The organism is Mesorhizobium sp. M1312 (assembly GCF_040318115.1).
Classification (GTDB): domain Bacteria; phylum Pseudomonadota; class Alphaproteobacteria; order Rhizobiales; family Rhizobiaceae; genus Mesorhizobium.
Map to the genome: position 1 here is coordinate 57,672 of NZ_JAMYLQ010000028.1, position 55,665 is coordinate 113,336.

Genomic DNA, 55,665 nt, shown 5'->3' on the forward strand with positions numbered 1-55,665 from the left:
TTCGCACTCGCCATGAGGTCGAGGACGACCCGCGCTTGGTCCAGTCGCGCGGTCGGGAACGGGGTCTTCTTCGCCCTGACCTTGGTCGCCAGGATTGCCTGGACGCGATCGCCGCGATGCGCCAGCGGACCGATCTTGTCGATCTGATACTCAGGGCGCAACCATTTGATGAAGCCCCGACGCTCTTCGGCGGCCCGGACTTCGTTCAGCCGGACCAGGCTGTCGAGAATCTGTTCGGCGTCGATATCCGTTTGCCAGCCGTAGGATTTCATGACGGCGGCGTCCAGCCGATTATGAAGCTCTCGCAGGATCAGAACGCGGCCACGGCTTCGGATGTCCTGATCCTTGGGGGAGAGTACGCCGCCCGCCCGAACAGCTTCAAAGACATTGTAGAGCGCGGTAAGAGTCAGGTCGGGATGCTCGGCAAGGACTTGCTTGCGCGTATCATCGAGTTCTTCGGCAATGGCGCCTATTTCGGCGCGAGCCGAGGCGCTTGAGTTGGGGAACGGGAAGGGATCGAAGCATCGGGACTTCGAATATCTCGGATCGTTGCCGACGCCCTGGCGGCCTCCGGTGCGCAAAGCCCAGACTACATGCACCTTCGAAGACAACACGCCGAGATGAAAGGAATCATCCGACGCAATCGCGACCAGCATGTTGTCTGGAAGCACCTCGACCTCCATGAACTGGAAGATGCGGTGCTTCATAGTTTCTACGGTGGCGATGTAGCGGTGCAGCCCGTCCATCGCTGGCCGAAGTTCTCGTCGAGGCTCTCCAAACCACCACCATTTTTCTCGATATGAGGCTCGATTATTCCGGTCCCGCTCCGGCTTCGCCGTATCCAACAGGTGCTGATAGACTTCGGGGAATTCCCGTCTGACCTCATCAGCGGCTGTACCGAACAGATCGATAACCATCACCCCACGCGGTCGTGATGTCAGATCCCTGCCGTTCCTGTATTCGCGGATATGCCGATCAAGGCCCGGCCGCTTTCCAAGGCCGAGCTCAAAGGCCTTTTCCCGCGTGATGATGAAGCCATCGCCATGCAGCTTCACTCCCGGTGAGCAGATCGCGTCATTTGCTACCAGTGCCTTCGATTTGGTGACATCCACGCCAATCGTGAGATCGGGATTAATCTTCCCTTTCCGTTCCGCGAACTCAATCGTGGGCTCGTCTGTGTCGAGGTCGGCCTCTCTCGACACGATGCGCACGACACCATCCTGTTCGCCGTCTTCAGCTACGGTCATGGCAATTCTGACCGCGGCGGCATCCTTTGATGCTTTGGTCCATGGGTGGTCCGGAATGGCAAGCACCAACGAAACGGGTGAAGCGCCTGCAAGATGCCTTTCGAGGACACGCCGCTGGAATACCTGCGTTATGGAGTTTGTCGTGACGAAGCCGAAGCGACGCAATCGCGTTCCCTTGCGGACGAGCAGCTCGGCGGCATGGTCCCACCAGTACATCACGAAGTCCGCCGCAGGATTCATCTGCGGGTTGGCACTCCACAAGGCTTCGGCGTAGCCCGCACCCAGCCGCCCGCGAATATCCTTACCGCCGATGAACGGGGGATTTCCCACGATGAAGTCAGCCTCCGGCCAGTCGGCGCTGATCGCATTCGGATACACATACATCTCGTTGCCTTGACCATCGGCCACGGGCTTACCCAACGCATCACGCTTGAGTTGCGGATGCGGGTAGCCCGCCCAAGTGATGAGAGCATCCTTCGCGTGAACATGGTCGCTGCTGCCTAGGACCGGCTCGGAGGGCACGGTGGACCGGGTCCTCATGTGCCACTGTATGTATCCAATCCAGAGGACTAGCTCGGCAATCTCGACGGCTCGCCTGTTGAGTTCCATGCCGAAGAACTGCTCCGGCTTCACCGAGATTTCCGCGACGCGCGAGACCGCCTCGTCGCCGCCGATATCTTGCAGTTGCTTGAGGGCCTCGCCTTCCAACTGCTTCATCCGCCGGAGAGCAACATAGAGGAAATTTCCGGTTCCACATGCCGGATCGAGCACCCTCACCGACGCCAAATGCCTTAGGAAGTCCTCAACCTCGCGAATGGCGGCCGCCGTCGATCCGTTGCGGATCGCACGCTCGGCAGCCGATTGATGGCCGATCCAGTCTTTGGTGAGGGGTTCGATGATGGTGGCATCCACCATCCGTTCGACGTAGGCGCGGGGCGTGTAGTGCGCACCGAGACGCTTGCGCTCGATCGGGTCCAGTGCCTGTTCGAACAGGGTGCCAAATATTGCGGGCTCCAAATCGCGCCAATCGGCATCCGAGGCATCGCGTAGAAGGCGTATCTCGACCTTGGTCAGCGGGAGCGAAGCGGCATTCTTGAAGAGCTTGCCGTTGAAGCGAAGCAGTCGCTCGCCAATGCCGGGCGAATAATCTCCGCGATCCATATGCCGCCAGAGATCGTCGATTTCAAAGGTGAACCGCGCGGGATCGTCGAGACACTTCGTCAGAAGCTCCGTGAAGCCCTTCTTGCGGAGCAGTCCCACGTCCTCGACGAACATCGTGAAGAGGCATCGCATGAGGAAAACTGCTACGCTTCGGGCCTCGAAGCCGCGTCCTTCGAGCGCTTTCGAGATTTCCGCCAGGTGCCCGGCAATCTCTCTTGTGACCTTGGCCGTCTTCTGCGCCGGATCCAGAGATTGAGGCTGTTCCCATACCGCACGCAGCAGTTCTCGGATATCCGGGCTGGCTAGATGGCTGAGTTCGATGCGGAATTGCCGCGCATCGGGAAACTGGGCGTAGTGGCGTCCGTGACCGGAAAAATCGGCGTAGAGTTCGACAGCACGCCCCACATCGCACGCGATGATAAAGGGCGGATATGGATGGTCGGAGGGCAACGAAGCTGCATATCGCTCGGCCTGCCGGCGCGCCTGGACCATGACGTGATCGAGGCCGGACACCGCTGTGTCCACCGGTCCTCTCTCCGCCGTGGCGAATAGGTCCGTCTGGCCTTCTGGCACTGCTTTCTTGCCGCCACGGAGGCGGCTCTGCTTGGCCTCAAGGATAAAGCAGTCTCGCTTGTAGAGATCGATGCGCCCTGCTTCCTTCGTCCCGTCCGGACGTTTTCTTTCAACGCGCCGTTCGAACACGTAGTCGTTGAAGTCATGGGCAGCCAATGCAGGATCGGGTCGCCTGACCCCAATCACATCGCAAAGCTCTGCCAAGAAAAGAGAATAGTTTGCCCGCTCTTGACCGCCGTCGAGATTGGACCATCGCCTGATGAATTCGGCGATCGATAATTCTCTATTAATATTTTGCCCTTGTCCCACGCAATAATCTGACATTGCATAGTTACTAAACCGATAAAGGAGATGCACTCCGCTCTGCGGGCGAGCCGGTATCGATTCCAGATTTTAGTGACGCTGTCTTTCATTGGAATGAAGCGATGCGAACCGCTGCTTTCTGTTGAGTTTGCTTCGAAGCGGACCGTCAGCTCACGTTAAGAGTTTCGGGCGCCGGCAGGCGTACGAAAGTCCCCGAGGAAGGAACCCGCGGGCCACAGTCGATGTCTATGGGGATTTCGATTTGCGGCTGATGTCGGCGATGGCGCGACCGTCGTCGGGGGACGGCGGCTTCGATGCGGACAGACCGCTTCGTTGCGCCTCCGCGCGGTATTGTCGGCTTGGTGGGCGGCCGGACGCTGCCCTTTCGGCTTCGATGATCACCATGGGCGCGTGTGGATTCGTTGCCGGAGGCTGGGTACCTGCGGCGACTGAAGAATGGAGTAGCCCATGCCGGATCATGGAGTGGTCTCCCGGTTCGCTGCGGTGGTGTTAGGCGGTCCGCGCGGCTGTCTCCACCGTTCGAAGGTCTCGATGACGATCATGCGTCCGCCGCAGCAAGGGCAGGACGGGCGGAAGTCAGCCGACTCTTCCGAGGTGTCGGTCTCGGGCGGCGCAGCGACGTCCAGCAGTTCGCGGGCGCGTGCGATGCTGGCCTTGCGGGCGGAGCCGGCGAGCAGGCCATAGTGCCGGATGCGGTGGAAGCCATGCGGCAGGACGTGGAGCAGGAAGCGGCGGATGAACTCGTCGGTCGCGAGCGTCATGACCTGCTGGCGATCGGCGCCGTCGCGGCGATAGTCCTTGTAGCGGAAGGTGACGCCGCTCTCGTCGAAGGCGATCAGGCGGCTGTTCGAGATCGCTACCCGGTGCGTGTAGCGGGACAGATAGGCGAGCACGGCTTCCGGCCCGGCGAAGGGCGCCTTGGCGTAGACCACCCAGCGCTTCTTCCGGATCGGCGACAGGTGTCGCAGGAATGCGCGGCTATCGGCGAGGTGCGCCATCGATCCGAAGAAGGCAAGCCGTCCGCCGTCATGCAGCGCGAGCAGCCGGGCTAGGAACAGCCGGCGGAACAGCTTGCCGAGCCCGCGCACCGGAAGCAGGAAGGCCGGCCGCGACGATATCCAGCGCTTCCCGTCCGGCGCGATGCCGCCGCCCGGCACGATCATGTGGACGTGCGGATGATGCGTCAGCGCCGAGCCCCAGCTGTGGAGGACGGCGGTGATGCCGATGCGCGCGCCGAGATGCTTCGGATCGGCGGCGATGGTCAGCATCGTCTCCGACGCCGCACGCAACAGCAGGTCATAGATGGTCGCCTTGTTCTGGAAGGCGATGTCGGCCACTTCGGCCGGCAGCGTGAAGACGACATGGAAGTATCCTACCGGCAGCAGGTCGGCTTCCCGCTCGGCGAGCCATGTTCGCGCCGCCGCGCCCTGGCACTTTGGGCAATGCCGGTTGCGGCAGCTGTTGTAAGCGATGCGCCAATGGCCACAGTCCGCGCAGGCCTCGACGTGTCCGCCAAGGGCTGCGGTGCGGCAATGCTCGATCGCCGACATGACCTTGAGCTGGGCGAGGCTCAGGTGCCCTGCATGGGCGGTGCGGTACGCGGGGCCCGCAACGCGGAAGATGTCGGCGACCTCGACAGAGGCACGCACGGCTCAGCCGTCGGGCGAGATCTCTGCCTCCTTGAACAGGCCAAGCTTGTCGAGCGGGCTCGTGACCGTGCGCACCGTGCGGGTCGCGACCTTTGTGTAGAAGGCGGTGTTGTCGAGCTTGGCGTGCCCAAGCAGGACCTGGATCACCCGAATGTCGGTGCCGTCTTCCAGAAGGTGAGTGGCGAAGCTGTGGCGCAGCGTGTGCGGCCCGACCCGCTTGGCGATGTCTGCGGCCTGTGCCGCCTCGACGACGATGCGGTGAAGCTGCCGGGTGCTGATCGGCTTCATGGCATGCTGTCCGGGGAACAGCCAGCCATCGCGGTGCATGACACCCTGCTGCCGCCCGACCTTCCACCACTGGCGCAGCAGAGTAAGCAGGTCGGCCGACAGCATGGCATTGCGGTACCGTCCGCCCTTGCCATGCTCGACGCGCAGCAGCATGCGCTCGCTGTCGACGTCGGCGACCTTCAGCGTCGACACCTCCGCGACGCGCAAGCCCGCGCCATAGGCGACCGAGAGCGCGGCCTGATGCTTGAGGCAGGTGGTGGCGTTGAGGAGACGGGCAACCTCGTCTCGGCTCAGGACCACCGGCAGCTTGCGCGGGTGTGCCAACCGGACGAGCTTGCGCGCCAGGTCCGGGCGGTCGACCGTGTGGGTGAAGAAGAAGCGCAGCGCCGACACAATGCTGTTCATGGTCGGCACGGGAACGCCGTCTTCCTGCTGCCCAACCTGGAACCGGCGCAAGTCATCCGCTGTCGCCGTGTCCGGCGATCGGCCAAGGAAGCTTGCGAACCGCCCGACATCGCGGACGTAGTTGCGCTGCGTCTCCTGGCTGAACCGGCGCATGGTCATGTCGTCAATCAACCGCTGGCGCAGCGGACTGATCGGTGCATCGAGAACAGGATGGGGCATGGTCAGGCTCCTTGTTGAAGAAGCCTGTGATGCTCTGCCCCCGCCGAACGACGCTCAATGCGGGCGCGGCAACCGGATCGTGACCTCTACCTCACCGTGCGCGCCCATCCCGCGCAGCGGGTCGTCTAATCGCTCGGCCGTCAAGGGGGTGAGTGCAAGGCAGTCGTCCTTTCTGTCCATGCTCGTTCGTTCGTATGCCGGGTACAGGGTCGTCTACGCGGTCGATGCAAAGATCGCCGCAGGATGAGTTTCGCAGGTGAGATCTTCCTATGTTCGTTGCGCAATCTGCTTAACGAAGCAGTTGCTTCCCGCTTCGCGGAATGATCTCAGCCACGTCCCGGCAGGGACGGCTCGGTGCGTCCTGTAAGAACGCTATTGGTTGAATGGCCTGAAGAAATCGTCGTAGTCGAGCGTCTGCAGGATCAGGCGGCGGCGGGCGTTCCTCCGCGCGGATCGAACAGCTCGCCCGTCCGGAGCATCGTATGCATGATCACTGCCAGCTTGCGCGCCAGGGCCACGGCCGCTCGCTTGAAGCCGAGCCGTTCTTTGAGCTCCAACGCCCAGGTTCGCAGAGTGCTGGTATCCGTCGACCGGTTCAGGATGACCGCGGCCGCCTCATATAGCAGTCCGCGCAACTGATTGTCGCCACGGCGCGAGATATGTCCGTCATTATCGACCTCGCCGGACTGGTAGCGTCTCGGGGTCAGGCCTACCCATGCGCCCACGGCGCGCGAGTTTCTGAAGTTCGCCGGATCCTCCACGGCCGCGGCAAAGGCGGTGGCTGTGACGGTGCCGACACCGGGCACCGACATGAGCAGACGGCAGTGCTGGTCTTCACGAGCCATCGCGGCCAGTTGCTTGCTCAGCTCTGCTATCTGGTATCGAATATCACTCCATGCTCGAAGCATTGGCACGACGATGCGCGCCAGCTTTGCTTCGCCCTGCAGAAGGTCGTGAACGTTGCGCTCGAACACGCTGCCGGCGCCCTTGGGCACGACAAGGCCGAACGTCTTCATCAATCCGCGGATCTGGTTGGATATCTGCAAACGCATCTTGAGAAGCTGGCGCCGCGCGGTGATCAGCGTGCGGATCAACATGCTGTCGAAACCTTTGACTCGAACCTCTCGGTAGAAGCCGACCTCGGCCAGATGTGCCAGGCCATCGGCATCGTTCGCATCGGTCTTGTTCGCGGCCATGTCAAGCGCGGCCTTGGCATGCCGCGCGTCGATGCAGATCACCGGCAGCCCCTTTGCCGTCAGCGCATGGTAGAACCACACCGACAGCGGTCCCGTCTCGAATACGACCCGCCGCACATCGGGTGCGCGCTTGCGGATCAGCGCCGCGAGTAGTTGCGGGTCGGACGCGCACTTGCCCCGCCACATCCTTTTGCCGTCCTGCCGGATCGAAATTGCCGTCTCTTTCATGGATACGTCGAGACCGATATACTGCTCCATGGCTGTCCTCCGTTCGATGCCTGGGCCCGGTGTCCATCGTGAGCCCGTTCTTCATCCTATCGGGGGACAGCCAGCCGGCTAGAGCTCCGAACATCGCCGCCACAGCTTTGGTGGCCACCGCTCCCGCGATTACGTCATGTTCGTTCTCCGGCCCCACACCGGTCGTTCCGTTGCTCCGGCTTAGTGGACGCTTCTGGCGCTATAGCCATCTTCGCCAAGCGGTACGGATACGTGCTGCATCTTCACACCAACCCCACCCTGAAATCCTCCAGAACCTGAGCCAATCCCAGCGCCCCGAGAAGCGTCACCACACGCTTCGGCTGAAGCTTTCCTATCGACCGATCGTAAATGGCGAGATTGGTTGCACCGTTGAGGCGCGAGGGATAAATGATCCCGTCAGGCTCAGATGGGTGCTGGTGAAACGCCAGTGACCACCGGCGTGCCAGGTTCTGGCGCTGTGCCCGAACGACATCGGTCGGCACACCCATCCGAACGGCACTGTCGCCTCTGAGATCGACCAGGCGTAGGTCTGTCGTGGTCGCGATCTCCGCATAGCGCCGTCGGCTCCACCTCCTCTATTGGAAGATCGTCAAGGGTTCCTTCGCGGCGGTCGCGGAGCACGGCCTCTAGGAAGCACACCTTCAGGGAGTCACCGAGGTAAAGAACGCCAAACCGGTTGGCGTCAAGACGGCGTCGAGGATCGCTGAACCGGCTCGGCGACTTCCCGTACCCCAATGGATCAGGATAGGTGCTCCAGTAGATCCGACCGAACGTCCGACCCCGCGGTATGGTCTCGATTTCGAGCTTTGCGGCCGCGAAATCGGGTGGAGGTGGAACGCCGGGCATTCAGTCGAAATCGCCCCTGGCCATGCCTTCCGCCGCGGCCAACACCGAGACGTCATCGCCTTGCTGAAGGGCTCGAAGGCCCGTCCGCCCATCGAGGGCGCCATGGCGCGACGCCAGAAACCGATAGACGGCCCAGGCACTGTTGCCCAACATTGCATGGAGTGCCGGCAATGCGCCGAAGGGACGACCGTCCTTGTCGAGTTGCCAGACAGGAAAGCGGAAACCGCGTTTGGCGCCATCGATCCCGAGCACCTGTCCGCTTTGCCGCTTGGCGTTGACCGTCATCCGCGATGTGCCGAGCAGCTTGGCAAAGGCATCCGCGCTCAGCATGTCCTCGCCGGCGACAATTTCGGCAACACGCTTGCGGCCACGTTCGCGCGCTTCGGCAAGAGCCGCCTCGAGTTCGGCATCGGGCTGGCCCGTGTCTTCGACGGGAAAGGTATCGACCGGTTGCTCCTCGACCGGCGTGATCGTCTGCGCGCCGGCGGCGGGGTCGACCTCTACCCGGAACGATACGCGATGGCCGATTTTGTGGCTGCGTGCGATCGCTTCCTGATAGCGTTCGAGCAATACCTTTTTGAAGTCTGCCTGTGCCGGAAGCTTTGTCGTGAAGCTCAGGGTCGCGACTCCCGCATGCGACGCGGACCCGCTATGATTGCTGCGCTTTGGAGCGGCCATGATGATAACCTCGTGCTGTCACCAATGGTTACAGAGCGCAAGTTCGTCAAGTTCGATAATTCCGTAAAGTTCGTGTAGTTTTTTCAGCCAGCTACATCACACGACGCCCCAAGCGCGAAACCTTCCCCTGCCTGTCATCTCGCGCAGCCCGAGCTCGCCGACGAGGTTGAGCGCCCCCTGTTTTGTCACTTTTAGCCGCTCCTGGATCATGCCAGCCGAGACGAGCGGCCGCGACAGCACGAATTCGACCACGTCGGACAGTTTGAAGCTGGCGCGGCGGTCGCGGAGTTTTCGCTCCATCTGGTTTTTGGCCAGCATCAGCCGATCGTGTTGTCGCTTGGCACTTAATTGGGTTCTTCCTCACTTTGCGTGGCGCGGCGGCAGCATGCCTGCTCTCAGCAGTTCGGGACCTGCTCTGCCGTACATTGCGCGCTTGAGGGTCTTGAGCCGGTTGATCTGGCCTTCGGCCTGTCCGTTGCTCCAGGGCAGTTCGATGGCGTTGTTGACGGCATCGGTGTCTCTGCGCAAAACACGGGCGAACCGCATGATCGGAATGAGTTCGGAGTCGATCGCATCGTCGATCCACGCGTCCAGTGGTGCCGATCTCTTGCCGCGAAGGATGCCGTTGAAGCGCATCGCCAGGCGGCGCATCTCTGCGAAAGCATCAGATCCCTGCTTCAGGACATCGACCTTCTTGCCTGCCGTTCTGTCAGCAGGCCTCGCGGCTTGATGCACAGCGCCGCGGCAACCACTGGCGAGATCGCATGACCGGTGTCCGGATCTCGAACCGGCTCCGACTTAAATGTGGTGGGCGGTACATCAACGGCCTGCTCTCTTTCGGCCCGCCGCCAGGCTCCGAGAAGCCGCTCCAGATTGGCGAAACTGCCAGTGTAGCCGCGCTGCTTGACGTCATGAAACAGGTGCCGTCCGCAGCGGTTCCCATCCTTCCAGCATTGGGCGAGGAAGGCTTCGAAATACCAAGGTGATGTGGGGTTCAATGCTGCGCGCCGCCTGTCTGGCGGAGCCTTGAACTTGAGCCAATTCGCTACGCTGCGACGTTCATAGCCGGTCCGGCGGGCGATCTCGCTATACGACAGTCCCTCGTCGCGCAAAGCGTGGAGCTTTTCGAGTATCTCCTGACGAGATTGCCTATGCGCGAGACGGGCGCGCCGGCGATGTGTCGCAGCGTCGACGATTGCGTCGTCCGACAGGATGGCCCTGCCGGTGGCACGTCCAGAAAGGCTCATCTGTTCTTCGATGGCCGAGCGAAGATTCTGGACCAGGTGAAATCGATCGGCAACCTGTCGCGCCTGTGGTGCGCCCTCGCGAACAGCCTGCGCATAGAGGCCGCAGCGGTCCCGGCTGACGACTTCGACCGAAGGATGGCTCCGCAGCCACTTGGCCGCACTCTCAACGCTCCGATCGTCCAGAATGTCGACAACCGAGCGGCGCTCGAGATCAACCCCGATGGTCCCGTAGCTTGTCGCCCGCCGCCAACTCCAGTCATCGATGCCGACCACCCGGACCTCGGAGTTGCGGTGAGCGACCGTGGCATCCCGCTTTAACTGCCGCAGGATGGTGTCGTCGCTGACCGGCATGCCGAGCCGTTGCATCAAGCGCTCGCCAGGACGGCCGCCAGTGCTGTGGCCAAGCAGGCCAACAATCTCCCCGACCCTTCTCGTCCGGCGCGCATAAGGAGCAGCGATCATCGGCAGCCGGTCGGTGAACGTTTGTCGCTCACATTTGCGATATGAGCATCGCCAGCGGTGCAGCAGAAGCTTCACCGTCACCGGCTTGCCCTGGACTGGCAGATCCTGGAGGTGACGGTTGGACCAGCCATGCCGACTTCGGATTCGCCGACCACAATCGGGGCAAATGCCGATCGCGGATCCGGCAGCTGAAACAACCCAACTGTCATCAACAGCGAGCGCGACACCCAGAATCTTGACCCCTGGGCCGGGTGACCATTTCGATTTTGTTCGCATGCCCGCCCATAGCGACAGCGCCACTAACAGCGGATGAACCACACAAAGTGAGGAAGAACCCAATTAAGTGCCAAGCGACATACGGAGAGAATTCCGCCGGAGGAACGCCAAGAGCTGGTGAACAACACATCGAGGACCTCCGCCTCGCACAGTCCATGCTGATGCAACACTATCCGGATTGTGCGCCGTTGAGGGACCTCGTGGGGAAAATCGATCTCGCCGTCATATCGCTCGAGAAGTTGCGGTGACGATGGCGGTCGTCCGGCCAGGCACAGGTGCTCTATTCGTCGGCGTAGTCATCACTCTCGCCGGGGGCGGAAAACCCCGGCATGATGTCGCCAGCCAGAAGCTTTTCCTTCGACAGCAGCCCCGCATCCTCGAGAGCCTCGAAGTCGGGAAGATCGCGCAAGGTTTCAAGCCCGAATTCCAGCAGGAACTGTTTCGTCGTCACATAGGTATAAGGGGCGCCTGGCGTTGGGCTTCGCGGGCCGGAGGCGATCAGGCCGAAGGAGCGCAAATTGCCGATCAGGTCGCGGCTGATCTCCTTGCCGAAGAATGACGACAGTTCGGCGCGCGTGATCGGCTGGAAGAAGGCAATACACATCAAGACCAGCACTTCGGATTGCGTGAGGTCGACGGCGCGTTCGCTAGAGCCGACGGCCGTACGGATGGCGTCGGCATAGGCCGGCCGCGTCAGGTGCTTCCAGCCGCTGGCGACCGCGACCAGATCGTAGGGCCGGCCCCGCAGCTCCTCGCGGATGTCGTCGATCAAGAGGTCGATGCTGCAGGTCTTGCCGACGATGCGGGCAAGCACCTCGCGGCTGACTGGTTCGCTGGCGGCGAAGATGGTTGCTTCGACGCGGTTCATCCATTCGCGCCAACGCACTTCTGGCGGCAGGTGATCCAGTTCGCGGTCGAACAGGTGATCGTCTGATCGCTCCTTGGCCCTTCTTCCCCTCGCCTGCTCCATGGTCTCACAGCCCGTAGATGCGGAAGGTCGGACGGCCGGACAGCTCGCGCACGGCGCCAAGTTCGATCAGCCGGTCGAACAGGCGGCGCAGGCCGCGGTCGCTCATGCCGGCGATCTTTTCGGATGCGACGATCGCGTCGTCGGACAGCAGCTTCTCGACGACAGTGTCCGCCCCTTTCGCCCGCAGTTTTGGGGCGACAGCCAGCAGGCGGTCGGCGCGGCGGCCGAGCTCGGCCGCAAGATCCATCGCCTGCAGCGCCGCCTGCGCATAAGCCGCCCAAATGCGTTGCCGGGACGGCTGACCGGATTGCCGTTCGGCATGTGGTGACCGACGACCGCCCGCCACCGGGTGCAAGCCGAACAGGGGCACCGCATGTGCCCACCCTAGCCGGTCGGCCAGAACAGCGTCGGCAAGCCACGGTCCAAGCTCACGCACGGCGCGACTGTGATGACGCTCGAGGACGGCGATCGCGTCGACCGCGCCAGCGACTGCATTACCGACCGCGCCAGTCGTCGCCTGGATTTCGTCACCGATTTGGCCGGCCGCCGCCTCGTCAAGCGCGCTCCCCAGATCCGCGGCGACATCGACCAACACCGCCTCGCTGACCAACGTGGCGACCGGACGAGATGCCAGCGTTCGCCAGGCAAGCAGCATACGGCCGGCGGGTCCAACGTCGTCGCCGGGACGGGTGAGCAGCAGCGCGTCGCGCAGCGCCGTCTGGTCCTCGACCCGGCCGGCGCGTTTGGCCGTTGCCGCCGCTGCCGCGAGTGCCAGGCGCTGCCGCCAGGCGCCGGCCCATCTCTCCTGCCGGCGCACCACCGCATCGAGGGCGGTCAGCGCCGCGGCCGCGGCAAACGCAGCGTCTTCAATCGAGTCCGGACCGGCCGCCGCGGCGCGCAGCCAGGTCGGCACGGGAGTGGCCAGCGCAGCCGGGGCTGCACCGGTGACGACCACAGGTGCATGGCGAAGCAGTTTCGGGCGCAGAATCATCGTCGACAGCATGAATCATCGCGGCGCTTCTGGCAACGAAAATGGCCGAAAGCCGCCGTGCCCGTCGACAGTTAAAAACGAACGATAAACCGTAGCCTTTCGTTTTGATCTTTCTAGAGGAGATGCTGTCTCTCTCGTCGACCAAAACCCGGAAATGCGCGCTGGGCAAGAACAAGCATATCGCGACGGTCATGGCCGGCAGGCGCAACAAACACGCCGCACCCGCCTCAGAAGAGGTGGTGCTTCCGGATGATCTGATCGCCATGCTGAAACGCTCGACCGCAGCAGCCGACGCGGCGTGAGCTCCGATTCTTCCTTGCAAAATAGGAGTTGCACTCCACAATTGCAAGGATGATTGGGCGCCGCGTCACGACCGTAACTCACGGAATCGCTGGACAACATGCGCGCCGTGACGCTCCTCGGACCGCGTCAGGTTGGCAAGACCACTCCTAGCGTCGGATTCGGATGGAAGGACGCCCTCCAGCTATTTCCAGCGCCGACCGCCTATCTCGAAATGCATCAGATCGACTGTCTGGACGTTGGTGCCGTCAAAACGACCCACGCCCGCTCACCGTCAAGCCGCAGGCGCTGTTTGACCGCGGCCGGGATCTCGATGGCATCATCGGGATCGGACGGTGTGTACGGGTGATCGGCAGGGCGCGGACGACCGGGGAGCCGTCCTCCTACATGGCGACCAGCGCTAGCACCAGCATGGCCGGTCCTTGTGTCGGCTTCCTCGCGCCCCTCGCGGTGTTGCCAATGCCAGAGATACGAATAACGGACGACGTGACCGACCTTGTTTTCAGCCGGCAGCATTTTTTGCTGTCAGACCCCTGCCGGAGGAAGCTCGCCGTTGAGATGGTCAAGGCCCGGCTCCATTTCGACGGCGGCGATTTCGTCGGCGCTGAGTTCCGCGGTCAGATCGCCCGGTCGCGCTTCGACAGCCGGACAAAATCCTTGTAAGCCAGCAGCACGGTGCGCGGCCGGCCGTTCTTGGTGATGATGACAGGGTCGCGAACCGCGGCATCCTGATAGGCGCCGAAGTTTTTTGAGACGGCGGTGGCGGTGGTGGTCATCGGCTGAACTCTTTTCTTCCGGAGGCAGGCGGCTGGGCGCAAAGCGATAAGCTGCGGGATTTGGCGATCATCATCCCGTCATCCTTGCTGTGGCGCCGTTGGCCTTGAGCGCCGCCATCAGCATCGGCCCGACCGAAAAAGTCCCTCCCCTGGCCTTATCAGTCAGCGCCCGAAGATAGCCGCCGGCGGAATTGATGTGCTGTGCCCGCTGCAGAATGCAGGCAATCACCACCGCCGCGGTCTCCTGACCCATCGCATGGCAGGCTTCCTCATACGCTGACGGCGAAACACCTAGATATCCCCGCACCTGGGCGGCGGTTATCATGAGATCGCGCCAATTGCCGATCCCGTCGACGGCGTAGTCCGCAATTTCGGGGCAGGCCTTCAGCACCATCCCCAGCGGGTATGTTTTCGGCGCCTCTGGGGTCCTCGTCCTGGGCTCGGCCGTCGCCCCGCTTTTCTCTAAAGCAGGTTCAAATTCAAAAGTAGAGTCGGTATCTGAATCAGATTGCTGCCGCTCGTTTTGAGAGTCATTGCCGCTCGAATTCGTGGATTTCATATGCGTTTCCAGCAGCTTATCCACATCGTCATGCAATGCGGCAAGATCGGCTACGATCGGTTCGAGCTCGGCAGTGCAGGCTCGGCGCGGAATTGCCTCCACAACGCTGCGGAAACGCTTCCACAGGCCTCCCCAGTCGCCCGGAACATCTTCGTCAAGGGCCGCCTCGATGAGCTTGTGGATGTCACGGCGGTGCAAGGTGATCCGCTCGCGCATAAGCCTGAGCGCCCGCTTGTCGGCACGAACACGCTCGGCCGCCGCCTCGAACTCGTAAGCACGGGCTAGCAGGGGTGCCAGGGAGAAGCCGAATGCTTCCTGAATCTCCCCTCCCCTCCCCTTCCTCGCATAACGCTTGCCGTTCGGGCTATCCCGACGGATGATCAGCCCGCAGTCCACAAGAGCCGCCAGGTGTCGCCTGACCGTGGGCTCGGGCATTCCGTGCGCCCTGAGCGACAGCTGGGCGTTCGAGGGAAAGACGATGAGCCCGTTCTCCTCGCTCAACTCACTGTCCGGGTAAAATGACAGCAACGCATTCAGAACGGCCAGAGCGCGATCGCCGATGCCGACGATGCTCTTGCCTTCGCAGAGGTTGCGGTAGATCTGCCACTTGTCGACAACCCTGCCCTTGGGGATTTCACGTGAGTCGTTTTGCGCTGCCAGCATGGCAAGCGACATCGGCCGCCGCCCAAAGGGCGTCGTTGCAATACCCGTCTCCATTTCTTCCTTCGCCTTCAATTAGGCAAAAGAAATCCGTCCGCCGAATCGACGCTTAAAACGCTTGACACTGATTCGCGGAAATGAGATTCTCGGCTTGCTAAAGATCGAGAAGGGCTTCCACGGTTCGCCGTCGGGGGCCTTTTTCTTTTGCGGTTTTAGTCTCCCTTGGTTTCCTTTTCCTGCTTCCTGTAGGCCTCATAAAGACCCTCCAGTTGGCCTGCTATGAACTCAGCAAAACGGAGACCGTAAGCTGCCTCGACTATTATCGAAGCTTTCTTTGGTGTCCCTCTAATCGCAACGCTCAGTGATTTGTCGGCAGGAGCCCAGGCTTTGGGTGCGAGGGCAACCTTTGGCTTCTTGGGTGTCTTGGATGATTTCAGATGACTGAGGAGCAGGTTGAAGACTTCGTCCTTCACCTGACCTGCTGCAAACTCCTGGGTTTGAACGTACTCGATCGCTTTAGTAGCATTGGCTGGAATCTGAACTAGTTTTTTGAGTTCTTCCCAACGATCCCTGCCAACACCCTTTGCGGCCCCAACGACACTCAGCACCGCTTCGGGAACCGTCTCAGCGACCGACAGCATCCGAGACAGCAGCGTGTCATCGACTGTAAGAGCTGATTTGACAGTATCCTTTGTCATACCGCTCTCAATCAACTTCCGTGCGAACAACGACTTCTCGATAAACGACAGGTCGGCTCGAGCAGTATTTTCTTGGCCCTGTGCGATGACATGCTCAATGTCAGCCAAGCGCTTCACGACCGCTCGGACATTAATGCCGAGATCGCGAGCGACCTTTGCCCGTCGATGGCCAAATACAATCATGTAGCGGCCTATATCATGGGGGTGCGGTCGCACAAGGATCGGTGTCGACTGGCCAGATGTACGAATGGCTTGTCTGAGCTGTAGGTATTCTGCGTCATCCTCCCCTATACGATCAGCAATGAACGAACCATCGAGATCCTTGGGGTCAATCGCCACCACGGTTTCTCCATCGAGCATCCGCACTGAATTCTCGGCCAGTTCGTCCAGTGACTGCATCATAGAACGCGACGCACCACGCTTGGCGTAGTCAGACCTAGCCTGCGATGCCGAATGCACTGGCTGTTCCCGTGTAAGTGACGCGGTTACGCTTGCCAGAAGGTCCTTTCTAGCCATTCTGTCCTCTCAGACCTGCTCTCATCTTTTTGAGATTGCTTCCAAAACTGTCGTTCTGCACGGCTGTCAAAACAATCACTTCCGCCCCCATGCCTTATGAATAAGTGATGTAATCTCGGAATTGACCGCGTTCAGACTTTCAATCGCCCGCTCATATGTTGATCGCGTGAATTGGCTTTTCTCGACCTCGTAAAGTGTCTGTTTCGTGATGCCCGCGTCTGAGATGGCCGTAGTCTTCACCATTTGGTTCTTGAGCATGCGCTTGTTGAAAAGTGCTTGCAGGAAACCAACCATCTGGGCCTGAGGACCATCGGTCGGCTCATATCGAGTCACGAGATAACGGAACCACTTCAGCTTCACCGCTGCCCCAGCCCCCTTGATGGACTGCAGGATGCCACCTAGCATGAGCAAGAACTGAGACATCGACATCACATCGAGCATCTGCGGGTGCACGGTAATGATCACCGACGTCGAAGCTGTCAGAGATGTGAGCGTTAGGTAACCGAGCTGCGGTGGGCAATCTATGACAACCACGTCATAGCGATCGTCAACTTCCTTGAGCGCCGCAGAAATGCGTGTGAAGAACAAGCGCCCTTCTGGTGAATTCTTGCTAGAAGCGGCTAATGGAGTGTCGTACTCATATTCCTGCAGTTCAAGATTGGCTGGCACGATGTCCAATCCCGGGAAATTGGTCGGCCGAATAATCTCCTTGATTGATTTTTTGTGCTCGTCGTATCGGAGTGCCTCATAGAGCGAGGGATTCTTGTCGAGTTCAGGCTGAATGCCATGCAGAGCTGACAGGGAAGCCTGCGGATCAAGGTCAATTGCAAGAACGCGGTGCCCTGTCAGAGCGAGGTATTGAGCTAGATGGGCAGCTGTTGTTGTCTTGCCGGAGCCACCCTTGAAATTGACGACGGAGATGACTTGCAGTGTGTCACATTGACGGCGGTGAGGAACATAGCGCTTGAAGTCCGAACGGCCATGCTTGTCGAGGTATTGACGCAACTCGAGCATCTGCAAAGCCGTGTATGAACGACGACCCGAATAGGAAACCTCAGGTGCGGGGCCCTTGCCTTCGAGATGCAGCTTTTTAATATGATTCTGGGTGACGCCGAGAAAATCCGCGACCTCGACCGACGAAAATTGCCGTAGCCCCTTCATCGCATTTGGGGGATACTGCTCAAGCCGCAGCATGTTCAATTTGTCCGAGATAAGCTCTCCCTGTTCGAGAATCTCCTCGTCGAAATCGAACTCCAAGCCGTGATCGGGCATCAAATTCATAATCGGCAATTTCCAGAATAACGCTTTTCTGACATGATTGTCACTTCAAGCGTGATTAATGCCCGATTCGGACAATCCAGCAAGAAGTTTTTAGTTAACAGGAGGTTAACGGGCGTTCTCGCCTCGAAAGCATATCTAAAATTGCATCTGTGAGCTGTTGGGAACCGTTGTCGCAAGCCATAAAGGCAGCATGAGCTTGACATGACATTCGGACGTCTACACCATTGAAATGATGGCGCAATTATCCGATTTGCACGGCTGTCAAGTTTCACGGTCAGGGTACTCACGACATCGATGTTTTCCTCGACGACCCTCAATTGCTCGGTTTCATCGACCCATCCAGAAGCGACCCCCACTTTGAAACGATGCCATCTGACTAGCCGACTTGGCGGCGCCTACCGGCGCTAATCCAGCGAAATGCGTGCAATTCGGCATCATCGATGTTCGCCCTGTCCTGTTTGGCGAACAGATAGACGTAAACCCAAACGTGGATCTGGACGCGGAATTGAATGCTGGAGCTTTGATGGAGATAGGCGGTGACGATTAGACGAAAATTCAAGAGCGACGCCTTCGAGGCGGTCCACAGCGCGGTGGAAGGCATGGTGCGCGCCGGCACGGTCGACAAGCAGATCCTGCGCTCCTTCGACGAAGCCTGCCTGTCCTGGCCGACGATATTCGACGCCAAGAAGATCAAGGCGTTGCGCGAGCGCAATCACGTCAGCCAGCCGGTGTTCGCGCGCTATCTCAACACGTCGCAATCGACGGTGCAGAAGTGGGAGACCGGCGCCAAGCGGCCGAGCGGGCTGGCGCAGAAGCTTCTGTCGGTGGTTGAAAAGCACGGTTTGCAGGTGCTGCAGTAGCCGCTCAAGCCCGAACCGTGCTGGTAGGGTGACCGGATGAAACTGTGGGTAACCTAAGTGGGGCACGAATGGCGGGTGTCGGCATGCCAACTCTTGCAGGAGCGCGCCCGAAAAGGGGAGGCGACCGGCGAGGATCCCGCCTAGCCATTGGCCAACGTTGACCTCGAATGAACAATTTTGGCGTCAATATAGCTAACGAAAAAGTCCAGGCACGATTCAGATATGCCGGAAACCAGGGCAATGAAACGGTCCTCTTCGGATGAGGGCGAGATGCACGGCCGGGCGGTTTAGTGCCGGTAGGCAGGTGAGGGCTTCACCGGCCGCCTTGCGCCGGCTCGCGCTCGGTCAGAAGCGCCAGCAAGGCCGGATTGATATAGAGGTTCTCGCGACCAGCCTTGACTTCTTGCAACAGGCCATTGTCGACGAGGGCCTTCAGATAGACCGATGCCGCCTGTCGTTTCGCTATGCCGGATGAAACCAGGTCGCCGATCCGGCAGTACGGATTGACGAAGATTATCTCGGCAAGCTCTCGGGAGTAGATTTTCGGGAGGTCTCGGCGCAAGCGCTCGGCGGTCTGGTCGAGCAGGTCGCGGATCGCGTGTATACGGGCAGTTGACCAGCCAGCAGTCTCCGTTACCGCGGCGAGCATGTAGAGGATCCAACTTTCCCACGCGCCCTCCGTCGTCACGGCGAGAAGGCGATCGTAGTAGGCTCCTTTGTTTCGGATGATATAGCGGCTTAGATAGAGCACCGGGATGTCTAGGGGGCCTTGTCAACCAGATAGAGCAGGTTCAGCACGCGGCCGGTTCTGCCATTGCCGTCGACAAATGGATGGATGGCCTCGAATTGGTAGTGCATCACGGCGAGGCGGATCAACGGATCGATGTCCTCGGCCTCATGGATGTAGCGCTCCCAGTTCGCCAGCTTGTCGCGCAGGAGATTCTGTCCCTCGGGCGGGGTGTAGACAACCGCACCTGTCGCCTGGTTGACCAGGGCAGTGCCGGGCGTCGACCGAATGTCGAGTTCGACGCCCTTGATCGTGCGGCACACCGCGACTGCCGTTGATGTCGTCACAGGACGCTCTTGCAGAGTTCGGAAGCCCTGATTGAGCGCGGTGCGGTAGCGCAGCGCCTCCTTCGTGGCAGCATCAGCGAGATTTCCGGCTTCATTGGCGAAGCGGAACAAGCGGTCCGTCGTCGTGACGATGTTCTCTATTTCGGAACTTGCCTGGGCTTCGAGGAGCGGAATAGAGTTGATCAGGACTGCTTGGTTCGGGATAAGCTGACCCGATACCCTAAGTTCCGCCAGGGCGGCGTGCGCCGCTATGCAGGCCTTGAGCACCACCTTCGTTTCAACATCCTCCTTTGGGGGAAGGGGAGGGAGGTGATTGTAAGGCCTGTCAGCCTGAAACGTCATGCCGATGGTTCCCTTTTCGATCGACATGTCGGGATTGATATGTCGCCGGCATCGACATATTCCAAAATCATGTCGATAGAACCGCAATCTATCGACATGAATGGATTGCAGCAAGGCGATCGCGCAAACGGAGGTTATTGGCCTTGGTAGGGGCGGGCTCCCTCCAAAGGGGCGTTTACAGCCCGCTTGCTTTGGTGAGGTTGATCCGAAACCGGTCGCGCCGCCGCTGATAGCGACGGGTCATTTCCGCGGAAGCATGGCCGAGCTGCTTCTGCACGTAGCGCTCGTCAACCTCGGCCGAGGAGGCGAGGCCAGCGCGCAGCGAATGGCCGGAAAACTTCTGGCCGCGTTCGCCTTCCGACAGGTCACCGCGCACGCCGGCAGCAAGCGCCGCCCGCTTGACCAGGCGCGCCACCTCCTGGTCGTTCAATCGCTCGGCGCCAACAGCCTTGCCTTGGCCGGTGACGCGTCGAAACAGCGGGCCGTGCCCGATGCGGGCCAGCTTCAGCCAGGTCTCAAGGGCCACAATCGGGCAAGTCGCGTCGGACGAACCGCGGCCGATCTCGACCTCGCGCCAGCCGGTCTTGCCCCGCAACGCAACCAGCACGCCCTTGTCCGGGAAAAATTCAATCCAGCCGCGACCGTCTTCGGTTTGATCTCGCGCAACATCAAGGCCAACGATTTCGGAGCGACGCAGCCCGCCGGCAAACCCGAGGAGAAGCATGGCACGGTCGCGCAGGCCGCGCAGGGTTCCGCGGTTGAGCGTCTCCAGCATGGCAATCAGGTCTTCGGGCAGGATTGCTTCCTTCTGCCGGGGAGGGAAGGCGTGGGTGTTGCGGATACCGGCCATGACGGTGGCGATCTGCCGGTCCTTACGGTCGAGCGGCTGGCCGCGCTGCGCATAGTTCCAGGTCAGCGAGGAAAGCCGGCGTTCGATCGTCGACACCGAGTTTGGCTTCTTGTCGCCGGTCGCCTTGCCGGAGGCGCAAGCGGTGATGTAGAGGCCGACGACCTGAGGATCAGACGGAAACATCTCGACGCCCTGGCGCCGGCACCAGCCGGCAAAATGCTTCCAGTCCGAGCCATAGGCGCGGCGGGTGTTGGCGGAACTCGCCGCCTCGACATAGTCGCGGGCGCGATCGGCAAGGTGTTCGAGGTGGCCGGGCAAGCGCTGCCGGTCGACAGGATTTGGCTCCGGCAGGGCAGGGGAGGGATGATTCCTGGCGGCCGTCAACCGCGCATTTGACCCTTCAGCGGCATCTCGGCCCATGGCGTGGACGATCTCCACGATATCAGGCAGGTCATCTTGTTCGGGCAATCGCGCGGATCCTCAACTACGATTCGCAACATACCATGTCAGGGACGATTAGCGGGAATGCCCCCTCGACCGCCGAAGTTTGCCCTAACCGCGGCGGCATGATGTTCAACGGCTTTCATTTTTGTTGAACATGGGCTATGTTCAACAACAACATATTTCGTTGAGCATCATGATCACGCGCCATTCACCGCTCGCCCATTCGGCCTACCACGATCTGCTGTCGTCCCTGCGCGACGAAGTCGCGGCGGGGATCCGCGGAACGCCGACGCGAATCGACCGCAAAGGCCGCGTCTACTGGTACGATACCTACCGCGTCGGTTCGGATGTCAAGAAGACCTATATCGGGGAAGATAGCGAGGAACTCCGCCTTCGGATGCAACGCATCGAAGCACTGCGCGACGACCGCGACAATCGCCGACGCAATCGCGCCCGGCGGGTCCGCCTGCTGCGCGCGGAAGGGTTTCTTGGCGTCGATGCCGCGACCGGCAGCCTTCTGCATGCATTCGCATCTGCCGGCGTTTTCCGCCTCGGCGGGACGGTCGTGGGAACTCAGGCGTTCCGCCTCTACGAGGGCGAGCTCGGCATTCGCTTCACCCTTGACCAGACTGCCCAAACGAACGACGTCGACATCGCCAGCTTCGAGCGACTCTCGATCGCCCTGGACGACAGCGTGTCGGCGCCGCTCGAAAGGGTTCTCAAGGATTTCTCGTTCGAACCGGCGCCGACGCTGGACCCCGGTAAGACCTGGCGCTGGAAACAAACGCGGAGCGAGACACTCGTCGAATTCCTGACGCCGTCTTTCGCCGAGGAAGAGGGCCTGCGTCCACTGCCGGCGCTCGGCGTCCACGCCCAATCGCTGCATCATCTCAACTATCTCCTGGCAGAGCCAATGCTGGCAGCCGTTACCTATCGCGACGGCGTGCTCGTGCAAATTCCGCGGCCGGAACGCTTCGCAATCCATAAGCTCATCGTGGCCGACCGCCGCCGCGATGGGCCAGACAGCCTAAAATCAATCAAGGACCGGCTGCAGGCCGAATTCCTGATCGATGTGCTTGCTACGGATAGGCCGGACGACCTGCGCGAGGCTTTCGAGGACGCCCTGGCGCGCGGCAAGCGCTGGCGGGACAGGATTGCGGCCACTTTGGAGCGATCGCCACCGCTGCAGGCTGCCCTTGGCGACATGATGCGATAGCTGCCGCACCGGAAAGAGCATGGCGATGAACCAAAGCGCGGTCGAAAGCCTCTTTCGCCTCCGTCAACTGCATCGCCCCGAAAAGTCTCAAACGCAGCTCGGGGCCCAAAAGAGGTGCTCAGTCTCGCAATTCCGATTCACCCAGTCTCATAATTGTGCTCCCGGGATCTCATAATCATGCGCGAGATTGCCGCCCAGCCGCTTGAGTCTCACAAATTCCGCGCCTTCGACAGCGCCCAAATCCACTCATGTGGGCCGATCCGTCCGCCGAACCAGGCAGAGAATCCACCGGATTAAGGATGAGACAGACGCCCAAACCGCGCGTTCCCGGGCTTTTCCACCGATCTAGGATGACCGACAAAGCCATTTCTCCTGTAGATACCAGAACGAACGATAATGCAACATTATCGTTCGTTATTTGTCCACGACAGGCGCGGCGGTTTTATCGAAAAAACGTTGCGATAAGCGCCGCGCTGATTCATGCTCTCAGGGATGATTCTCCGCCCGAAATTGATCCACTATGCCCCACTGGCCACCGCGAGCTCAGGCCCGGTTGCGCCGGCCGCTCCGGTGCCGACCTGGCTGCGCGCCGCGGCGGCCGGTCCGCAATCGCTTGAAGATGCCGCGTTTACGGCGGCCGCGGCGCTGACCACCCTCGATGCGGTCGTGCGCCGGGAAGAAAAAGGGGCCGGCGCCTGGCGGCAGCGCCTGGCACTCACGGCCGCTGCGGCGGCGGCGAAACGGGCCGGCCGGGTCGAGGACGCAGCGGCGCTGCGCGACGCGCTGCTGCTCACCCGTCCCGGCGACGACGTCGGACCGGGCGGCCGCATGCTGCTGGTCTGGCGCAAGTTGGCCTCGCGTCCGGTTGAGACTTTGGCTGGCGAGGCGGTCTTGGGCGAGGTGGGCGCGGATCTGGGGAGTATGATCGACGAGGAGGCGGCAGGGCGTCTCGGCGAGGAGATCAAGGGGATTGCTGCTGCGCACGGGAATGCGGCCGGCGCGGCCGCCGACGTCATCGCGATGCTCGAGCGCCATGGTCAGCGCGCCGCGCGCGACCTTGGGCCATGGCTGGCCGACGCCATTGTCGCCGGTCGGCTCGGGTGGCCGCGCGCGGTCCCTTTGCTCGGCGCCTACCCTCCACCGCCAACAGCCAGCGATCGATTGTCGCCAGCGGACCAACGGCAAGCGCAGCCGACATCCCGCCAACGCATTTTTGCCGCCTATGCGCGGGCTGCGCTGCAGGCGGTGGATCTTGCAGCCGAGCTCAGCCGCCGCGCCGATCACCTGCTGGCAGTCGCGCCGAGGCTGCGGGCGAAAGGGTCGGATGCCGTCGTCGAGAAATTGCTTTCCGACGAGGGGGTCATCGCCTCGCAAGAGATCGCCGGCATGAGCGATCGCGGGTTGCGCCGGCTGTTCGACCGCCTCCTCGAGCTCGGGGCCGTGCGCGAATTGTCCGGCCGCCCAACCTTCCGTATCTACGGGCTGTGAAGGCCATGGCGGAGGCAGCACGCAGGCGACGGGCTAGCCGGTCAGGTGACCGTCGATCAGCTGACCAGCTGTTTGATCGGGAGCTCGATCACCTGCCGCCTGAGGTTCGTTGGCGCGAGTGGATGCATCGCGTCGAGGCGACCATTTTTGCCGCCAGCGAACCTGTGTCGCGTGAGGCTCTTGCGCGCATCGTCGGCAAGAGCTGCAATCTCGATCTGATCATTGATGACATCCGCGAGGAACTGCGTGGCCGCCCGTATGACCTGGTCGCGGTCGCCGGCGGTTTTCGGCATCTGACACGGCCGGCCTACGGCGATTCTATTCGCGCGGCGTTAGGCACGAACGAGCAGGAGCAAAAAAACCTCTCGCAGTCGGAGGTGCTGGTGCTGATGTGCATCGCCTATTTCCAGCCAATCACCCGTACCGAGCTGTCGTCCTTCTTTGGCAAGGAAATCAGCCGCGACCTGATCGGCAATTTGCGTGGCGGCGGCTTCATCGCCTCCGGCCCCCGCAGCCCGACAGCTGGCGCTCCCTACACCTATGTTACGACGAAAGCGTTCCTGCTGGAGTTCGGCCTCGACACCGTGCGAGACTTGCCGGATTTCGAGGCGCTCGAGGATGCCGGCCTGCTGAGCAAAGAGAAGCTGCTGGCTGGCGAAATCATGCCAGAGCTGGCTGGCGGCCACGAGAATGTCGGAGTCGATATGGAGGAATAGTTCGGCGTTGCCGACGGTACGGCCGCTGGGCTATGCGGACGCTTCCCGCTTTACCGTAGCGCGCATCGCGATAGCGGCAGCGCCGGCGACCATGTCCGAAATTTGCAGGCAAATTTCGGACATGGATCGGGTCAAGCGTCGTCAAGCAGCGATATACGGCTCTGCCGCTGCCCAAAAATTCGTGGTCACGCGCAAGCCCAACTTGGGCCCCGTGTGACAACACCTCGCTGCTCATGGGCGACGCCGATGAGACCGTTCGGAACCTCAAGACAGAACACGACAAGGCGCTGATCAATTTGGAAGCGGTTTCTTGGTCCAAAGCTTGAAAAGCAGGCGCGGTTCTCACGCGGGCCGTTCGTGATAGAGCGCATTTAGCGTCCAGCAGACCCAGAAGTCCTTTTCGACATTACCGACCGGAGCACCAACGCGGTTGGCCGTGGCGAGGAACAGGTCGAGCCGGTCACGTGGCGGCTGCGATGATTTGGCGGTAGGCGTCGTTGCTCATGGCTTGCCCTCGTGCCGAGCGCCCAGGCTGAGGAGTTCGCGTAGGAACTCCTGCATCCAGATCGGCACAGTGGAGAGACCGGCGCTCAGATCCTCGCGGATCGACACGTCGTGCTTGGGGTCTGCAAGCAGGTGGCGCAACGTCGTCTGGACCCGCTTTCGTTCGCTCTCTTGGGTCAGCTGTCCTGCATCCAAGTGCAAGGCGTGGACGCCCCGCATCCCTGGCCGATCCGCCCAATAGAGCCGGCTGGGCGCCGCGTATTGAACGGATTTCCTGGCTGCCGAGGTTGATCGGCTTCAAGCGCGCATCGACCAGCACTTCGATCCTAGCGGGCACGGCGGTCGTGAGGCCAAGGTCGTTGGCGGCCGTCATGCCGTAGATGACGACGCGCGCGTTATCGCGGCGGGTCATGGCACGGATGACGGCGCGATAGTCCGGCACGGTGGCTCGCCCGGTCAGACTGTTCGTACGCGGCCGGTCGTAGAGTAGGCCACGGTCGATCCGGCGCAGCTCTTGGGCTGCAGCCAGACGCCGCAGAGTTTTGTGCACTGCCGCACGCGCCGAGATCGGCAAAGTCGCCCGGGGTCCAGACCGCATCGGGCTTGGACTCGATCCGTGCAAGTAGGCGCGAGCGAAGGTCGCTATCGGCTTCGACCGTGGTCAATGTCCGAAATGTGCGACAAGTTTCGGACGTAGCCAAGATCGATGCAGTCCGAAGTATGCTACAATTTTCGGACACTAAGTGGATTGGCTTTTCCTAGCGAGCAACAAAAGCAGACGCGGTTGTTCAGGCAGGCAAGGAATTGGACCGCAAGGGGTGGCTTCCGGCTGCATAATGGGGGCACCGCAGTCAATTAGGCGGGGGCAGTGATGTTCCGCCTTCTTTTGTCGATCCGCCCCTGGCCCGGCCGAGGCCTGCAAGGGTCCGCTGGATCCGACCCCGCGCTCCTGGCCACCCATAATTTGGCACCCTAACGTTCTAGTCGCCGACCAGCGAAAGCACGACCGACGCCGGTTGACCTCGTCAATGGAAAAGCGTATTGGCAATAATGAAACGCCATTCCAGATGATATGCCATGTCAAACACTACGTCCTTTAGCTCAAGTGCACTGGCACAAAGTCTCGTCGCTGCCCACCAAGGTGGTCAGCGCGTCGGGGCCGACTTATCCACACTTGAGGCTCTGAGCCGCGCTCAAGCTCTAAGTATCCAACATGAGGTCGTCAGCACACTGTCGGTCCCCATCGCGGGTTGGAAGGTCGCTGCCTTGCCCGATGGCGACCTAATATCTGCCCCGATCATCACGAGCCGCCTTCTTCATAGTCCGGCGTCCATTTCTCAAACAACTTACGGCCTCGGTGGTGTCGAATGCGAAATTGCATTTCGTTTCGCGAGAGAGCCAGTTCCGGGTAAAGCTGGCTTTGGGAGAGAGCAAATTATCGAGGCAATCGACGGGGCCTGCGCAGCAATCGAGATCGTAGACAGCCGCTGGACGACAGCTTTCTCGACTCCTCGCAACGCAATGATTGCGGACTTGCTCTCGAACGGCGCGCTGGTCGTTGGTGCGATGAACAAAAACTGGAGAGACGTGGCATTCAACACCCTTCAGGCTCGCCTCGGCATTAACGGAACCACCGTCTGCCAAAGCTCGGGCGGGCACCCAAACGGAGACCTTATTGGCCTCCTCACCCTGTTCGCAAACGATCTTCGTGAAAGAGGGCTCGTCTTGAGGCCCGGTGAGATTGTGACGACGGGAAGCTACACAGGTTTTCACACAGCAAGACCCGGTGATGAGATAGCAGCCGAGTTTGACGGGTTCTTGCCAGTCTCGGTGGCATTGCAACAGCTTTGAGAATTGAGGAGAGATTTATGCTCTGCGGCAAAGGCGTGGTTGCCATCTGGAACGGAATATCCGAGGACGGGCGCCAGGATTTCTATCAGTGGCACATACACGAGCACATGCCGGAGAGAACCGGCATCTCTGGGTTTTTAAGGGGGCGACGCTATCGGGCGACTGATACGGACACCCATCCTGAATTCTTTACGCTCTACGAAGTTGAGCAATTCGAGGTCATAAAAGGCGAGGAATATGCCAAGCGCCTGAATGCCCCGACGCCTTGGACAAAACGCGCGGCATCGCATTTTCTCAATACGTCTCGTGGTTTGGCGCGGGTTTTGTCGTCGGAGGGACCTGGACCTGGCGGCGTCATTGCGACAGTGCGCTTCCATCCTGCAACAGTCAGCGACGAGCAGGTAGCCGGCGAGCTCTCATCGCTTGCATCCCAGGTTATGCAGGCACCACTCATTACCGGTGCGCATTTATGCAAATCTGATGAAGAAGCTACCGAGGTGCGCACTGCCGAGAGTGAGGGGCGGACGGACTTTGATGCGCCGCCCAATTGGTTCATGCTTTTGGAAGCTTGCACCGTGGAGTCTCTGGAAGCACCGGTGCAGGCTGTCCTCCAACATCCAATGGTACGGCAGGCGCAGGTTGGCCGTTATTCGCTCGAGTACACCCGGTTGAAGACCGATTCGGCGGCCGGGTAATAAGGAAAAGTCATGAAACTATTGCGATTTGGAGCAGCTGGGTCTGAAAGGCCGGGATTGCTGGACAATAATGGAACTATCCGTGACCTCGGTGATGTTATTCCAGATATTGGCGCAAAAACGCTCTCTCGCACTGGCCTGGAGATGTTGCGGTCCGTAGATACTTCGTCTTTGCCCACCATTGACGGCAATGTTCGCTTAGGACCTCCAGTGGCCGACGTTCGACACTTTATCGCGGTCGGCCTGAACTACACCGATCACGCAATCGAAACCAACACTCCGATTCCTGAGGAGCCTGTAGTCTTTTCCAAGGCGCCGTCGTGCATTGTTGGACCGAACGATGACGTCCTGATGCCACCAAAATCCCGCATGTTGGACTGGGAGGCGGAAATCGCCGTTGTCATTGGAGAGCATGCTTTTGAGCTGGCAGAAGAGGATGCGTTGTCGGTTGTGGCGGGCTATCTTGTCTGCCACGATGTTTCCGAGCGCGAGTTTCAGATCCATCGTTCAGGACAGTGGATCAAAGGGAAATCCTCGCCGAGCTTTGGCCCCCTTGGGCCTTGGCTTGTGACCGCAGATGAGGTTCCCGACCCTCAAAGCCTGGATCTCTGGCTTACGGTTAATGGGGACATGAGGCAGTCAGGATCGACCGCCAAAATGATCTTTCCATTCAAATATCTGATCTCATACATCTCGCAGTTCATGGCGCTTGAACCGGGGGACGTCATTACTACCGGTACGCCCCACGGTGTCGGACTCGGAATGAAACCCCCGGTATTTTTACAGCCGGGCGATGTGGTGGAGTTGGGGGCCAGTGGGCTCGGCCGGCAAAGGCAAACCGTCGTCCTCCGTGGGTAGGCTTCGGCCCTGATTCGATGGGGCCCGGTGCCGCGACGCACCTGGCACCAGTATGAGCGGCTCAAGCTCCGGCACAGCCCTGCGCCCCGAAAAAGGAGTCGAAGCACTTTCACTATGAGACTTGCCGCAAAGGAGACGCTCCCTTGATAAAAGTTGCATTGATCGATACGGCCCATTGGCACGTCCCGCTCTACCTAGACGCCCTGCTCAAAGCTGACGTCGAATTTGTAGGCATTTCCGATCCCACAGGAACGACCGGACCCGCCCTCGCTCAAAAATTAAAGACGAAGTGCTTTGCAAGTTGCGAGGAGCTTGTCGCGCAGGTGAGGCCCGATCTGGCATTTGTCTTCGGCCGGCACATCGACATGCCTATTTCAGCTAATCTGTTGTTGGATCACGACATTCCCTTCGCGATCGAAAAGCCGTGTGGGATAAGATCTGTTGATGTTCGACAGCTGGCCGAGAAGGCGGCCCAGAAGCAGGCATTTGTAGCGGTTCCTTTTATCTTCCGCTTGAGTGACACGATGAGGGTCATTCGCAGTGGAGGACCGGTTAAAATCGACCACGCCAGCTTTCGGTTCATTGCAGGACCGCCAAGCCGTTATAAGCAGGCGGGCAATCTTTGGATGCTGCAGCGCGACATCGCCGGCGGCGGACCACTAATCAACGTTGGTGTTCATATGGTCGACCTTTTCCGCTCCTTAAGTGAAAGCGGGATCGTCGCGGTATCGGCTTTTGCCACATCACACATCAACAAGTTGTCCATTGAAGATTTCATTGCCGTCACGCTTCAAAGCGACTCCGGGGCTGTCGGCACAATCGAATGTGGATACACATTCCCCAGTGCCCCCGGCATGCAACGTAACTTTTCGTTCTCTATTCGGGCCAGCGACCGGTTCTTGCGGTCCGTTGATAAGGGCATCGATGTCATCAAAGACGCAAGCGCAGGTGTCGAGCATGAGTTTGTGGCTGCCGATTTCGAACTCGAGCCCTGTTACTCCAAATTCGTCGAACATGTGCTTGACGCTTTGAAGGCAGGCAGTCCCGCAATCGCAAATTTCCAGGACGCAGCTGGCGTGCTGGAGCTTGTCGAAGCCGCCTACACGTCAGCGGCTGAGGGCGGACGAACAATCCGCCTCTCGACCTAAAATCTTAGTATCCGGCCCCCGTTTCGAAAGAACCAATCAAGGAGAGCTGATATGAGCAGCGTGTTCCACCGAATTCCTAAGCGGCATCTTCCTGTCGCCGTCAAAGGTGACGGCATGTACATATTCGACCGAGACGGCAAGCGATACATTGACGGCTACGCCGGCGGCGCTTGCGTCTCATGCCTCGGCCATAGTCAACAAGAGGTAATTGACGCCATTAGGCATCAAGTCGGTGAAATGGCTTTCTTCCACGCCGGGATGTTTACCTCGGAACCGCTCGAGGAACTTGCATCCATTTTGACGACTGATGCTCCGGAAGGCCTAACCCGTGTTTTTTTCACGAACAGTGGATCAGAAGCGGTGGAAACAGCCATCATGATGGCTCGGCAATATTTTGTGGAGGTCGGCGATCCTAGGCGGAAAAAAGTAATTGGACGCCGGAGCAGTTACCACGGAGCCGGCTTAACGGGGCTAAGCGTTGGATACCAGGTGGCACGTCGAACACCATTTGAAGACATTTCCCCAAGCGTCTTTCACATTTCGCCTTGCTATGAGTACCGAGGCCGATTGGAAGGCGAGACGCCAGAACAATACGGTCTGCGCACAGCCAATGAATTGGAGCAGGCAATTCTTGGGCTCGGGCCCGAAAGCGTAATGGCTTTCGTCGCAGAAACTGTGACCGGCACCACAAGCGGTGCGACTCCGCCTGTTCCGGGCTACTTCAAGCGTATTCGTGAGATCTGTGACAAATATGGTGTCCTACTCATCTTGGATGAGGTTTTCTGTGGCTTGGGCCGAACCGGTACTCTCCATGCTTGCGAGCAGGATGGCGTGGCTCCCGACTTTCTGACCTTTGCAAAAGGCATTGCAGCTGGCTACCAGCCGATTGGCGCGACCATGGTGAACCAGAAGATTTACGACGCCATTGTAGGCGGCTCAGGAACTTTCAAGGGCGGATATACCTATTCCGGGCATGCCACGGCATGTGCGGCTGCGGTAGCAGTGCAAAAGATTCTGCGCGCTCCTGGTTTTCTTGACCACGTAAAGGCAACAGGAAATGTGCTAGCCGCTCAGCTTAAAGACCGGTTTGCTCAACATCCGCATGTCGGCGACATACGAGGTCGAGGTATGCTAATGACGTTGGAACTCGTCGAAAATAGGGAAACGAAGGCTCCGTTCCCGGCGACGCTCGGCTTAAGCTCGAAAATCTATCAAAGCGCACAAGCTAAGGGTCTGATCACACATGCGCAGAGTGGAACCGTTGACGGTCATGTCGGGGACCACGTCGTAATTTGCCCACCTCTGATCGCGACTCCGGAAAATGTCGAGACAATCTCGGGATTGCTAAGTGAGGCTATCGCGATAGCCTTGGAAGAGGTGCGCGCAAAGGCGGCGTAGACGCTAGGTAGCGGGCTGTAGTGGCGATCGGCGCCATCGGGAACGATTACTGTTCCCGATGGCGTTGCGTCGCCGCGGCCGCGCCTCACTCCTGCGGCTCATCCAAGAAGCAGTTGGAGAGTGAACACTGAGGTCTCGAAATTTCCTGGTCAGCGCCGGCGCTGGTGGCCACTGCGGTATGTTCACCGTTTTCGGTGCCATCTCTAACGTCCTGATGCGAGACGTATCCGCTCATCCGACATCTCCGCCATTTTCGCGACGTCGGTTGTTACCGAGTCGCGAATCTCATCCAACCAACCCGGTCGCATCTCTGGCACTGACGACAACAACAAGTCGGTATAAGGATCAAAGGGCGGCATCAGCACTTTGCTCTTCGAGCCGTAGCGCACCACCTCGCCGCGATACATCACCGCGATCGAATCGGCGATTGATTTCACGGTTGCAAAGTCGTGGGTGATGAAGAGGTATGCGACCTTCTCATGCTGCTGCAAATTCAACAGCAGCTTGAGGATGCCGTTGGCCACCAGTAGGTCGAGCGCGGATGTGACCTCATCGCAGATGATCAGCTTCGGTTTGGCGGCGAGCGAACGGGCGATGCAGACGCGCTGCTTCTGGCCGCCCGACAGCTCGGCCGGATAGCGGTCGATGAACCCCTTGCCCATCTCGATCTCGTCGAGCAGTTCGGCAACGCGCTTGTCGCGCTCGCGGCCCTTCATGCCGAAATAGAACTCCAGCGGCCGGCCGATGATGGTGCCGACGGTCTGGCGCGGGTTCATCGCCACGTCGGCCATCTGGTAGATCATCTGCAGCTGGCGCAGATCCTCCTTCGGCCGGTCGGCAAGCTTGTTGCCGAGCGGTCGTCCATCGAAGGTGACGGTGCCTTGTTCGGGCGGCAAGAGGCCGGTGATGGCGCGCGCCAGCGTCGACTTGCCGGAGCCGGACTCGCCGACGACCGCCAGCGTCTGGCCCGGGAAGATATCGACCGAGACGTTCTTCAGCACCTTGACGTGGCCGCCGCCATAGGCGGCCGTGACGTTTCTCACCGATAGTAACGGCGTGGCGCCGGGCTTCTGCTCCTGGTGCTCGATCTCATGCACCGACACCAGCGCATTGGTGTATTCCTGGCGCGGTTCCTTGATGATCTGGCGGGTGCCGCCCCATTCGACCACCCGGCCGTGGCGCAGCACCATGATCTCGTTCGACACCTGGGCGACGACGGCAAGGTCGTGGGTGATGTAGAGCGCTGCGACATGGGTGTCGCGGATGGCATCCTTGATCGCCGCCAGCACGCCGATCTGCGTCGTTACGTCGAGCGCCGTCGTCGGCTCGTCGAAGACGATCAGATCGGGCTCGGAGCACAGCGCCATCGCCGTCATCACGCGCTGCAGCTGGCCGCCCGACACCTGGTGCGGGAAACGCTGGCCGATGGTTTCGGGGTTGGGCAGGCCGAGTTTCTTGAACAGCGCGACGGCGCGTTTCTCCGCCTCGGCACGCGTCGCCGTGCCATGCAGCAACGTGGCTTCCACCACCTGATCCATCAGCCTGTGCGCCGGGTTGAAGGCGGCGGCTGCCGATTGCGCGACGTAGCAGACCTCGCGGCCGCGCAGCTTGCGAAAGCCTTCCTTACCGCCCTTGAGGATGTCGCGGCCGTTGAGGATCACTTCACCGCCGGTGATGCGCACGCCGCCGCGGCCATAACCCATCGACGACAGGCCGATGGTCGACTTGCCGGCGCCGGATTCGCCGATCAGGCCGAGCACCTTGCCCTTCTCCAAAGTCAGCGAGACGTCGTGGACAAGGGTGATGGTCTTCGGCGCCTCGCCGGGCGGATAGACCGTCGCCTCGATGCGCAGATTGCGGATGTCGAGCAGCAGGCCGGGCTTCGCTTTGCTGTCGGCCATCATCCGCGTCCTCCCTTGAGACTCGTCGTGCGGTTGAGCACCCAGTCGGCGACGAGGTTGACCGAGATCGCCAGCATCGCGATCGCCGCCGCAGGGATGAGCGCCGCCGCTATGCCGAAGACGATGCCGTCCTTGTTTTCCTTGACCATGCCGCCCCAGTCGGCGCTAGGCGGCTGCACGCCGAGCCCGAGGAAGGACAGCGTCGACAGGAACAGCACCGCATAAATGAAGCGCAGGCCGAGTTCCGAAACCAGCGGCGACAGCGCATTTGGCAGGATCTCGCGGAAGATGATCCACATGCTGCCTTCGCCGCGCAGCTTGGCCGCCTCGACGAAATCCATGACGTTGATGTCGACGGCGACCGCCCGCGACAGGCGGTAGACGCGGGTCGAGTCGAGAATGCCCATGACCAGGATCAGCGTCACCAGATTGGTTGGCAGCACCGAGAGCACGACGAGGCCCATGATCAGCGTCGGGATCGACATCAGGAGATCGACAAGGCGCGACATAAGCGTGTCGAACCAGCCGCCGAAGACCGCTGCCGAGAAGCCAAGGATGGCGCCGAGCGAGAAGGACAGGGCGGTGGCCAGCACCGCGATGAACAGGGTGACGCGGGCGCCGTAGATCATGCGCGAAAGAAGGTCGCGGCCGAGATTGTCGGTGCCCAGCCAATGTGTCGCCGACATCGGTCCCCAGACATCGCCGACGATCTCGCCATTGCCATACGGCGCGATCCAGGGCGCGAAGATCGCCGCCAGCACGAACAGCGCCGTCAGTATCAGGCCGATCAGCGCGGGAATGGGGATGCGTTTTATGTCGAGCATGCCCGCTCCCCTATTTCGGATGTCTGAGACGCGGATTGGCGATGATCGCCGCTATGTCCGCAATGATGTTCAAGCTGATGTAGACGGCGGCGAAGATCAGGCCGACCGCCTGCACCACCGGCACGTCACGCTTGGTCACGTGATCGACGAGATATTGTCCCATGCCAGGATAGACGAAGATCACCTCGACCACGACGACGCCGACGATCAGATAGGCGAGGTTGAGCATGACGACGTTGATGATCGGCGCAATGGCATTGGGGAAGGCGTGCTTGCGGATGACGTTGAACGCTGACAGGCCTTTCAGTTCCGCCGTCTCGACATAGACCGACTGCATGACGTTGAGGATTGCCGCGCGCGTCATGCGCATCATGTGGGCGAGTACCCCCAGCGTTAGTGCCGTCCCCGGGAGCGCGATGGCCTGCATGCGCTCGCCGAACGGCATGCCGTCATAGACGGTGGAGATGGCGGGGAAGATCTGCCATTTCACCGCGAAGAAATAGACCAGCACATAGCCGATGAAGAATTCGGGAAACGAGGTCGAGGCGAGCGCCAGGCCTGAGATCAGCTTGTCGACCCAGCCATTGCGATGGCGCACCGCGATCAGCCCAAGGATGATCGCCAGCGGCACGGCCACGATCGCCGCCCAGAAGGCCAGGAACAGCGTGTTCCACAATCGCCCCTTGATCGACGTGGCAATATCCTGGCCGCTCGACATGGCCGTGCCGAGATCGCCGGTCAAGACGCCGCCCAGCCAGTGGAAATAGCGGATATAGGCCGGATCGTTGAGGCCGAGCTGCTCGCGCAGATTGGCGAGCGACTCCGGTGTCGCCGATTGTCCGAGGATGGCTTGCGCGACGTCGCCGGGCAGGATCTGGGTGCCGGCGAAGATCAGGACCGAAATGGCCAACAGAAGGAGGATGCCCAGCGCAATGCGCTGGGCCACCAGTCTAAATACGAGACTCACGTTTTAGGCCTGCCAGCACAGCACGGCGGCCTTGCCGTTCATCATGTCCATATTGGGATTTTCATGCCATCCAGCGACACGGTCACTGCGATAGGCCTTAATGAAGCTCTTGAACATCGGGGTGATCAGCCCCCCCTGGTCTCGCAGGATCAGGTTCGCTTCGCTATATATATCCTTGCGCTTGGTCTTGTCGAGTTCGCCTCGCGCTTTCAAGATCAACGCGTCGAACTTTGGATCCTTGAAACGGGTATCGTTCCAGTTCGCCGAGGAGAAATAGACGGTTGAGAATATCTGGTCCTGTGTGGGCCGACCGCTCCACTCTGCGGTCGAGAAAGGCTCCTTGTTCCAGACTTGGTCCCAGTAGCCGTCGCTCGGTTCGCGCTTGAGCTCGATCTTGATGCCGGCGCTGGCGGCGCTCTGCTGGAAGAGCTGCGCCGCATCGACGGCCCCGGCGAAGGCGACGTCGGAGGTCCTCAGCAGGATCGAGCCGTCATGGCCGGACTTCTTATAGTGGAACTTGGCTTTATCCGGGTCATAGGTACGCTGCGGGATGGAGTCGTCAAACAGCGGATAAGATGCGTTGATGGGGGAATCGTTGCCGATGGACCCGTAACCGGCAAGAATGTTATTCAGCATCTGCTCGCGGTCGATGGCGAGCTTCAGCGCCATGCGGAGGTCGTAGTTGTCGAAGGGAGTAGTGTCACAGAACATGTTGAAGCAGTTGTATGCGCGGCCAACTGATGACTCAACGATGACCTTCGGTGCCTGCTTGAGAAGCCCGGCTACGCGTGGCTCGACTAGATTGACCATGTCCACTTGGCCAGACTGAAGCGCCGAATTCCTCGCAGTCGAATCGTTTATCACTAGGATATTGACCGCGTCGAAATGACCGGCGGTTGGATCCCAATAATTCTTAAACTTTTCCATCTGGATGCGTGCGCCCGGCTCGAAGCTATTCAGCTTATAGGCGCCGCTGAATATCCCTGCGTCCGGCTTGTCTATTCCCCCGCCCGGCTGGATCACCAAATGCCAATCGGACATCAAATAAGGCAAATCTGCATTGGGGGATTTCAGCGAAATGACGACATTTCTGCCATCCACCTTCACATCCGCGATTTGCTGAAGGATGCCGAAGGCGCCCGACTTGGAATTCTTGTCGGAATGGCGCTGAATTGTCTTCACGATGTCGTCCGGCGACATTGTCTTACCATTGTGAAACTCGACGCCCTTGCGAATTTTGAATGTCCAAGTGGCGGCATCGACCGAACTTTCCCAGCTTTCGGCAAGGGCGGGCACCGCTTCGCCCTTTGGCGAGACTTGGACCAGGGTCTCACCCAAGGTGTGGAGGTAAACGAGGGCGACCCCGTTGGAAGCCAGTGCAGGGTCCAGGGAGTCTGTTGTGCCTCCGCCCCCGAGCCCCATTGTCAGGGTACCACCTTTGTTTGGCGCGGCCGCCTTTGCGCTGGTGCCGAACATGCTATTTGCCGCGGCAGCGGCGAGACCTAGAGCCATGGTCCGTTGGAGGAAGCCCCGACGGCTATACCCGGCTTCTCCGCCAACTTCTGCGACATGACTAAACTCATCGTTTTTCATTGCTTTTCCCCTGTGGTTTCTTAGCAGTGATAAGTAGTTTCTCAGTCGGTCTATCCAGCATTTAGCGTGGATAAGATGTGAGTTGTCGAATTCTGTTACGGGCCTGGGCGCACAGGCCGCCGACAAAACGAAATGAACGTCCTTCCTGCCTCGTATGACCTGGCAGCCGTTAGATGGCCCCGAGCGCACGCTACAGGTCTGGAGCAACCGCGCCACAACTGGAAGCCCGTTCCAACTAGATCACCGTTTCAAGATACCGTCAAGTGCCGCGGTAAAGTTTGCTACCGGCTCAAACAAGGCGACGACGTGGCGATGCCGATCGATCTAACGAGGGATTTAGGTATCGCTGCGGTCGACGCTCACATGAGCTGCGGACGGTAAATCACCGGTGGTACCGGCCGGCAGGAGTCTGCGCAGGGGCACAGGCCAATGCTGCCTGCAAAGCAATTTAAACCGATAGACACTCACCAATAGTTTCGGGAACAGCAGCCTTGGTTGCGCCCAAAGATCTGATTCAGCCGTTAAGCGCATAAGAACCAGGGCTACGCAGCTGAACGCACAAATCAACAGGAACGGCCTAGAGGTCGAGCTTTAGGCGCCTGGAACCCGCACGTGAGCAACAAATCATAACGACGGTTTGCGACGCCTTCTCTTCGTCGGTCAAGACGAAGTCGCGGTGATCTGCTGTTCCACCCAGAAGACCTGTTGCGCACGTCCCGCAAATCCCCTCTTCGCATGAACTATCAGGGAATATCCCGTTCTCGCGCAGCACGTGCAGAATGGATTTTTGCGGCGGTACCTCCAAGATTTGTCCGGTTGAATCGATCTCTATTTCGAAGGTCGAGTCCTGTCCTGACCCGGTTGATAGAGCCGGGTCTATCTTAAACCGTTCAAAATGAACGGAGTTTGCCTGCCAATCCCATGTGGCGGCTTTAACACCGTCAATGAGGCCAGCAGGCCCGCAGCAATATACTTGCTGTCCTTCCACTCGTTCACGGAGCAGGGATGCGAGGTCGAGCCTTTGCCCGGAATGTTCGCCATCGAAGTGCATCACCGTGCGCCGGCTAAAGGGTGCCGTGTCAAGAATCTCTCGAAAGGCGGCTCGCTCAGGATTCCGAGCACAGTAGTGAATCGAGTATGCCGCGCCCGTTCTCTCGAGATAACGGGCCATCGACAAAATTGGCGTGATGCCAATACCTCCGGCGATTAGGGTATAGATACTAGCTCCCGCCATCAGCTGAAAGTTGTTCAGGGGATCTGAGATTTGAACTTGACTGCCCACGGCAAGGTTGTCGTGCACGTAGACAGAGCCTCCGCGCCCGGCGGGCTCGCGAAGAACAGCGATAACGTAGCGCTGGCGTTCCTGGGGATCATTGCACAGTGAGTAAGACCGTGTGCGGCCGTCGGGCAAATGCAAATTTATGTGGGCGCCGGCTTCAAAAGGAGGGAGAAGCGCGCCGTCAGGGTCTACCAGCTCGTAAGAGCGTATGCCAAGGGCCTCATCTACGCATCGACTGATCCTGAGCGTCCTCACAACACTACTCGTTGATCAGCCTATTCAAGTACCAAGCGATAAACGCTGCCGTCATTTCCTCCCGAACCGAGTATAGGCCCGGAGTGTAGTGGCGTGAAGTCACCCCTCGATGGTTGTTCGCGATGAGCTCTGCGTCTTGCAGAGTGGTCACATGCCACATCCACTTCAGGCGCTCCACGTCATAGTCCGTCCCCTCGACGGCGTCTTCGTGCACCAGCCAAGTGAGCCGCATCTCCGTGTGGGTCGGATCTATCGGGGTGAAACGAATTAGGGTTGTGTGGTCACTGGTGCTATGAAGTCCGAACTGAGGCATAAAGTCCACGGCAGTTTCGGCCCCATCGAACTTCTTCAGGTTGCCCATGAGGGGAGCAACCGGTTGGCCGTCTTTGGAAGCGGTTTGCCACCCATCGCGGATTGGCCGCCGCCTGACTTGATATGGCTGAAGTCCAGTGGCAAGGGCGACAGACCCCACCACGAATCCTTCATCCTTCGCGGCCGCTTCCCATGCGGGAAGAACATTCGCCTCAAACGAGCCTGGAACGGCATCATTGGTTTTGACATATGCATTAACCGCTGTGTATTCCGGATGTGCCATTACGCAGTGATAGCACTCTCGAAAGTTCTCAACCGCAAGCTTCCAATTTCCGAGTGTTGTGTATACTTCAGTGTGAGCGATCTTTGCTCTCGTCAGCCCATGCGGCTCCAGATAGGGGAGCACATCCGCTTCCATCCCAGCAAAATTAGGGGCGTCCTTCTCGATCCCAAGGTAAATGAAGATCAATCCCGCAGTCACACGCACTGCACATGAGTGCAGCCCCCATTTCGAGCGATCAAACCCTTCGCCCATATTCTTGGCGTGCACTAAACGGCCACTTAAATCATAAACCCAGCCGTGATAAGGGCAGGTAAACGTCCGGACCTTTCCTTCTGGTTTCTGGCAAATTATACTGCCCCGATGGCGGCAGACATTATGGTGCGCGAAGATTTCGCCGTTTGTGCCGCGCACGATGACGATCGAGTCACCGCCGATCTCAAAAGTTATGAAATCCCCCGGTGTCGGAATGCGCGAGACATGGTCAACGAAAAGCCATTGTCGAGCGAAAATCACCTCGATGTCTCGCTCGAAGATATCTTTGTCAACGTAAAAGACGCGGTCGAGTGAATGCCCAGGCCGTTGAAGGGCCGCCAACTCCACAACCGTCTTTTCAGCCATATTCTCCATCTCGGCAACTTCTCTCTGCTGGACCATTCAAACGTTGGGGGTGAGTATTTGCTACAAAATCCAACGCCCAAAGTCAATCGTGAGTGGAACGGTATTCAATCTGGAACTCGATCCCATCCTACATGGATCGGTGCGCGGGCTTGCTACGTCGGGCCACAGCGCAGGTGCTGGACGTAGGGCGGCTGCCAGGGATCGGCCTATCGCGCTTGCTGATCACCGGCCGATCAAATGCAGCCGCCACGATCGTCGCATGCGCACGACAATGCGTAAAAAGGGTGTCGTCCGGCCACGTCTAATCGCGGCCTGACCCGTCTGCGCCGACAATTGGCACCCTAGAATTTGGCGGCTATTACCTCTACCTCGACAAGCGCTCCTGGTGCAGCCAACGCCGGTACTAAGACCAGCGTGTTGGCAGGGCGATGACCGGCGAGAAACTTATTTCGCACTCTGGTGTAAGCGGAAACGTCTGTGCCCGCGACGATATACTGATTGATCTTGGTAAGGTTGTCGATCTCCATTCCGGCTTCCTTAAGCAACGCCGTTATTTGGTCCCAAACTGTGTGAGCTTGTTCCTCACAGGATCCTTCAGCACAAAGCTGTCCAGAAACATGAAGCCAGTTCGCGCCAGATGGCGTGAGCATGGCTTGGCTAAACGGAGCTGAAGGATTGTGCAAAGTAGCAGGTTCTATTGCGGTCGATTTCAATGGTCTTCCCTTCAAACCAGTCGTTTCATCGTCGGATTTGCTTTTAATCGAGCGACACAACGATGATAACGATCGTGCGCGTCACCGAACGTAGCAACCGGGGCTGGGCTCCGGGTTCGCGGCTTACCAGCCTATTCTGGCAAGGCTCCGGACTTCTTCGCCGTCCAGGTGGCGATGTAGTCCATCAGACCGGGGTTGAGGCAGTCATAGGGCTCGATCCCGATTGTCTTCAACCGCGCGCGGATGCCGTCCATGCGTTTCGGATCGACACCGGATTCGATGATCGAGGAGACGAAGGCTGTGAAGCCCGGCGGCGACCAGCCGTCCTCCTCGAAGCGCTCGGGATGGATGAAGGAAAGCCCCTTGAACGGATGGTCGCGTTCGACCGGGCCATGCATGTGGACGCCGCAGCCGGTACAGGCATGGCGCTGGATCAGCGCGCTCGGATCGACCACTTTCAACTTGTCGCCGTTCTCGACGACGGTGACGTCACCGGTGCCAGCCACGGCAACGACCGAGAAGATCGCGCCATCAGGCTTCCAGCATTTGGTGCAGCCGCAGGCATGATTGTGGGCGATCTGACCCTTGACCTTCACCTTCACCGGCTTGCTGGTGCAAGCGCAGACCAGCGTGCCGCCGGCAAAGCTCGCGCTTTCCTTGGGTAGGCCATTGTCGATTTTCGGATGCAGTTTCTCCGCCATTCTTTTCTCCTCCCAGTTTTGAACCACAGAGGTCGCAGGCCGGTTGGTCGGCGGCTTGTGGTCTTCCTCAGTAAATCACGACGCTCCTGATCGATTTGCCCTCATGCATGAGGTCGAAGCCCTTGTTGATGTCCTCGAGCTTCAGCGTGTGGGTGATCATCGGGTCGATCTCGATCTTGCCGTCCATGTACCAGTCGACGATCTTCGGCACGTCGGTGCGACCGCGCGCGCCGCCGAACGCGGTGCCCATCCAGGTGCGGCCAGTGACGAGCTGGAACGGCCGCGTCGAGATCTCCTGGCCGGCGCCGGCAACGCCGATGACCACCGACTTGCCCCAGCCGCGATGCGATGCCTCAAGCGCCTGCCGCATCACCTTGGTGCTGCCGGTGCAGTCGAACGTATAGTCGGCGCCGCCGATCTGGTCGGCGCCGCGCTTGGTCATGTTGACGAGATAGGGCACGATATCGCCATCGATCTCCTTCGGATTGACGAAATGCGTCATGCCGAATCTCTCGCCCCATTCCTTCTTGTCGTTGTTCAGGTCGACGCCGATGATCATGTCGGCGCCGGCAAGGCGCAGGCCCTGGATGACGTTGAGTCCGATGCCGCCGAGGCCGAAGACTATCGCCGTCGCGCCTTGCTCGACCTTGGCCGTGTTGATGACAGCACCGATGCCGGTGGTGACGCCGCAGCCGATGTAGCAGATCTTGTCGAAGGGCGCGTCGGGATTGACCTTGGCCACCGCGATCTCGGGCAGCACGGTGAAGTTGGAGAAGGTCGAGCAGCCCATATAGTGGAAGATCTTGTCCTTGCCGATCGAGAAGCGCGACGAGCCGTCCGGCATCAGGCCTTGCCCCTGCGTGGCGCGGATCGCGGTGCACAGATTGGTCTTTCTGGACAGGCAGGACGGGCATTGCCGGCATTCCGGCGTGTAGAGCGGGATGACGTGGTCACCCTTCTTGACCGAGGTCACCCCCTTGCCGATATCGACGACGATTCCCGCACCCTCATGGCCGAGGATCGCCGGAAAGATGCCTTCGGGATCGGCGCCCGACAGCGTGAATTCGTCGGTGTGGCAGATGCCGGTCGCCTTGATCTCGACCAGCACCTCGCCGTCGCGCGGACCATCGAGGTCGACCTCCATGATCTCGAGCGGCTTTCCGGCGGCTACAGCGACTGCGGCGCGGGTTTGCATGAGGGTTTCTCCCAAATGTATCTTAATCGCCGGCAAATTCTGCTCGCCGCAGAATCTGGATCGCGGGCCTGACAGTTCTCTTCGGAGATCGTCCGCAATCACGAACTGAACAGGGAAGGCGGACGTTCGCGCTAGCTAGATTTTCTTCAAGCGAGCGCGCATCTACTTCCGAGCCCAAAGCCGCTTGCCTTTCGAGACGTCCAGGAGGATTTCTCGTGCGGCGTTGTGCCCCGGTATACCGCTCACACAGCCGCCCGGATGACAAGAGGAGCCGCACTGATAGAGCCCGTGGATTGGAGAACGATAGTCGGAGTAGTGTGGAACTGGCCTTTTAAAAAACTGCTGATCCGCTGACATCTCGCCGTGAAGGATGTGTCCATGAGGTATATTCAGAATTCGTTCAATGTCCGGAGGAAGCAAGACCTGCATATCAATGATGCTACTCGAAAAACCGGGAGCAAAATCGTCAAGGACGTTCATAACACTTTTGACGAAGCCCACTCGTTCAGTCTCCCAACTGGCCCCCTTCAGCTCATAAGGAGCATGCCCACCATAAAGATGGACAACATGTTTCCCGGCGGGCGCCATTGTGTCATCAATGAGTGAAGGCACGCCAACGGACATCCAAGGCTTTTCTGAATACCAACCATACTTGGCGTCATCATAGGCTCGCTCGAGGTAGTCGATATCAGGGCCGATGTGAGCGAACGTAACCGCATCGATGCCGCTACGCTCGCGATCGAATGAGGCGAACTTTGGCGCCGTGTCGCACGCAACATTGATCTTCCATGCCGTGGAAAAAGTCTTGAACCGCCGGATTTGATCAATGAAACCGGTAGGAAGTTCGCGCTCATCCAAGAGATCGTCAAACAAAATCTTGGCATGAGCGTTGCTGATCACGATGGGCGCGAAATATTCGGAGCCGTCGAGAGTGACAACACCTGTGACTCGTCCATTACGAGTTTCAACCTTCGTTACCTCGCTGTTCAGCTTGATCTCAAGGCCGAACTGTTTGCCGGAGGCGGCCAGCGCTTGGGACACGGCGCCCATCCCACCTACGGCGTGACCGGCTGGCGACGGAACATTTTCTTTTCCGCCGTCTGCCATAGTGAATAGGTAATACAGCGTAGCCCACGCCGAGCCTGGTGACTTGGGACCCATCATATTGCCCACACCAGCCCAATAAGAGAAGTGCCCTCGAATAACTGGGCTTTCAAACCACTGCGACAGAAACTCGTCGGCACTTTGTGTGAACAGGTCCGCGATCTTATAGATCCGATCGCCGATCTTCCTGTAGCGCCAGAGAAACCCAAAGTTCTCTTTAAACGATTTCCAGTCACGCCTGGATGGGTCTATCGGAGTTTCCAGCAATAGCTGATGGAAGATTGGCCCAAGGTCCGCAAGGTAGGCAAGGAATTCCGGATATTTTCTCGCGTCATTCTCGGAAAATCGTGCGATATGTCGTTGGGCCGTCGCTAGGTCACTGCTATATATATAAAACTCATTGTTAGAAATCGGCACAAATAGGTCATTGTGCTTGACGGCCCTCAATCCAAACTTCTCGAGCTCGAGCTCTCTATTTACCTTTGGATGCAGATGACCGAGCCCATATGAAAAGACAGAGAACTTAAATCCAGGAACAATTTCCTCGGTAACGGCCGCGCCACCTACAATGTCTCGTCGCTCCAGCACCAAAGTCTTTAGGCCAGCGCGAGCGAGATAACCCCCGCAAACCAGCCCGTTGTGGCCTCCGCCGATAATAATTGCGTCATAATGGCTGGATCTTGAATACTTGCTTGCTACGGAACCTAATTCTTTAGCAATCATGCGGTAGGTTTCCCTCGATCACTGTAGTTGGAATGGATAGTCCTAGATTAGTAGCGCGTCAGATGGCGCCCCGCTGATAGCCGTTGGCTCTGCACGTCTTCCGTAGAACGCTATTCCAATTAGGATGGCGTGTCAATTGCGTCTCGGCGCTTTTTCGCGTTCAGGGGATCGCCGGAAGGTGATGCGCATTATGGGGTTCCGACTACTCTCGGATGTCCGCCGCATTCTCGGCTCGGCTTGATATGATCTCGTTGGCGTTTGATGTGGGAAATCGCACCATCAATCGACGGCGAGCGTCGTACAGAACGCCGCCGCCGGTGTCCGACCTGGCCGCTCATAGGCCTCTTGCGCAGAATACCGCCGGTCCGGGACCGAAGGCGATGCCCGCAGGAAGCAAAAAGGAGAGACCTGGCATGGGAGTTGCCGTAAATCTCGATCCAGCTCAGCTCATTATCCTTCGAGCAATTCACTTATCGGCATTTTGTCGTTGCCTCAGTGGCCATAACTCCCCAAGCTTGGCAGCCGTAGACACGACCGATGATGCTATTTCTTCCTGCCGCTCCGTGGTCAGGCGCGACCGCGGACCAGCAACGCTGACCGTGCCAACCGTTTGAACGCCCCCCAATGTAATCGGTGCAGCAATCGCAACAACGCCCGGCTCAGCCTCTTCATTCGAAATCGCCCAGCCTCGGTTGCGAGCTCGTTTCAACTCCTCCATAAATTCTTCCACGCGGAAGTTAGATCGCTCCGGTCCATCAGCGCTGTCATGAATCGCGATGCGAATTGCATCTGTCTGGTCGAGCGTCGACAAATAAGCTTTGCCGTTGGCTGTATTCGTCAAGCGCACTTTCGCTACCAATTCAGGCTGATATTTCAAGCCATTTCGAGCGCCTTGAACCTGTGCAATCCAGGTGAGGGTTTCGCCCTGCACGACAGCCATTCGAACAAGCTCAGAGCTTTCTGCCGCCAATTGCTCCAATGAAGGCTGGCAAACATCAGTCAGGTGGGTCGCGCTAAGAAACCGTTGACCAAAAATGGCAAGCCTGAGCGTGAGTTTATAAAAACCAGTGACAGGCTCTTGCTCCACCCAACCGGTGTCACTCAAAATCGTGAGCATTCGATGGGCTGCGCTCTTTTGAAGGTCGAGCTTCTCAGCAATTTCACCGAGGCGCATCGCTGCCGCCTCATTCGCTAATAGCTCAATTACGGCAAAGCAACGCTCCACAAGGGAATTCACCACTCGCACCATGCACCTCCTACGGATCGTTCCAAAAATAATGACATTCTATCTGCCGCAGAAGTGGATCGGTCAAGCACATTCCCGAGGTCTACGCAGAGCGTAGGCTAACAGCTGTGGACGTACCGATATCAGTACCTTTGGATGCAAGCGCATGATTTGGACCCGGCGGGCAAAACGCAGCGAACTTACCGGTCGCGCTGGAAAGCAACATCAAGCCGGTGGACCGGCGCGAGGCACGATCGATGAAATCTGTCTTTGAGCGTTCGCCGCGACCTTTTTGCGATCTCTTGATTCTACGGCCGCAAGCCAATAATGTGCCGCCCGCCAGTGATAACCACAATCCTCGGACAACGAACCTGAGTTTATCCACCCGGCAGGCACGATGGCCCAAGCGGCTCGAAACTCTTGTAGGTTAAAATAAACTCCTGGTGGCCGAGCTCCTCGGACCGCGTGCGAGCGCCTTCGCCAAGCGAAACCACCAAGTCGCGAATCTCATAGCCCACCTCGTCGATAGAGGCCTCACTGCGCAGAATTCTACCGGCGTTAACGTCCATGTCATCCGCCATTCGGTCGTAGGTCTCCGGATTGGCGCATATTTTTATGACAGGCGAAATGGCAGAGCCGACGACGGATCCACGGCCCGTGACAAACAAATTGACATGCGCACCGCAAGCCATCAGTTCTGCGATTTCCGCATTGTCGTTGATGTTGGGGAAGCCGAAGCGGACCTCGCCGTCTGGCACAACATCGAGCAGATAGAGCCCTCCTCGCGGGGGAAGGTTGCCAGGCTTTAGCATGCCGGAAATCGGTGAAGCGCCGGACTTGGCGTAAGCGCCCAGCGACTTTTCCTCGATGGTACTTAAACCACCTGTGGCGTTGCCGACGGCGAAAGAGCCGTAGCCAAGCGTCGCATAATAGCGCGCCGCCTTGGCGACGCTGTCGATCAGCGATTGTCCCAGTTCAGCGGTATTCGCGCGTGCGGCCATGATGTGCTCGCAGCCGATCAACTCGCCCGTTTCCTCGAAAATGCAGGCGGCGCCGTCGCCGATCAGCAGATCAAAGGCGCGACCCGCTGCCGGATTGCCGGTAATGCCACTGGTCCCATCCGAGCCGCCGCAGATTGTACCGACGACGAGCTCGCTCACCGCCATATCGACAGGGCTCTGCGCGTCAAGAAGGGCGCGGGTACTCTGCACCCAGGCGCGGCCCTGCTCGATCGTAGTACGTGTGCCACCGACTGCTTGAATGGTGAGCAATTCCGTTGGACGGCCCGACTCGCGGATCGTAGCTGCAAGGCGATTCTTATCCATGCACTCGCAGCCAAGCGAAATTAGAAGCGCGGCACCGACGTTCGGATGCGTACAGAGCCGCTCTAACATCAGTCGCGCATAGTCATTCGGGTAACAGCCGGGGAAGCCAATGACCTGTATGTCGTGTCCCTCGAAGGACCGAGCGATCTCGCGCGCCACATGGTGCGCGCATTCGACCGTATAGACGACAACGAGCACGTTGCGGATGCCCTTGCGCCCGTCTTTACGCAAATAGCCTTTCATTGTGTGTCCTTCGGGAGCGTATAAGTGGGGATATAAGCGCTAGCGATATTGTGTGTGTGAACATGAGCCCCGAGCGCGATCGCCTCGGTTGCGTAGCCGATCGGTGCGCCAAGTTTTATGATTTTCTCGCCTGCCGCGATTGCGGCTCGCGCCACCTTGTGGCCGAGAGGGATGTCGGCTGAAACCTCCACTCGAACGCCTGACACGGCGACGACGTCGCCGGCCCTAAGCCGCGTGCGCACGGTGGCGACGTTGTCAGCCATATTTAGGATCAGCAGCTTCGGATCGTCACGCATGCCGGACCACCGCGAACTTGCTTACGGGGACTTGAGTTCTGCTCTGGGTAAGCTCTTTTCCGTGTAAGTGAATGGCGGTCGCCATCTTGAAGACTTTCACAGTCCTGCGGTCTCAAAATTTACCGTGCTGCAGATAAGCTTCCTGCGGGTCGGCACCGGCTAAGATCGCCTTGCGCACAAGATTTTCGGTGGCGATCGCCGTCTCGGCCTTTTCAAGGATTTCGCCGACCGACGCCTTTGGGATGCGTAGGAGGCCGTCGCGGTCGCCAAGCACGTAGTCGCCTGGCGCCACCGTCACGTCGCCGATTCGAATTTCAATGTTCACAGATTTGGGTAGCCAGTGGCCGACAATGTCCCGCGGCGTGTAGCCCCGAGACCAGGACGGAAACCCTATCTCGAGCAGAAAGTTGGTGTCACGAATGAACCCGTCGGCTACGCAACCGAGGACTCCTTTGTTCTTCAGTGTCTCTGCGGAAAGTTCGCCCATATGCGCGACGATCCTGTCGTTCGGCTGCGATACCCAGACGGAGCCCGCCGGCGCCTTAGAGAGTAGGCCGGTCCAGGCGAGCAGACTCTCGTGCGCATCGGTGGGGCTGGCTTCGCCTTCGACAGTAAAAGCTGGACCGCAAATAACGCCGGCTGGATCAAGCGGCCTGAGCTCGGTTGGAAAGGTGAAATCGCGAAAACCCATGGCGCGCATGACGTCGTGCACGACGCCAGTGTAGCACCGCCCTAGGCGACCGGTGATGTCTGTCACAGCAAAATCCTTAGATTGTGAACCAAGACGATTTTCGGCCGCCCGAACACAAGCGGGAGGATGAGTGAGGGGATAATTCCGTAAGACAGAGAAGACGCCCGCTGGTCCGCGGCAACTGACTCTGCATAAGGGCGGCTATCTCCCTCCAACATCCACTCGCTATTGGAACGTCGTTCAATCTGACTTCGCTATTCCAATAGCATCGCGCCATGTTCGCGTCAAGGCTGTCATTGATCTGGGTCCCGTCTTGGAGCTGTTGCGGGGAGTGGCGCATTTGGCACGCAGCTCCCTGAGTTTGAGGCCAGGCCAAATGACATCAACGGCACACGTTTTCTTTCGCCGGGCACCACCCCTCATTCTCCGTGTCTGGGACCCCAGTCGAGATCGGCGCGCAAGCTCGTCAGCGCGTATCTGCAAACTCAAACGGAGTGTAGCGGAGGACCCAGCATTGCGCCGGCCTCTTAATCAAACGGCCGCTGTTCTGACGTGCGAAGGATGGCGCCAAGTTCATTGACTGTTTGGCCGACGGTCTCGGCCGAGCCTTTCCCGAGATAATCGAGCTATGCGAATCTTAAGTAGATGTACGCCTCGCCGGGTAACTGGACGGCGAATTTTGCAACAGCTTGTCGCATTATTGCCCTGACCTCGTCACAGTGGCCGCCTCAATGGCGTAAGATTTCCGAGGCACGCGCCTCGTACGCCCGCCTGGTCGGCTTCTTTACGCGCACGCGCGAGACGCTCGAGCTTGAAAAGGACGCGAACGGCGCACACGCTAGATTTCAACGGAGCAGAAGGCGAAGCTCTAGGACCGATCGCCTGAGATCGCCCGAGTAGCTTTCGACCATGGCCGGCAAAAGTGTTTCTCTTTTGACGCGACTAAAGTCTATCGGATATCCGGCGCGCTCGCCGAGCATCGCCATGAATGAGAGTTGCGAACGGCCATTTCCGTCTCGGAAGGCATGGATCGCATTCAGCTCGCCCAAGAAATGGGTCGCCTCGACCACGAAAGCCTCAGCGGTCTCCGCTCCGATCATCGACGGAAGCGCGGTGAAAAGCCGCTTCATCTCGCCGTCGATATATTCCGGAAAGCAGAAAGGATTACCAGCCTTTGCAGTTCGCACCGTGCGGTACTTGCCAGCCCAGCTGTAGACGTCTTGGAACAGGTGGTGATGGACGCGGCGATAGTGGCTCGGGTCATAGCGACCGCGCGGTAGCGGCTCGCGAGCGCGCAGAGTCGTCATTTCAAGCTCGAACGCCTCAAGCAATGCGGGATCGCGCAAGCCAAGCTTGTTCTTTAGGGTCGTGGTGCCCTTATAGGCGTAGGGATCGTCGAAGGCGTCGTAACCGACCGACATCACCCGCGTGACTTGGCGTCCTGATAAGCGCGGATGATCTCGGCCCGCTGATCGTCAGGCGAAAGCTTGCGCTTCTTCAAATTCGCGAGACGCTTAGGCTGGCCGCGCTCAAGTTGATGCCTTCGACGGCTGTGATCGCCGCGAATGTCCGCTGTCCGAGAATATGGCTGGGCGCGCTGGGCGTCAGACCCTTGGTGGATTTCTTCATGCTTCCCCTGTCATCGAAGGCGACGCTGACCACTAGCGGTCGAGCAGCTTACGCGCCTGTGAAATGCGGTCCTTGAGCCCGGCCTGGAAGCTTGGGTCACGTCTGCGGGTCTCAATATGGGTGGTTATCGCTGCCCGAATAATATCGGACACCGGCCGATTTTCAACGCTGGCGACCATCTCCAGGGCCTGAGCCTGCTCTTCGGAGAGGCGAACAGTCATCGCTTTAGCTTGTTTCATAGCGCTGTTTTGCACCAAAACAAGCCTCTTGTCAACCATCTTGGTATCATGGTATCACGCTATCAATTTGCGGACCACCTGCAAAAGATCTCCCTCGCGCTATTGACATTCTGGGCGCTCTAGTTTCGTGGTAGGAAAATGCTTTTCCACGCAGGAAATACGGCGAAGATGTCTTTACGCTGACGACGGCCATCAGGACCCACCGTCCTCCGATCCTAGAGAATGCTGTGGCAGATTATCTGGCAGATATCGGATTGGACCTAGTGCACCACATAATTCAGCAGGTACGTTGCGAAATACGTGGCCTTCTGCGCCCTCAGCAACTGGATGGCGAACAACAGGCAAAAATGAGTCCGACACCATGCATGCGCTAATCGTACACAGTCATCCAGAACCGGCATCATTCAACAGCGCGCTGACTGAGGTGGCAAAGGATACGCTGATGGGTCTTGGTCACAGCGTTAAGATTTCTGACCTCTATGCCGAGCGGTTTGACCCGGTCGAAAAGCCAGAGCATTATAGGAATCGAAAAAGCACGGATTTCTTTGCGACCACAAACGAACAACGACACGCTTCCGAAACGTGCACATTGCCCGAAGACGTCGTTCGTGAGATCGCGCGCCTGAAACGGGCGAACCTCGTTGTATTTCAATTCCCGCTTTGGAACCACGGAGTGCCTGCCATACTTAAGGGCTGGTTCGACAGGGTCTTCGTTTCTGGCGGCATACATACAAGTGGCATGCGGCACGATCGAGGATTCTTTCGCGGCATTCCCACGATTTGTTCAGTAACCACGGGCGCAGAGGCGACGGCGTTCGAGCCATATTCATACGCCGGCGACATCAACGGCCTGATGTATCCAATCGCATCACCGCCGAAAACGTGGCGCGCAAATGGCAGCTGACGCGGGAGGAGCAGGACGAATTCGCGCTTGCCTCGCAGAACAAGGCCGAAGCCGCCCAGAAGGCCGGCAAGTTCGCCGACGAGATCGTCCCCTTCATCGTCAAGACCCGCAAGGGCGACCTGACCGTCGACCAGGACGAATATATCCGCCATGGCGCCACGCTCGATTCCATAGCGAAGCCCCGTCCCGCTTTCGACAAGGACGGCACGGTCACCGCCGGTAACGCATCGGGCATCAACGACGGTGCTGCCGCCACGCTTCTGATGACCGAAACGGAGGCCGGAAGGCGCGGCATCCAGCCACTTGCACGTATCGTCTCCTGGGCGACGGCCGGCGTCGACCCGCAGATCATGGGCACGGGACCCATCCCCGCGTCGCGCAAGGCGCTGGAAAAGGCCGGTTGGTCCGCCGGCGACGTGGAACTCGTCGAGGCGAACGAGGCCTTCGCGGCGCAGGCCTGCGCCGTTAACAAGGATCTCGGCTGGGATCCGTCGATCGTCAACGTCAACGGCGGCGCGATCGCCATTGGCCATCCGATCGGCGCCTCCGGCGCGCGCATCCTCAACACGCTGCTCTTCGAGATGAAGCGACGCGGCGTCTCCAAGGGGCTTGCGACCTTGTGCATCGGCGGCGGCATGGGTATCGCCATGTGCGTCGAAGCGCTGTGAGCGGAGCGGAGCAAGTCGATGGCCGCCGCCGTGTTCCGGCTTTGCGATGTGTCGCTTGACGGCTCGTTCAGCAGCCGCAACGCGCACATCGAGCGGGAACGCGCCATCGCCGTCGATTACCTGCTCGCTAACAACATCTTCATTCCGGTCGGCCATGACGGCGGGCCCTATCGACTCAGCCTCGCATTCGCGGATGCACGCTTGGCGCTGCATATTGCCCCCGAGAAGGGAGTGCTTGTCCTGAGCCACTATCTGTCGCTCGGTCCGTTCCGCCGACCCTCAAGGACTACATCCTGATCTGCGAGAGCTACTACGAGGCCATGCGCGCGAGCCCTGCCAGGCTTGAAGCGATCGACATGGGCCGCCGCGCCATTCACAACGACGCCTCCGAGCTGCTGAGGGAGCGGCTCGCCGCCAAGATTACACTCGACAGCGACACCGCCCGATGGCTGTTCACCCTCATCTGTGTGCTGCTCATGCGAAGCGTTAGCCATCGCACTCTGCTGAGATGAGTCGAATTGGTAGCAGCGTGTTGCGCAAAGAAAGAACTCGAAATGGTCGAAGGCATAGCAAGCATTGGGGCAGGTCAATTCTGGATCCTGCCGCAACCGACGATGCCGCCATCATCGAAACACGGTTGGGGCGACGGTCACCGCACATCGATCACTTCTAACACCATCGGAGAATAGACCATGGATGCCTCTGTATCGAGCTTCCCTTCAAGCTTTCTGCAAAGCGTCGACCTCAACTTCAAACACGCCATGTCGTTTCTCGACCTTCCCGAGGGACTGGCGGAGCGGATCATCCAGTGCAACTCAACCTATACGGTGCGCTTTGGCGTAAGACTCCGCGGCCGGATGTATAGCTTTGTCGGCTGGCGTTCGGTGCACAGTGAACATTGCGAGCCGGTCAAAGGCGGTATCCGGTTCGCGCCCGATGCCGATGCTGAAGAGGTGGAAGCGCTTGCAGCTCTGATGACGCTCAAATGCGCGCTGGTCGATGTGCCGTTCGGAGGCTCGAAAGGAGCACTCAAAATCGATCCGCGCGAACGGGCTCCGCAAGAGCTCGAACGCATCACACGGCGTTTTACCCAGGAACTCAGCAAGCGCGGTCTGATCGGCCCTGGTCTTAATGTGCCTGCTCCGGACGTAGGCACCGGCGAGCGCGAAATGGCATGGATGGTCGACGAGTTCCGCCGTGCCAACCCCACCGATGTCATCAACGCGCGTGCCTGCGTGACGGGAAAACCGCTCTCGAAAGGCGGAATCGCGGGACGCACGGAGGCGACAGGCCGAGGCGTGCAGTTCGCCATCCAGAGCTATCTCCGCGATCTCCGTACCCCTGGCATTGTTGGACGGCGGGACCTCAAGGGAGCGTCCGTTGTGGTCCAGGGGTTTGGCAATGTCGGCTACCACGCTGCCAAATTCCTTTCCGAGGAAGATGGCGCGCGGGTGACCGTCGTTGCCGAACACGACGGATATGTCGCCAACCCCGAGGGTCTTCCAGTCGTGGCGCTGAAGCAGCATCAGGTCCGCACCGGAAGCGTCCTAGGCTTTTCCGGCGCTGAATCGTTCGCCGGCGACATGACGGGCATGGAAGAGCCCTGCGACATCCTGATCCCCGCAGCGATGGAGAACGCCATTCACATCGACAACGCCGAGCGCATCAAAGCGCATCTCATCGTCGAAGCCGCTAATGGCCCGGTCACCTTCCAGGCCGATCAAGTGCTGCGCGCCCGAGGCGGGACGATCCTCCCCGATCTTTATGTCAACGCGGGCGGTGTGGTCGTCAGCTATTTCGAATGGGTGAAGAACCTGACCCACATTCCATTCGGCTTGATGGAAAGGCGGCGGCGGGAGCGGCGCAACCAGACGATCGCCACAGCACTCGAGCGAATGACAGGCAAGACGTTCCCCACCGACATGCGCGACGAGTTTCTTGAAGGCGGCGCTGAGATCGACCTCGTTCGGTCCGGCCTGGAGGACGTCATGCGCAGCACCTGGGCCCGTATTGCCGACCTCCTTGAGGGGCAGCCGGAACTCGGCGATTACCGGACGGCTGCCCATGTCGCGTCCATTCGACAGATCGCAGCCGCATATGAGGCCATAGGCATCTGAGCCGTTAGTTTCGGAACATCACGAAGGGCGCAGGCGAGCGATGGCGAATTTGATCCAGCCAATGGGAGGGGCGATTTCTCGGGCCCGGCACCTTTCTGTCGGCGCTGCGCAGCCCGAAGATTTGGAGGCGTCCACCGACTCTCTGCGTCTATGGTTGGTTCACCGCCCAAGCCTGCCGGTGGGCGCAAGCGGCCGAAATCGGCCCTGCCGAAGCTACAGACTGCCGCCGCTGTCCGGTCGTCACGCGACCGAGACCTATGCGCGGCGCGCCCTGCCGGTGTCCTCCCCACCGGCAGGGCGCCATTTCCAAGCGCTGGATGGGGGCGTTTACAGCGCGTCGGCGATTGTTGGTTTGAGAGGAGGTGATCCGCATATCCGGATGGCACATCCCGGCTCAGTTTCGGCGGAAAATCAAAGAAGCACGCAGACGCGAACGCCGTCGGGAAGCCAAACATGACTGGATCAAGTGGTCTTGGAAACGAAATTCAGGCCGAGCTTTCAAGCTTGGTCATGAAGGAGCTTCAGCGCGTTCTGGCTCACTACAAGGAGGCGGTAAGGGATCGGAGTTCAATCTCGTCGTGCATTGAAGCTGAAGTAACTTCTGTTACTCATTTACTTCCTCCTGCTGACGAATTAACCGCCTTGGCTTTCGAATTCGTCCATAGGTTCGCGGCCGAAGCAGCGCGTCGCCTAGATGTTAATGCCCGGGAGGCGGGTTCGCCCACGGTCCGAGCCGAGGACGCGCCTGGCTCTGTCGTTCCAGAAGCGCAAAATCATCAAAAAGATGGCATGCGCATTGAAGACTGGGCGGGTCAGATTGCAGGACCAACACATCTGGAAAAACACTTTGGGATACCGCGCTCCACATTGCATTGGTGGCAGCGGCACAACGATGTGATTGCGTTGCGAAAAGGCGCCCGCAAGCATGTGTTCCCCCTAGCTCAGTTCATCGATGGCAGGCCTACGCCGGGAATCCGGCAGGTGCTCGCCACGATTTCCAATCCCAGACTAGCGTGGCTGTGGTTGATCCACCCGTCGCCTCTTCTCGATAGTCGCGTTCCCATCGAAATGCTCAGAAAAGATTTGACTGCAGAAGTCGCATCGGCCGCACGAGCGTTTTCTCCTATGACGAAGCCGAAGACTTCGCTGCCGTTGCCAACGTGAACTACGAACTCGTTCCCGGCCTCGTGATCGCGCCTGAAGTCGTCTATGTCGACAACTTCGACGACGATCTTGACGACGATAGCGACGAAGTCGGCGGCTTCCTCCGCTTCCAGCGGAATTTCTAACGGAATAAAAAGTCGCATCTCAGCGGCCGCGGCATTTGGTTGCGTGCGCTAGACTCTCCGCTCAGCCAGCATTGGCTGAGCGGAGATGCCAAAGGATGTAGCTTTTTGCGGCTCGTGCGAAATGCTTGATCCCGTGACCTCCCGGGGGTCGAAGCGTGTCGCCGAAGCGCAGGGCGCCTTTGATCAAGGCGCCCTTCGTCCTGATCAAACTCAATGCTAGGATTTTGCCTGAGCGCCGGTTAGACGGGAGCGCCGGATCTGGCATACAAGCAAGGCTGGCGTGACCTTGGCGCACTTCTAAGGCGAATTGCCGTTGAGCGTGATTCATTGGCTCCGAAGCGATACGGAGGCGATGCGTGCGCGGCGGCGACCATCGACTGGCGAGCTGTTCAGCTAGGTTGACCTTGAGGTGCGGGTGCGGCGCGATCATCCGCTGCGGGCAATCCGGTCGATCGTGAACGAGGCGCTGGTCGCGGTGGACTTGACGGTGCTGTATTCTCCGATCTGGCGGCCGTCGATCCCGCCCGTGAAGCTGTGGGGGCGATGTTGCTGCAGCCGAATGCTTCTTCGATGCGCGGCGAATCTGCAGTCACCGGCGACGGTCACGCCGAGTTGCTCGACGACGGCTCGGTCGAGATCACGTTCGCCTACCACAACGGCGGCGAGGCCATCCTAAAGCGGAAGCGAGATAGCAAGGTGCGACCTTTCATTTCAACATTTCCGAGAACCCGCGCGCCGTCCTCCATGGTCGTGTCCCATGCGAGGTTCCCAGATTTGCGGCCTTGAGCCTTCCCTTCGGGATGTCGCCAAGCGAGTCGGGTGGATCGGTGGATCAGCCCGGGTTTGTGGATTTTCCTTGAGGCCGGCATCGGTCCCGTCGAAACGGCGGGGTGATGGCATTCATTTGAGGCTCCTTTGCTCATGCATTGGAGACCCAGTTCTGTGCCGGAAGGATGAAAAGACACTCTGGCCTGCCTGGTTACAGGTTTTTCGGGCATGGGGCCCCGCAAAGCGCTTGCACCGTCCCTACGCCAGTATGAACTGGATCAGGTGCAACGGGTCACTGCGCCGCGAAAGCCAGCAGTATCTCAGCCCCTTGCCGGGATCCCCCTGGTGAATTCGTCGAATCGAGCCGGGCGATCGCCCTTTTGTCAAGCGCATTCGGACCGCGTGGGAATCGCGGCCAATCAAACCGGGCGGAAGCTCGCGCATGTGTCGGGGGACAAGTCACGCCTTGGAGACCAGGGCAGGAATGGCCAACGCCGCATTGGCCTCAAGGATGGAAAAACTGTATCGGCCGTGTGCGTCAAGTTCGACCGAGTAGCTCAGGCGGTCGCGTATGTGATTGTCCTCATCGAAAGTGATAATCCGCGGTTTCAGCGAGGTGATTTGCGCTTCGTCCAGGTAGATGGAGCTGCAGACAATGATCTGGTCGCCGGGCTGGCATGTGCGGGCGGCGGCGCCATTCAGGATGCAGCATCGTGAGCCGCGCTCGCCAAGAATGACATAGGTCGAAATCCGCGCGCCGGAATTCTTGTTCCATATCT

49 protein-coding genes, 8 pseudogenes and 1 riboswitch (1 of these 58 cut by a window edge) are annotated in these 55,665 nt (G+C 59.5%); of the genes and pseudogenes, 17 read left to right on the plus strand and 40 right to left on the minus strand.

The features are described 5' to 3' along the window. From NKH36_RS26445 to NKH36_RS26495, 11 genes and pseudogenes are all read right to left on the minus strand, one after another. A protein-coding gene (locus tag NKH36_RS26445; RefSeq protein ID WP_352961199.1) for a DNA methyltransferase crosses the window boundary here: on the minus strand, positions 1–3,305 show its 5' portion. It extends 148 nt beyond the left edge of the window; 3,305 of the gene's 3,453 nt are visible here — the first part of the coding sequence; the start codon lies at positions 3,303–3,305; the stop codon falls past the left edge of the window. Positions 3,306–3,760: 455 nt separating this feature from the next. Further along, on the minus strand, positions 3,761–4,954 hold the full coding sequence (locus NKH36_RS26450) for an IS91 family transposase (protein ID WP_352961197.1): 1,194 nt from the start codon (positions 4,952–4,954) through the stop codon (positions 3,761–3,763). Positions 4,955–4,957: 3 nt separating this feature from the next. Then, positions 4,958–5,866, minus strand: coding sequence for a tyrosine-type recombinase/integrase (locus NKH36_RS26455; protein ID WP_352961195.1), 909 nt, complete (start codon positions 5,864–5,866; stop codon positions 4,958–4,960). A 422-nt stretch (positions 5,867–6,288) separates the two neighbouring features. Continuing rightward, positions 6,289–7,320, minus strand: coding sequence for an IS110 family RNA-guided transposase (locus NKH36_RS26460; RefSeq protein WP_352961193.1), 1,032 nt, complete (start codon positions 7,318–7,320; stop codon positions 6,289–6,291). Between the two features lie 242 nt (positions 7,321–7,562). Continuing rightward, entirely contained in the window at positions 7,563–7,841 is a 279-nt protein-coding gene (locus tag NKH36_RS26465; protein WP_352961259.1) for an RES domain-containing protein, read from the minus strand. Beyond that, entirely contained in the window at positions 7,723–8,166 is a 444-nt protein-coding gene (locus NKH36_RS26470; protein WP_352961191.1) for an RES domain-containing protein, read from the minus strand. The genes NKH36_RS26465 and NKH36_RS26470 overlap by 119 nt, the downstream gene beginning before the upstream one ends. Beyond that, positions 8,167–8,844, minus strand: coding sequence for an XRE family transcriptional regulator (locus tag NKH36_RS26475; protein WP_352961189.1), 678 nt, complete (start codon positions 8,842–8,844; stop codon positions 8,167–8,169). It abuts the gene before it with no gap. A gap of 96 nt (positions 8,845–8,940) precedes the next feature. Continuing rightward, complete coding sequence (locus NKH36_RS26480; RefSeq protein WP_352961187.1) at positions 8,941–9,162, minus strand: helix-turn-helix domain-containing protein; 222 nt, start codon at positions 9,160–9,162, stop codon at positions 8,941–8,943. A 42-nt stretch (positions 9,163–9,204) separates the two neighbouring features. Next, positions 9,205–10,829 (minus strand): annotated as a pseudogene (locus NKH36_RS26485) (ISL3 family transposase). Positions 10,830–11,109: 280 nt separating this feature from the next. Continuing rightward, positions 11,110–11,799, minus strand: coding sequence for an SMC-Scp complex subunit ScpB (gene scpB / locus NKH36_RS26490; RefSeq protein ID WP_352961185.1), 690 nt, complete (start codon positions 11,797–11,799; stop codon positions 11,110–11,112). Positions 11,800–11,803: 4 nt separating this feature from the next. Further along, on the minus strand, positions 11,804–12,802 hold the full coding sequence (locus NKH36_RS26495; protein WP_352965125.1) for a DUF1403 family protein: 999 nt from the start codon (positions 12,800–12,802) through the stop codon (positions 11,804–11,806). Positions 12,803–12,912: 110 nt separating this feature from the next. On the opposite strand from NKH36_RS26495, the gene NKH36_RS26500 reads away from it, so the two are divergent. Continuing rightward, a complete protein-coding gene (locus NKH36_RS26500; RefSeq protein ID WP_502912116.1) occupies positions 12,913–13,092 on the plus strand; it encodes a hypothetical protein in 180 nt (59 codons plus the stop codon). Between the two features lie 244 nt (positions 13,093–13,336). On the opposite strand, the pseudogene NKH36_RS34915 reads toward NKH36_RS26500, so the two are convergent. The 6 genes and pseudogenes from NKH36_RS34915 to NKH36_RS26525 form a co-directional block, all read right to left on the minus strand. Next, positions 13,337–13,606, minus strand: a pseudogene (locus NKH36_RS34915) (plasmid maintenance toxin (PemK-like)); the annotation flags it as partial. Between the two features lie 9 nt (positions 13,607–13,615). Further along, positions 13,616–13,866: pseudogene (locus tag NKH36_RS26505) on the minus strand (type II toxin-antitoxin system Phd/YefM family antitoxin). A 70-nt stretch (positions 13,867–13,936) separates the two neighbouring features. Continuing rightward, the gene (gene repC, locus NKH36_RS26510; RefSeq protein WP_352965186.1) at positions 13,937–15,142 is read right to left on the minus strand and encodes a plasmid replication protein RepC; all 1,206 of its coding nucleotides are present in this window, start codon (positions 15,140–15,142) and stop codon (positions 13,937–13,939) included. Between the two features lie 155 nt (positions 15,143–15,297). After that, the gene (gene repB / locus NKH36_RS26515) at positions 15,298–16,299 is read right to left on the minus strand and encodes a plasmid partitioning protein RepB (protein ID WP_352965126.1); all 1,002 of its coding nucleotides are present in this window, start codon (positions 16,297–16,299) and stop codon (positions 15,298–15,300) included. 75 nt (positions 16,300–16,374) lie between these two features. Next, positions 16,375–17,580 (minus strand): plasmid partitioning protein RepA, encoded by a 1,206-nt coding sequence (gene repA / locus NKH36_RS26520; protein ID WP_352965128.1) that lies wholly within the window; start codon positions 17,578–17,580, stop codon positions 16,375–16,377. 385 nt (positions 17,581–17,965) lie between these two features. After that, positions 17,966–18,064: pseudogene (locus tag NKH36_RS26525) on the minus strand (type II toxin-antitoxin system RelE/ParE family toxin); the annotation flags it as partial. A gap of 52 nt (positions 18,065–18,116) precedes the next feature. Between NKH36_RS26525 and NKH36_RS26530 the strand changes: the two are divergent. Next, positions 18,117–18,440, plus strand: coding sequence for a helix-turn-helix domain-containing protein (locus tag NKH36_RS26530; RefSeq protein ID WP_352965129.1), 324 nt, complete (start codon positions 18,117–18,119; stop codon positions 18,438–18,440). 313 nt (positions 18,441–18,753) lie between these two features. On the opposite strand, the gene NKH36_RS26535 is transcribed toward NKH36_RS26530, so the two are convergent. From NKH36_RS26535 to NKH36_RS26545, 3 genes are all read right to left on the minus strand, one after another. After that, positions 18,754–19,191 (minus strand): Fic family protein, encoded by a 438-nt coding sequence (locus tag NKH36_RS26535; RefSeq protein WP_352965131.1) that lies wholly within the window; start codon positions 19,189–19,191, stop codon positions 18,754–18,756. 8 nt (positions 19,192–19,199) lie between these two features. Next, positions 19,200–19,883, minus strand: a complete 684-nt coding sequence (locus NKH36_RS26540; protein WP_352965132.1) for a Fic family protein — start codon at positions 19,881–19,883, stop codon at positions 19,200–19,202. Positions 19,884–20,031: 148 nt separating this feature from the next. After that, entirely contained in the window at positions 20,032–21,126 is a 1,095-nt protein-coding gene (locus NKH36_RS26545; RefSeq protein ID WP_352965187.1) for a site-specific integrase, read from the minus strand. Between the two features lie 217 nt (positions 21,127–21,343). Between NKH36_RS26545 and NKH36_RS26550 the strand changes: the two genes are divergently transcribed. The 3 genes from NKH36_RS26550 (at position 21,344) to scpB (NKH36_RS26560) (ending at position 24,570) form a co-directional block, all read left to right on the plus strand. Next, positions 21,344–22,366: a nucleotidyltransferase family protein gene (locus tag NKH36_RS26550; protein WP_352965189.1), complete on the plus strand. Its 1,023-nt coding sequence runs from the start codon at positions 21,344–21,346 to the stop codon at positions 22,364–22,366. A gap of 570 nt (positions 22,367–22,936) precedes the next feature. Next, the gene (locus NKH36_RS26555; RefSeq protein ID WP_352965134.1) at positions 22,937–23,854 is read left to right on the plus strand and encodes a DUF1403 family protein; all 918 of its coding nucleotides are present in this window, start codon (positions 22,937–22,939) and stop codon (positions 23,852–23,854) included. A gap of 5 nt (positions 23,855–23,859) precedes the next feature. Further along, positions 23,860–24,570 carry an SMC-Scp complex subunit ScpB gene (scpB, locus tag NKH36_RS26560; protein WP_352965136.1) on the plus strand — a complete coding sequence of 237 codons (711 nt, stop codon included), beginning with the start codon at positions 23,860–23,862 and terminating at the stop codon, positions 24,568–24,570. 501 nt (positions 24,571–25,071) lie between these two features. Here scpB (NKH36_RS26560) and NKH36_RS26565 read toward each other — a convergent pair. Together NKH36_RS26565 and NKH36_RS26570 are read right to left on the minus strand one after the other, a co-directional pair. Further along, on the minus strand, positions 25,072–25,275 hold the full coding sequence (locus NKH36_RS26565) for a hypothetical protein (RefSeq protein ID WP_352965192.1): 204 nt from the start codon (positions 25,273–25,275) through the stop codon (positions 25,072–25,074). Positions 25,276–25,399: 124 nt separating this feature from the next. Then, positions 25,400–25,672: pseudogene (locus NKH36_RS26570) on the minus strand (DUF6088 family protein); the annotation flags it as partial. 479 nt (positions 25,673–26,151) lie between these two features. Here NKH36_RS26570 and NKH36_RS26575 point away from each other — a divergent pair. The 5 genes from NKH36_RS26575 to NKH36_RS26595 all read left to right on the plus strand — a co-directional run bounded on the left by NKH36_RS26575 (position 26,152) and on the right by NKH36_RS26595 (position 31,024). Next, entirely contained in the window at positions 26,152–26,925 is a 774-nt protein-coding gene (locus NKH36_RS26575; protein ID WP_352965138.1) for a 2-keto-4-pentenoate hydratase, read from the plus strand. A gap of 17 nt (positions 26,926–26,942) precedes the next feature. Then, on the plus strand, positions 26,943–27,620 hold the full coding sequence (locus NKH36_RS26580; protein ID WP_352965140.1) for a hypothetical protein: 678 nt from the start codon (positions 26,943–26,945) through the stop codon (positions 27,618–27,620). A 12-nt stretch (positions 27,621–27,632) separates the two neighbouring features. Continuing rightward, positions 27,633–28,478: a fumarylacetoacetate hydrolase family protein gene (locus tag NKH36_RS26585; RefSeq protein WP_352965142.1), complete on the plus strand. Its 846-nt coding sequence runs from the start codon at positions 27,633–27,635 to the stop codon at positions 28,476–28,478. Between the two features lie 143 nt (positions 28,479–28,621). Next, a complete protein-coding gene (locus NKH36_RS26590; RefSeq protein ID WP_352965144.1) occupies positions 28,622–29,626 on the plus strand; it encodes a Gfo/Idh/MocA family protein in 1,005 nt (334 codons plus the stop codon). Between the two features lie 51 nt (positions 29,627–29,677). Further along, positions 29,678–31,024: an aspartate aminotransferase family protein gene (locus NKH36_RS26595; RefSeq protein WP_352965146.1), complete on the plus strand. Its 1,347-nt coding sequence runs from the start codon at positions 29,678–29,680 to the stop codon at positions 31,022–31,024. Between the two features lie 203 nt (positions 31,025–31,227). Here NKH36_RS26595 and NKH36_RS26600 read toward each other — a convergent pair whose 3' ends face one another. The 17 genes from NKH36_RS26600 to NKH36_RS26680 all read right to left on the minus strand — a co-directional run bounded on the left by NKH36_RS26600 (position 31,228) and on the right by NKH36_RS26680 (position 49,179). Further along, complete coding sequence (locus NKH36_RS26600; RefSeq protein WP_352965147.1) at positions 31,228–32,925, minus strand: ABC transporter ATP-binding protein; 1,698 nt, start codon at positions 32,923–32,925, stop codon at positions 31,228–31,230. Then, positions 32,925–33,749 carry an ABC transporter permease gene (locus NKH36_RS26605; RefSeq protein ID WP_352965149.1) on the minus strand — a complete coding sequence of 275 codons (825 nt, stop codon included), beginning with the start codon at positions 33,747–33,749 and terminating at the stop codon, positions 32,925–32,927. Before NKH36_RS26605 ends, NKH36_RS26600 begins: the two co-directional genes overlap by 1 nt. Positions 33,750–33,759: 10 nt before the next feature. After that, positions 33,760–34,716, minus strand: coding sequence for an ABC transporter permease (locus tag NKH36_RS26610; RefSeq protein WP_352965151.1), 957 nt, complete (start codon positions 34,714–34,716; stop codon positions 33,760–33,762). A gap of 3 nt (positions 34,717–34,719) precedes the next feature. Further along, positions 34,720–36,309: an ABC transporter substrate-binding protein gene (locus tag NKH36_RS26615; RefSeq protein WP_352965153.1), complete on the minus strand. Its 1,590-nt coding sequence runs from the start codon at positions 36,307–36,309 to the stop codon at positions 34,720–34,722. Between the two features lie 577 nt (positions 36,310–36,886). Further along, positions 36,887–37,609: a PDR/VanB family oxidoreductase gene (locus NKH36_RS26620; RefSeq protein ID WP_352965155.1), complete on the minus strand. Its 723-nt coding sequence runs from the start codon at positions 37,607–37,609 to the stop codon at positions 36,887–36,889. A 238-nt stretch (positions 37,610–37,847) separates the two neighbouring features. Beyond that, the gene (locus NKH36_RS26625; protein WP_352965157.1) at positions 37,848–39,056 is read right to left on the minus strand and encodes an aromatic ring-hydroxylating oxygenase subunit alpha; all 1,209 of its coding nucleotides are present in this window, start codon (positions 39,054–39,056) and stop codon (positions 37,848–37,850) included. Positions 39,057–39,397: 341 nt separating this feature from the next. Continuing rightward, positions 39,398–39,769 (minus strand): RidA family protein, encoded by a 372-nt coding sequence (locus tag NKH36_RS26630; protein ID WP_352965159.1) that lies wholly within the window; start codon positions 39,767–39,769, stop codon positions 39,398–39,400. Positions 39,770–39,900: 131 nt separating this feature from the next. Beyond that, positions 39,901–40,470, minus strand: a complete 570-nt coding sequence (gene gfa, locus NKH36_RS26635) for an S-(hydroxymethyl)glutathione synthase (RefSeq protein ID WP_352965161.1) — start codon at positions 40,468–40,470, stop codon at positions 39,901–39,903. Positions 40,471–40,537: 67 nt separating this feature from the next. After that, entirely contained in the window at positions 40,538–41,665 is a 1,128-nt protein-coding gene (locus NKH36_RS26640) for an S-(hydroxymethyl)glutathione dehydrogenase/class III alcohol dehydrogenase (protein ID WP_352965163.1), read from the minus strand. A gap of 162 nt (positions 41,666–41,827) precedes the next feature. Beyond that, positions 41,828–43,492 (minus strand): phytoene desaturase family protein, encoded by a 1,665-nt coding sequence (locus tag NKH36_RS26645; protein ID WP_352965165.1) that lies wholly within the window; start codon positions 43,490–43,492, stop codon positions 41,828–41,830. Between the two features lie 466 nt (positions 43,493–43,958). Further along, positions 43,959–44,741 carry an IclR family transcriptional regulator gene (locus NKH36_RS26650; protein ID WP_352965167.1) on the minus strand — a complete coding sequence of 261 codons (783 nt, stop codon included), beginning with the start codon at positions 44,739–44,741 and terminating at the stop codon, positions 43,959–43,961. Positions 44,742–45,094: 353 nt separating this feature from the next. Beyond that, positions 45,095–46,285, minus strand: coding sequence for a UxaA family hydrolase (locus NKH36_RS26655; RefSeq protein ID WP_352965169.1), 1,191 nt, complete (start codon positions 46,283–46,285; stop codon positions 45,095–45,097). Beyond that, entirely contained in the window at positions 46,282–46,581 is a 300-nt protein-coding gene (locus NKH36_RS26660; protein ID WP_352965171.1) for a UxaA family hydrolase, read from the minus strand. Before NKH36_RS26660 ends, NKH36_RS26655 begins: the two co-directional genes overlap by 4 nt. Positions 46,582–46,693: 112 nt before the next feature. Next, positions 46,694–47,338 (minus strand): RraA family protein, encoded by a 645-nt coding sequence (locus tag NKH36_RS26665; RefSeq protein WP_352965173.1) that lies wholly within the window; start codon positions 47,336–47,338, stop codon positions 46,694–46,696. A gap of 779 nt (positions 47,339–48,117) precedes the next feature. Beyond that, positions 48,118–48,693: a Fic/DOC family protein gene (locus NKH36_RS26670; protein WP_352965175.1), complete on the minus strand. Its 576-nt coding sequence runs from the start codon at positions 48,691–48,693 to the stop codon at positions 48,118–48,120. 76 nt (positions 48,694–48,769) lie between these two features. Then, the gene (locus NKH36_RS26675) at positions 48,770–48,901 is read right to left on the minus strand and encodes a hypothetical protein (protein WP_352965176.1); all 132 of its coding nucleotides are present in this window, start codon (positions 48,899–48,901) and stop codon (positions 48,770–48,772) included. A gap of 32 nt (positions 48,902–48,933) precedes the next feature. Then, positions 48,934–49,179: a DUF6290 family protein gene (locus NKH36_RS26680; protein ID WP_184878730.1), complete on the minus strand. Its 246-nt coding sequence runs from the start codon at positions 49,177–49,179 to the stop codon at positions 48,934–48,936. Between the two features lie 322 nt (positions 49,180–49,501). Between NKH36_RS26680 and NKH36_RS26685 the strand changes: the two genes are divergently transcribed. From NKH36_RS26685 to NKH36_RS26715, 7 genes and pseudogenes are all read left to right on the plus strand, one after another. Continuing rightward, entirely contained in the window at positions 49,502–50,044 is a 543-nt protein-coding gene (locus tag NKH36_RS26685; protein ID WP_352965178.1) for an NAD(P)H-dependent oxidoreductase, read from the plus strand. Beyond that, positions 50,008–50,712 (plus strand): annotated as a pseudogene (locus NKH36_RS26690) (acetyl-CoA C-acyltransferase); the annotation flags it as partial. The gene NKH36_RS26685 and the pseudogene NKH36_RS26690, both read left to right, overlap by 37 nt. A gap of 18 nt (positions 50,713–50,730) precedes the next feature. After that, a pseudogene (locus NKH36_RS26695) lies at positions 50,731–51,224 on the plus strand (UPF0262 family protein). A gap of 249 nt (positions 51,225–51,473) precedes the next feature. After that, entirely contained in the window at positions 51,474–52,829 is a 1,356-nt protein-coding gene (locus NKH36_RS26700; RefSeq protein WP_352965191.1) for a Glu/Leu/Phe/Val family dehydrogenase, read from the plus strand. Between the two features lie 453 nt (positions 52,830–53,282). After that, positions 53,283–53,993: an antitoxin Xre/MbcA/ParS-like domain-containing protein gene (locus NKH36_RS26705; protein ID WP_352965180.1), complete on the plus strand. Its 711-nt coding sequence runs from the start codon at positions 53,283–53,285 to the stop codon at positions 53,991–53,993. After that, entirely contained in the window at positions 53,990–54,118 is a 129-nt protein-coding gene (locus NKH36_RS26710; protein ID WP_352965182.1) for a hypothetical protein, read from the plus strand. The genes NKH36_RS26705 and NKH36_RS26710 overlap by 4 nt, the downstream gene beginning before the upstream one ends. A gap of 356 nt (positions 54,119–54,474) precedes the next feature. Further along, positions 54,475–54,653 (plus strand): annotated as a pseudogene (locus NKH36_RS26715) (IS5/IS1182 family transposase); the annotation flags it as partial. A gap of 470 nt (positions 54,654–55,123) precedes the next feature. Beyond that, positions 55,124–55,240: riboswitch (TPP riboswitch) on the minus strand. A gap of 105 nt (positions 55,241–55,345) precedes the next feature. Here the strand turns inward: NKH36_RS26715 and NKH36_RS26720 are convergent. Further along, the coding region (locus tag NKH36_RS26720) for an aspartate 1-decarboxylase (RefSeq protein ID WP_352965184.1) at positions 55,346–55,665 on the minus strand (320 nt) is incomplete at its 5' end.

Bases quoted from the DNA above. Each gene is read 5' to 3' on its own strand.
- NKH36_RS26455 (WP_352961195.1), bottom strand. From the start codon at position 5,866: ATGCCCCATCCTGTTCTCGATGCACCGATCAGTCCGCTGCGCCAGCGG.
- NKH36_RS26460 (WP_352961193.1), bottom strand. From the start codon at position 7,320: ATGGAGCAGTATATCGGTCTCGACGTATCCATGAAAGAGACGGCAATT.
- NKH36_RS26470 (WP_352961191.1), bottom strand. From the start codon at position 8,166: ATGCCCGGCGTTCCACCTCCACCCGATTTCGCGGCCGCAAAGCTCGAA.
- NKH36_RS26475 (WP_352961189.1), bottom strand. From the start codon at position 8,844: ATGGCCGCTCCAAAGCGCAGCAATCATAGCGGGTCCGCGTCGCATGCG.
- NKH36_RS26480 (WP_352961187.1), bottom strand. From the start codon at position 9,162: ATGCTGGCCAAAAACCAGATGGAGCGAAAACTCCGCGACCGCCGCGCC.
- scpB (WP_352961185.1), bottom strand. From the start codon at position 11,799: ATGGAGCAGGCGAGGGGAAGAAGGGCCAAGGAGCGATCAGACGATCAC.
- NKH36_RS26495 (WP_352965125.1), bottom strand. From the start codon at position 12,802: ATGCTGTCGACGATGATTCTGCGCCCGAAACTGCTTCGCCATGCACCT.
- NKH36_RS26500 (WP_502912116.1), top strand. From the start codon at position 12,913: ATGCTGTCTCTCTCGTCGACCAAAACCCGGAAATGCGCGCTGGGCAAG.
- repC (WP_352965186.1), bottom strand. From the start codon at position 15,142: ATGGAGACGGGTATTGCAACGACGCCCTTTGGGCGGCGGCCGATGTCG.
- repB (WP_352965126.1), bottom strand. From the start codon at position 16,299: ATGGCTAGAAAGGACCTTCTGGCAAGCGTAACCGCGTCACTTACACGG.
- repA (WP_352965128.1), bottom strand. From the start codon at position 17,580: ATGAATTTGATGCCCGATCACGGCTTGGAGTTCGATTTCGACGAGGAG.
- NKH36_RS26540 (WP_352965132.1), bottom strand. From the start codon at position 19,883: ATGTCGATCGAAAAGGGAACCATCGGCATGACGTTTCAGGCTGACAGG.
- NKH36_RS26545 (WP_352965187.1), bottom strand. From the start codon at position 21,126: ATGGGCCGAGATGCCGCTGAAGGGTCAAATGCGCGGTTGACGGCCGCC.
- NKH36_RS26550 (WP_352965189.1), top strand. From the start codon at position 21,344: ATGATCACGCGCCATTCACCGCTCGCCCATTCGGCCTACCACGATCTG.
- scpB (WP_352965136.1), top strand. From the start codon at position 23,860: ATGGCGGAGGCAGCACGCAGGCGACGGGCTAGCCGGTCAGGTGACCGT.
- NKH36_RS26575 (WP_352965138.1), top strand. From the start codon at position 26,152: ATGTCAAACACTACGTCCTTTAGCTCAAGTGCACTGGCACAAAGTCTC.
- NKH36_RS26580 (WP_352965140.1), top strand. From the start codon at position 26,943: ATGCTCTGCGGCAAAGGCGTGGTTGCCATCTGGAACGGAATATCCGAG.
- NKH36_RS26585 (WP_352965142.1), top strand. From the start codon at position 27,633: ATGAAACTATTGCGATTTGGAGCAGCTGGGTCTGAAAGGCCGGGATTG.
- NKH36_RS26595 (WP_352965146.1), top strand. From the start codon at position 29,678: ATGAGCAGCGTGTTCCACCGAATTCCTAAGCGGCATCTTCCTGTCGCC.
- NKH36_RS26600 (WP_352965147.1), bottom strand. From the start codon at position 32,925: ATGGCCGACAGCAAAGCGAAGCCCGGCCTGCTGCTCGACATCCGCAAT.
- NKH36_RS26605 (WP_352965149.1), bottom strand. From the start codon at position 33,749: ATGCTCGACATAAAACGCATCCCCATTCCCGCGCTGATCGGCCTGATA.
- NKH36_RS26615 (WP_352965153.1), bottom strand. From the start codon at position 36,309: ATGAAAAACGATGAGTTTAGTCATGTCGCAGAAGTTGGCGGAGAAGCC.
- NKH36_RS26625 (WP_352965157.1), bottom strand. From the start codon at position 39,056: ATGGCTGAAAAGACGGTTGTGGAGTTGGCGGCCCTTCAACGGCCTGGG.
- gfa (WP_352965161.1), bottom strand. From the start codon at position 40,470: ATGGCGGAGAAACTGCATCCGAAAATCGACAATGGCCTACCCAAGGAA.
- NKH36_RS26640 (WP_352965163.1), bottom strand. From the start codon at position 41,665: ATGCAAACCCGCGCCGCAGTCGCTGTAGCCGCCGGAAAGCCGCTCGAG.
- NKH36_RS26645 (WP_352965165.1), bottom strand. From the start codon at position 43,492: ATGATTGCTAAAGAATTAGGTTCCGTAGCAAGCAAGTATTCAAGATCC.
- NKH36_RS26650 (WP_352965167.1), bottom strand. From the start codon at position 44,741: ATGGTGCGAGTGGTGAATTCCCTTGTGGAGCGTTGCTTTGCCGTAATT.
- NKH36_RS26655 (WP_352965169.1), bottom strand. From the start codon at position 46,285: ATGAAAGGCTATTTGCGTAAAGACGGGCGCAAGGGCATCCGCAACGTG.
- NKH36_RS26660 (WP_352965171.1), bottom strand. From the start codon at position 46,581: ATGCGTGACGATCCGAAGCTGCTGATCCTAAATATGGCTGACAACGTC.
- NKH36_RS26670 (WP_352965175.1), bottom strand. From the start codon at position 48,693: ATGTCGGTCGGTTACGACGCCTTCGACGATCCCTACGCCTATAAGGGC.
- NKH36_RS26675 (WP_352965176.1), bottom strand. From the start codon at position 48,901: ATGAAGAAATCCACCAAGGGTCTGACGCCCAGCGCGCCCAGCCATATT.
- NKH36_RS26680 (WP_184878730.1), bottom strand. From the start codon at position 49,179: ATGGTTGACAAGAGGCTTGTTTTGGTGCAAAACAGCGCTATGAAACAA.
- NKH36_RS26685 (WP_352965178.1), top strand. From the start codon at position 49,502: ATGCATGCGCTAATCGTACACAGTCATCCAGAACCGGCATCATTCAAC.
- NKH36_RS26700 (WP_352965191.1), top strand. From the start codon at position 51,474: ATGTCGTTTCTCGACCTTCCCGAGGGACTGGCGGAGCGGATCATCCAG.
- NKH36_RS26705 (WP_352965180.1), top strand. From the start codon at position 53,283: ATGACTGGATCAAGTGGTCTTGGAAACGAAATTCAGGCCGAGCTTTCA.